General features: G+C 52.2%; 45 protein-coding genes and 1 other RNA gene. 27 read left to right on the top strand and 19 right to left on the bottom strand.

Annotated features, from left to right (window positions below):
* The 5 genes from DXU84_RS18970 to metK form a co-directional block, all read right to left on the bottom strand.
* On the bottom strand, window positions 1-692 hold a 692-nt coding region (locus DXU84_RS18970; protein ID WP_305076210.1), incomplete at its 3' end, for a CfaE/CblD family pilus tip adhesin.
* The gene (locus DXU84_RS18965; RefSeq protein WP_153376511.1) at window positions 689-3,382 is read right to left on the bottom strand and encodes a TcfC E-set like domain-containing protein; all 2,694 of its coding nucleotides are present in this window, start codon (window positions 3,380-3,382) and stop codon (window positions 689-691) included. The genes DXU84_RS18965 and DXU84_RS18970, both read right to left, overlap by 4 nt.
* 88 nt (window positions 3,383-3,470) lie before the next feature.
* Complete coding sequence (locus DXU84_RS18960) at window positions 3,471-3,974, bottom strand: fimbrial protein (protein WP_013576817.1); 504 nt, start codon at window positions 3,972-3,974, stop codon at window positions 3,471-3,473.
* Between the two features lie 80 nt (window positions 3,975-4,054).
* The gene (locus tag DXU84_RS18955; protein WP_314520656.1) at window positions 4,055-4,540 is read right to left on the bottom strand and encodes a hypothetical protein; all 486 of its coding nucleotides are present in this window, start codon (window positions 4,538-4,540) and stop codon (window positions 4,055-4,057) included.
* A 773-nt stretch (window positions 4,541-5,313) separates the two neighbouring features.
* Complete coding sequence (gene metK / locus DXU84_RS18950) at window positions 5,314-6,465, bottom strand: methionine adenosyltransferase (RefSeq protein WP_112150883.1); 1,152 nt, start codon at window positions 6,463-6,465, stop codon at window positions 5,314-5,316.
* An 880-nt stretch (window positions 6,466-7,345) separates the two neighbouring features.
* Between metK and speA the strand changes: the two genes are divergently transcribed.
* Entirely contained in the window at window positions 7,346-9,328 is a 1,983-nt protein-coding gene (gene speA, locus DXU84_RS18945; protein WP_013576814.1) for a biosynthetic arginine decarboxylase, read from the top strand.
* A gap of 71 nt (window positions 9,329-9,399) precedes the next feature.
* Here the strand turns inward: speA and DXU84_RS18940 are convergent, their stop codons facing one another.
* The 8 genes from DXU84_RS18940 to DXU84_RS18905 all read right to left on the bottom strand — a co-directional run bounded on the left by DXU84_RS18940 (window position 9,400) and on the right by DXU84_RS18905 (window position 17,764).
* Window positions 9,400-10,524 carry a fimbrial protein gene (locus DXU84_RS18940; RefSeq protein ID WP_112150882.1) on the bottom strand — a complete coding sequence of 375 codons (1,125 nt, stop codon included), beginning with the start codon at window positions 10,522-10,524 and terminating at the stop codon, window positions 9,400-9,402.
* Complete coding sequence (locus DXU84_RS18935) at window positions 10,517-11,098, bottom strand: fimbrial-like protein (RefSeq protein ID WP_225444934.1); 582 nt, start codon at window positions 11,096-11,098, stop codon at window positions 10,517-10,519. The genes DXU84_RS18940 and DXU84_RS18935 overlap by 8 nt, the downstream gene beginning before the upstream one ends.
* 50 nt (window positions 11,099-11,148) lie before the next feature.
* Window positions 11,149-11,718 (bottom strand): fimbrial protein, encoded by a 570-nt coding sequence (locus DXU84_RS18930; protein WP_240433005.1) that lies wholly within the window; start codon window positions 11,716-11,718, stop codon window positions 11,149-11,151.
* 45 nt (window positions 11,719-11,763) lie between these two features.
* Window positions 11,764-12,342: a fimbrial protein gene (locus DXU84_RS18925; protein ID WP_112150880.1), complete on the bottom strand. Its 579-nt coding sequence runs from the start codon at window positions 12,340-12,342 to the stop codon at window positions 11,764-11,766.
* A 34-nt stretch (window positions 12,343-12,376) separates the two neighbouring features.
* Window positions 12,377-15,013 (bottom strand): outer membrane usher protein, encoded by a 2,637-nt coding sequence (locus DXU84_RS18920; RefSeq protein WP_013576809.1) that lies wholly within the window; start codon window positions 15,011-15,013, stop codon window positions 12,377-12,379.
* A gap of 41 nt (window positions 15,014-15,054) precedes the next feature.
* Window positions 15,055-15,789: a fimbrial chaperone gene (locus DXU84_RS18915; protein ID WP_153376510.1), complete on the bottom strand. Its 735-nt coding sequence runs from the start codon at window positions 15,787-15,789 to the stop codon at window positions 15,055-15,057.
* A gap of 80 nt (window positions 15,790-15,869) precedes the next feature.
* Complete coding sequence (locus DXU84_RS18910) at window positions 15,870-16,457, bottom strand: fimbrial protein StkA (protein WP_013576807.1); 588 nt, start codon at window positions 16,455-16,457, stop codon at window positions 15,870-15,872.
* Between the two features lie 554 nt (window positions 16,458-17,011).
* Window positions 17,012-17,764 (bottom strand): M48 family metallopeptidase, encoded by a 753-nt coding sequence (locus tag DXU84_RS18905; protein WP_013576806.1) that lies wholly within the window; start codon window positions 17,762-17,764, stop codon window positions 17,012-17,014.
* A 248-nt stretch (window positions 17,765-18,012) separates the two neighbouring features.
* Here DXU84_RS18905 and tkt point away from each other — a divergent pair, with 248 nt between their 5' ends.
* The 10 genes from tkt to DXU84_RS18855 all read left to right on the top strand — a co-directional run bounded on the left by tkt (window position 18,013) and on the right by DXU84_RS18855 (window position 32,453).
* A complete protein-coding gene (tkt, locus tag DXU84_RS18900; protein WP_013576805.1) occupies window positions 18,013-20,007 on the top strand; it encodes a transketolase in 1,995 nt (664 codons plus the stop codon).
* A 500-nt stretch (window positions 20,008-20,507) separates the two neighbouring features.
* The gene (gene epd, locus DXU84_RS18895) at window positions 20,508-21,524 is read left to right on the top strand and encodes an erythrose-4-phosphate dehydrogenase (RefSeq protein ID WP_013576804.1); all 1,017 of its coding nucleotides are present in this window, start codon (window positions 20,508-20,510) and stop codon (window positions 21,522-21,524) included.
* Between the two features lie 72 nt (window positions 21,525-21,596).
* On the top strand, window positions 21,597-22,760 hold the full coding sequence (gene pgk / locus DXU84_RS18890; protein WP_013576803.1) for a phosphoglycerate kinase: 1,164 nt from the start codon (window positions 21,597-21,599) through the stop codon (window positions 22,758-22,760).
* A gap of 129 nt (window positions 22,761-22,889) precedes the next feature.
* Entirely contained in the window at window positions 22,890-23,969 is a 1,080-nt protein-coding gene (gene fbaA / locus DXU84_RS18885) for a class II fructose-bisphosphate aldolase (RefSeq protein WP_013576802.1), read from the top strand.
* Between the two features lie 136 nt (window positions 23,970-24,105).
* Entirely contained in the window at window positions 24,106-25,188 is a 1,083-nt protein-coding gene (locus tag DXU84_RS18880) for a LacI family DNA-binding transcriptional regulator (protein WP_013576801.1), read from the top strand.
* 134 nt (window positions 25,189-25,322) lie between these two features.
* Window positions 25,323-28,421: a beta-galactosidase gene (locus DXU84_RS18875; protein ID WP_153376509.1), complete on the top strand. Its 3,099-nt coding sequence runs from the start codon at window positions 25,323-25,325 to the stop codon at window positions 28,419-28,421.
* Window positions 28,422-28,481: 60 nt separating this feature from the next.
* Window positions 28,482-29,750, top strand: coding sequence for an MFS transporter (locus tag DXU84_RS18870; RefSeq protein WP_112150877.1), 1,269 nt, complete (start codon window positions 28,482-28,484; stop codon window positions 29,748-29,750).
* A 136-nt stretch (window positions 29,751-29,886) separates the two neighbouring features.
* Entirely contained in the window at window positions 29,887-30,774 is an 888-nt protein-coding gene (gene mscS / locus DXU84_RS18865; RefSeq protein WP_013576798.1) for a small-conductance mechanosensitive channel MscS, read from the top strand.
* Window positions 30,775-30,955: 181 nt separating this feature from the next.
* Window positions 30,956-31,573 (top strand): arginine exporter ArgO, encoded by a 618-nt coding sequence (argO, locus tag DXU84_RS18860; protein WP_112150875.1) that lies wholly within the window; start codon window positions 30,956-30,958, stop codon window positions 31,571-31,573.
* A gap of 103 nt (window positions 31,574-31,676) precedes the next feature.
* Complete coding sequence (locus DXU84_RS18855; protein ID WP_370461814.1) at window positions 31,677-32,453, top strand: oxidative stress defense protein; 777 nt, start codon at window positions 31,677-31,679, stop codon at window positions 32,451-32,453.
* A 57-nt stretch (window positions 32,454-32,510) separates the two neighbouring features.
* Here DXU84_RS18855 and DXU84_RS18850 read toward each other — a convergent pair whose 3' ends face one another.
* Window positions 32,511-33,353, bottom strand: coding sequence for an SDR family oxidoreductase (locus DXU84_RS18850; protein WP_153376507.1), 843 nt, complete (start codon window positions 33,351-33,353; stop codon window positions 32,511-32,513).
* A gap of 106 nt (window positions 33,354-33,459) precedes the next feature.
* Between DXU84_RS18850 and DXU84_RS18845 the strand changes: the two genes are divergently transcribed.
* Window positions 33,460-34,368 (top strand): LysR family transcriptional regulator, encoded by a 909-nt coding sequence (locus DXU84_RS18845; RefSeq protein ID WP_153376506.1) that lies wholly within the window; start codon window positions 33,460-33,462, stop codon window positions 34,366-34,368.
* Between the two features lie 28 nt (window positions 34,369-34,396).
* Here DXU84_RS18845 and DXU84_RS18840 read toward each other — a convergent pair whose 3' ends face one another.
* Window positions 34,397-35,299: a LysR family transcriptional regulator ArgP gene (locus tag DXU84_RS18840; RefSeq protein ID WP_013576793.1), complete on the bottom strand. Its 903-nt coding sequence runs from the start codon at window positions 35,297-35,299 to the stop codon at window positions 34,397-34,399.
* A 227-nt stretch (window positions 35,300-35,526) separates the two neighbouring features.
* On the opposite strand from DXU84_RS18840, the gene rpiA reads away from it, so the two are divergent.
* Window positions 35,527-36,189, top strand: coding sequence for a ribose-5-phosphate isomerase RpiA (rpiA, locus tag DXU84_RS18835; RefSeq protein WP_013576792.1), 663 nt, complete (start codon window positions 35,527-35,529; stop codon window positions 36,187-36,189).
* A 350-nt stretch (window positions 36,190-36,539) separates the two neighbouring features.
* Window positions 36,540-37,778, top strand: coding sequence for a phosphoglycerate dehydrogenase (gene serA, locus DXU84_RS18830; RefSeq protein ID WP_013576791.1), 1,239 nt, complete (start codon window positions 36,540-36,542; stop codon window positions 37,776-37,778).
* A 311-nt stretch (window positions 37,779-38,089) separates the two neighbouring features.
* On the opposite strand, the gene asr is transcribed toward serA, so the two are convergent.
* From asr to zapA, 4 genes are all read right to left on the bottom strand, one after another.
* Window positions 38,090-38,500, bottom strand: a complete 411-nt coding sequence (gene asr, locus DXU84_RS18825) for an acid resistance repetitive basic protein Asr (RefSeq protein WP_013576790.1) — start codon at window positions 38,498-38,500, stop codon at window positions 38,090-38,092.
* A gap of 271 nt (window positions 38,501-38,771) precedes the next feature.
* Window positions 38,772-39,368, bottom strand: a complete 597-nt coding sequence (locus tag DXU84_RS18820; RefSeq protein ID WP_015690332.1) for a 5-formyltetrahydrofolate cyclo-ligase — start codon at window positions 39,366-39,368, stop codon at window positions 38,772-38,774.
* 39 nt (window positions 39,369-39,407) lie between these two features.
* Window positions 39,408-39,591, bottom strand: a non-coding RNA gene (ssrS, locus tag DXU84_RS18815) — 6S RNA.
* Between the two features lie 47 nt (window positions 39,592-39,638).
* The gene (gene zapA, locus DXU84_RS18810) at window positions 39,639-39,968 is read right to left on the bottom strand and encodes a cell division protein ZapA (RefSeq protein WP_013576788.1); all 330 of its coding nucleotides are present in this window, start codon (window positions 39,966-39,968) and stop codon (window positions 39,639-39,641) included.
* 253 nt (window positions 39,969-40,221) lie between these two features.
* On the opposite strand from zapA, the gene DXU84_RS18805 reads away from it, so the two are divergent.
* The 13 genes from DXU84_RS18805 to DXU84_RS18745 all read left to right on the top strand — a co-directional run bounded on the left by DXU84_RS18805 (window position 40,222) and on the right by DXU84_RS18745 (window position 56,348).
* The gene (locus DXU84_RS18805; protein WP_015690331.1) at window positions 40,222-40,794 is read left to right on the top strand and encodes a YecA family protein; all 573 of its coding nucleotides are present in this window, start codon (window positions 40,222-40,224) and stop codon (window positions 40,792-40,794) included.
* A gap of 58 nt (window positions 40,795-40,852) precedes the next feature.
* Complete coding sequence (pepP, locus tag DXU84_RS18800) at window positions 40,853-42,169, top strand: Xaa-Pro aminopeptidase (RefSeq protein WP_013576786.1); 1,317 nt, start codon at window positions 40,853-40,855, stop codon at window positions 42,167-42,169.
* A 1-nt stretch (window position 42,170) separates the two neighbouring features.
* Window positions 42,171-43,349 (top strand): 2-octaprenyl-6-methoxyphenyl hydroxylase, encoded by a 1,179-nt coding sequence (gene ubiH / locus DXU84_RS18795; RefSeq protein WP_126125100.1) that lies wholly within the window; start codon window positions 42,171-42,173, stop codon window positions 43,347-43,349.
* A 17-nt stretch (window positions 43,350-43,366) separates the two neighbouring features.
* Window positions 43,367-44,593 carry an FAD-dependent 2-octaprenylphenol hydroxylase gene (gene ubiI / locus DXU84_RS18790; RefSeq protein ID WP_131638280.1) on the top strand — a complete coding sequence of 409 codons (1,227 nt, stop codon included), beginning with the start codon at window positions 43,367-43,369 and terminating at the stop codon, window positions 44,591-44,593.
* Window positions 44,594-45,045: 452 nt separating this feature from the next.
* Window positions 45,046-46,143, top strand: a complete 1,098-nt coding sequence (gene gcvT / locus DXU84_RS18785; protein WP_153376505.1) for a glycine cleavage system aminomethyltransferase GcvT — start codon at window positions 45,046-45,048, stop codon at window positions 46,141-46,143.
* Between the two features lie 62 nt (window positions 46,144-46,205).
* Complete coding sequence (gene gcvH / locus DXU84_RS18780) at window positions 46,206-46,592, top strand: glycine cleavage system protein GcvH (protein ID WP_037036686.1); 387 nt, start codon at window positions 46,206-46,208, stop codon at window positions 46,590-46,592.
* Window positions 46,593-46,701: 109 nt separating this feature from the next.
* A complete protein-coding gene (gene gcvP, locus DXU84_RS18775) occupies window positions 46,702-49,575 on the top strand; it encodes an aminomethyl-transferring glycine dehydrogenase (protein ID WP_013576781.1) in 2,874 nt (957 codons plus the stop codon).
* A gap of 221 nt (window positions 49,576-49,796) precedes the next feature.
* The gene (locus tag DXU84_RS18770) at window positions 49,797-50,540 is read left to right on the top strand and encodes an SDR family oxidoreductase (RefSeq protein ID WP_131638274.1); all 744 of its coding nucleotides are present in this window, start codon (window positions 49,797-49,799) and stop codon (window positions 50,538-50,540) included.
* Window positions 50,541-50,871: 331 nt separating this feature from the next.
* Window positions 50,872-51,729, top strand: coding sequence for a DeoR/GlpR family DNA-binding transcription regulator (locus DXU84_RS18765; protein WP_013576779.1), 858 nt, complete (start codon window positions 50,872-50,874; stop codon window positions 51,727-51,729).
* An 18-nt stretch (window positions 51,730-51,747) separates the two neighbouring features.
* Window positions 51,748-52,734: a substrate-binding domain-containing protein gene (locus DXU84_RS18760; RefSeq protein WP_013576778.1), complete on the top strand. Its 987-nt coding sequence runs from the start codon at window positions 51,748-51,750 to the stop codon at window positions 52,732-52,734.
* A gap of 2 nt (window positions 52,735-52,736) precedes the next feature.
* Window positions 52,737-54,269, top strand: a complete 1,533-nt coding sequence (locus tag DXU84_RS18755) for a sugar ABC transporter ATP-binding protein (protein WP_013576777.1) — start codon at window positions 52,737-52,739, stop codon at window positions 54,267-54,269.
* On the top strand, window positions 54,262-55,251 hold the full coding sequence (locus DXU84_RS18750; protein ID WP_112150866.1) for an ABC transporter permease: 990 nt from the start codon (window positions 54,262-54,264) through the stop codon (window positions 55,249-55,251). Before DXU84_RS18755 ends, DXU84_RS18750 begins: the two co-directional genes overlap by 8 nt.
* An 11-nt stretch (window positions 55,252-55,262) precedes the next feature.
* Window positions 55,263-56,348: an ABC transporter permease gene (locus DXU84_RS18745; RefSeq protein WP_112150865.1), complete on the top strand. Its 1,086-nt coding sequence runs from the start codon at window positions 55,263-55,265 to the stop codon at window positions 56,346-56,348.
* The last annotated feature ends 21 nt before the right edge of the window (window positions 56,349-56,369 follow it).

The raw sequence follows: 56,369 nt of genomic DNA, 5'->3' as shown, positions 1-56,369 counted from the left end.
GTGCCGGGCAGCGGGCGCAGGTTAAGGTCAACGCGCGGTGCGGCTTCGCCAAATTCGGGTAAATAGATTTGCTGGTTATTGTTGTCGGTGAGATTGACTGTGATGTTGGAATCCCAGTGATAAACCTCGGTTTCGCTGCTGTTATGGAGAAGAATTTTTAGCTGAGCAGTCCAGATGCCGCCAACCGGTAACTTATTGAGTTCGGCGGCAGGGATTTTCAGGGTTAAGTTAACACCATCTGTTGAATCACCGCTGCAGGAGTTTTGTGCGCTTTGATTCATGGGCTTAGGATCGCCATACATCGCGCAATTTCCGTTATACCAGTAGGCTTCGCGTGTTCCCTGCAATTCGAGAGTCTGCGTTGCGCCACTGCGCTTTTCCGTAAATTTAAGATAAACCGGCAGATAGGCGGCATATCCGCCTTTACCCGTTGGGCATTTACCATTTTCATCGCTGGTGCTTGACGTGCAGGCCCAGTAGTTAAGGCCCCAGCGACCGGAATTAGTCGAGTCGTATCCGCCGCTTTCTTGTGTCCAGATATTTACCGTTGATGCGGTACCCTTCGCGATGTTCAGTTCTGTATTGATGCTGTGATCCAACGGAGCAACCGTGTCAGCCTGCGCATCGGACAACGTGGCTAACAGGGTGCTCAGTGAAATAAATAAAGCAGTCAGAAGTTGTTTATGTTTCATTTTCTTTCTCGAATCGCAGCAGGTAAATCCGCAGGCTGAACCGGTTTGCACAACGTTTTACCCACATAACGCACGACATCGCGGCTCGACTGCACGGTGACTGCGCACTGGTAATTCTGAGTGCCACTGCGCAGATACAGGTTCTTCGCTAACGAGGTCATTTCTGCGGTAAAGCCACCGTCTTCTGAGCTGCTGAAGGCATTGGCATTGAGCAGGATGCCCTGGGTTAACGGTTCACCCGTGGCGGTAACCAGTTGTCCGGCATAGGTATAATGCGATTCCATCGTCACTTCGCGTACTTTCATTTTCCCCGGCAGGAGGAACAATTTCTGGCTGCCTGCGCCCTGTGTAATGCTGGCCTGGCTACCTGAACTGACATCACGGCTTTCATCAACGGACACCTTGCCTTCTTCAAAACCGGTCACCGGGAATAACGCTTTGCTGTTCTGTTTCATGTGGGCCGCGCCGCCGCCCTGAACTGAAACGTCGATCAGTGCGTCATCTGCGGCATCCGCCTCTTCTTCATTACTGCCTTTCACCTTCACAGCTACCGCAGCACCCGGTGAGCCTGTACCGCCTGGCCCCCAGAAGAAGCCGGATTTAGATACCGCAACGGAAGAACTGTAGCTGCCGGTCACTGCGCCCTGATGGGTTTTTTGCTCATTGTCATAGCTGTCGGAAACGGTCAGTTCGCCTTCGCCATACTGGCCATTGAGACGGCCATGAACCGAGGCGTTAGCGTTATCGGTATCTGTGCCGCCCACGTCAATACCCAGTTCGCGGTCGTTATTGCTGCCCCAGTCCCAGTTCTGACTGGCGTTATACGTCATCTGCGCATCGCCGTTCTGGCTGCCCTGATAATCGGTGCTGAATGAAGTGTTGCTGCTGCGAAGCTGCGCATCTTTTGGCGTATTACGTGACAGGGAGAAGCCGACGTAGACACCTTTGTCACTATCGCTGTCACTGCTGCTCTGACGACGGTAGCCACCAAAACGCGTGGTGATCGTCATCTGTTTCCAGTTGAAGCTTTTATTCAGGCTCAGTTGCAAGGTTTTGGATGTACTCTGCGATTCGGTATTGTTGATCATGTTGTCTTCAAAAGGTTTTGAAGGATCGTACGTCGCAGAGTCCGGTGAGAGACTGGTATTTTTATTGTAAGTGTAGCCCAGAGAGGCAGACCAGCCCTTAACCGGCACGGAAAGTGTGGCGTTAATTGATTCGTAGCAGCCAATATCCGCATAATCATTTTCCCCGACATCGGCACTGGTGCAGCTTTTACCGTATGCGGCATTGCGATAGACGCTCATGGAAAAACCGTCGTTGTAGCTGATTTGCTCAACGTTACCTTTGGAACCGTCTGTGCCGCTAAACACGCTGGTCTGCATATCCAGCACGCCGTCGATCACTTTTCCGTTAAAACCGTGTGTCCATTGCAGGCCCGCTTCGCCATAATTTTCATTATCGGTATTGGCAATACCTGCCGTCGCTGTCAGCTCGGCAAACACCGGCAGACGCGCACCGGCTTGCATCACTGGTTTGCGTGATGTGCTGTCATTTTCTTCGTCATCTGTTGAGCTGACGACTTTGTTATCTGCCGTTTCACCGGCCTGTACAAACCATTGCATATGCCCGTCACTGATCCCGCCCGTTTTGGTAAACGGCTGGGTTTCGGTGCGCACGAGCTGGTTATTCTCATAAATTCGCAGGGTGACGGCATAACTGCCGCTCGGGAAGTTGCCGGTATCCAGCGTATTTGAACCGTTATTGAGATAAAACGTGCCGAGCAACTGATTGCCGCGATAAGCATCGACGCGGGATTTGCTGGAAAGCAGTACCACCAGCGGTGAACCTTTGCTGGCTTCATCAAGATTCAGGTAGCTCAGGGAACTCCCGGCACGGACGCCATCGATCGCATTCAGCGGTAACAGCGAGAAACTGATATTACCGCCCAGATTGCTGGAAAGGTCGCGTGAGTCCATGCGTCCGGCCTGCACGTAGTGGCGCTTGCCTAAGCTCTGGCGGAAATAGAGATCATCGACAGATACTGTCTGGCTGTCACTGTCGTCACTTTTGTAAGAATCAAGCGACCAGTCGAAACCCACATAGCCGCTGGTCAGCACGCCCAGTGCGCCGGCGCCTTGTAGTGACAGACTCTGGTATTGATCCTGCGCTGCCACGTTCAGGGTTTGCTGATGAATTAAGGCATTTTCAGTCTGCGCGGTCGGGGTGTAATAAAGGGCTTTTTTATCAGCATCAGGCACCAGTGCTTTGCTGACAAAGACGTCGGCGGCGCTGTTGTTTTCATCGTAAATCAGCGCCAGCGAGTCGGTTTCCAGATAACCACAGCCCCTGGCGTCGGCATTGCTGCTGCAGGCCAGGTTGCCATGGCGGGGAAGCGGCGCAGACAAGGTCGCCAGCATTTTCTGGTAATCCGGCGTGCCAGTTTTCAGCGGCAGATTCAGTGCGGTAAGTACCGCCTGCGGGTCTTTAAACTGTATGGTTTCCAGTGTGACGTTGGCTTCAAATAAGCCGGCAGACTGGCCGAGCAGATTGACGTTCAGCCAGACGTTCTGACCTGAGACCAGCTCTTCGAAACCCGGAGGAACGTCAGAGCCAGCTAAAGCAAGATTGCTGAATAAAGCAAAATGAATTGCCAGAAAGCAAAGTGACACTTTCAAGTTAGGTTTCATTATTTTTCCTTTATTCAAAAATCTGAGAGGTGAAAAGAATCGGCCTGATTAACAGGCCGATGAGGAGTGATTCAGGTGGAATGAACGCTTATGGCGTTTCAGTTGCCTGAGTCAGTACCACGCTGACAACGCCGCTGTAGTTACCGGAAGCAACAGGTGCCTGAGTGGTCTGGCTGACTTTCAGAGGCTGAATGATGGAACCGTTAGTGGTATCGCCGTTCGGGAACAGGGTAGTTGCAGCCATGGTCTGCTGAGCCTGAGTCAGGGTCAGTTCGCCGTATTTAACAGTCAGTGGGATATTTGGGTTGGTACCCACGGTATCCATTAATTGCGGGGTACCTGCCAGGTTGATGTTCACATCTTTTTCAGCATCGTTAGAATAGATCTTGGTCATCTGTGTAACAGGTTCCAGACCTACGCCAGGCATATAAGTCATTTCCATCGTAGAAGGTAATACTTCGCCAGTGTCAGTGGTCATATCCAGAGTGGCGTCAACGTTTGCAGTCACAGTAATATCTTTCTGTACAGCAGAAGCGTTAATAGCGAAGCCCATGATTGCAGTGACCAGCAGTGGTTTGATAATTGATTTCATTTTTAATTCCTAATTAAGAAGATGCATATTGCTATGCGGGGTTTATAACAAGAGTTATTCTTTACGTAAAATAATGAGATCTATTTTGCGCTGAATTCTTTTACGCCAACGGTTTTATCTGTCCAGTTGAAGTATTTCACTTTCACCACACGGTAATTATTTCCTTTAAATAATTCCGGAGATAACGTTGCGCGCTGATTAGGGTAAATGCTATTTTTTACCGGTTTACTCCATTTACATCCGTCATCAGTGAGTTGCTGAGGACATAAACCGATACTGTTAATTTTAAGATGAATATTGCCGGTGTTGCTCACCACGCGAGTCGCCGGATCCAGCGTGAAGTCTAGTCGCGGTGCGGCAGGCGGGACGGTAACCAGTACGCCCCAGATCATGCTGATGCCGAGTTTGGTCTGATTCTTCTGGTCACTTTTCCCACCGTTATTATTCAGCCCCGGAACACCTTCAAAGTAAACGCGATAGGCTTCTTCTGTTTGCGGTTGCTGAATATTAATCAGACGTATAATTCGGGTGGTGCCGGGTGCCAGTCCGAATTTCTCCGGTGTCACAACAATACCGTTACCAGATGACTGAGTTATTGTTGTTTCATTTTCCTGCGGCGTTGCCGGGTTATTTATTTTCTTTACCGTCGTTTTTACATATTCCGTGGTGGCGGAGTTTGTTGTTACGCTAATTTGTGCACCACCGCTTTTCTGCATAGGAACCGAAATAGGGTAGACGCTTATTCCTGCAAATGATGATGCTGATAAAAGTAATGGGGAAGCCGCTAAAATCATTACCCATGATTTCAATTTTGTTAATGGCATTGTCATTTTCTCAATGTTTAATAAGTCGCTATCCTGAAGAAGATTTCGTTAATTCCTTTTACTTGATATTTGTTTGGTTGCTTTCGATGGGGTGAATAATAGATTCAATGAATGTTCAGGTCAATGGCATGCAAATTAGCTATTTGTGTTATTTATTTGGCTATAAATGATATTCAACATAAATATAACATTTGGCATGATTTTCACTTTCATGATTATGAAGGGATTTTATTCGTTATTTTGTTTTTATAATCGTGAATGTTAACTAAATGAAGACGGCTAATTTCAAACTGGCGCACATCTACATGATGTATTAAGTTAAATGAATATAAACGTGATTTTGAAATTATCCATTAAAATCATTTAGATATAACATCTTCGGTTAACGGTTGTTGTAAGCTGTTTGGGTATTTAAATGGCGAAAAAGAAAGGAATAAGAAACGAAAGGGGAATAAGGGGCAATAAAAAACCCCGCCTGGGGCGGGGTTTGAGAGATTTTATGACGCGTGGGTTTCTTATAAACCTGCGGCTTCACGCAACTGAGCGGCTTTGTCGGTTTTTTCCCAAGGGAAATGTTCACGACCAAAGTGACCGTATGCGGCGGTTTCTTTATAGATAGGGTGCAACAGATCCATCATCTGGATCAAACCGTACGGACGCAGGTCGAAGAACTCGCGCACCAGCAGGGTCAGTTGTTCGTTGGAGACTTTACCGGTACCGAAGGTTTCCACCATGATGGAAGTCGGTTCTGCCACGCCGATAGCGTAAGACACCTGGATTTCGCAACGATCTGCCAGACCGGCAGCCACGATGTTTTTCGCCACATAACGTGCCGCGTAGGCCGCTGAGCGGTCAACTTTCGACGGATCTTTACCAGAGAACGCACCGCCACCGTGACGGGCCATGCCGCCGTAGGTATCCACGATGATTTTACGACCGGTCAGACCGCAGTCACCCATCGGGCCACCGATAACGAAACGGCCAGTCGGGTTAATGTGGTATTTGGTACCGGCGTTCAGCCATTCTGCTGGCAGGACAGGTTTGATGATTTCTTCCATCACCGCTTCCTGCAAATCTTTCAGCGAGATGTCTTCAGAGTGCTGAGTAGACAATACCACGGCATCGATACCGACGATTTTGCCTTCGTCATACTGGAAAGTGACCTGGCTTTTCGCATCCGGACGCAGCCATGACAGGGTGCCTGATTTGCGCACTTCAGCCTGACGCTGCACCAGACGGTGAGCATAAGTAATAGGCGCTGGCATCAGTACGCTGGTTTCGTTGGTCGCATAACCAAACATCAGACCCTGGTCGCCCGCACCTTGTTCCAGCGGATCAGTACGGTCAACGCCCTGATTGATATCCGGAGATTGCTTACCAATAGCGCTCAGCACTGCGCAGGAATTGGCGTCGAAACCCATGTCGGAATGGATATAACCAATTTCACGAACAGTCTGGCGTGTGATTTCTTCAACGTCGACCCATGCGCTGGTGGTGATTTCACCGCCAACCAGGACCATGCCGGTTTTGACATAAGTTTCACATGCAACACGTGCTTTTGGGTCTTGCTCTAAAATTGCGTCCAGTACCGCGTCGGAAATCTGGTCAGCGATTTTATCTGGATGTCCTTCCGAAACGGATTCGGACGTGAAGAGATGTTTAGCCATTATGTTCTTTACCTTACATACGACGGGTTAGATATCACTGCATAGCACTGGGGAGACTGGCAGATGAGGAGCAGAGCTCGCCATTGTCGCAATGCGTCCTGCATGTCCCCATTAGGCAAAGCCTTGAAGCAGTTTGCGCGTTAAACCACCCAAGCGTGTGGACGGATTAACATCTGGATGGCTATTTTAGGATAGCAGGCGTTCTGAATGCCAGTCATTTTTGTGACGGAGTGGGTGTTATTGTGCGGGTTTGCAGTGATATTCACGGTCTGAAACTATTTGTACTGCATTTTCATTTTGCATTTACAGCGTGTTATCGGTATAAACGGCGCGCGCTATGCACATTTCTGCAGGCCCTGCAGAAGCAGCGTATTCCAGTAATTACTGTTTTCTCAGCTCGAATGCCCGCGGGTGATGCGTGGCACGTGTGGAGGTGGTTAGTTTAATGACCCACTTTTTACCGTTTGTAACATTTCAACAGCATCCCCTGCAGCCTTTATTGCGTTCTGCAGCACTTCTTTCAGACCTTCATTCAGAAAAGCGTCTGTCATCTCTGCGATGTTTCAGACAGCCTGATTACAGACAGGTCAGTCACCGACATCGGTACGCTACTCAGTAAGCTCAGGTCTGCGTGAACATCGCATTCCCGACATATAACTGATGTAGCCTGCAATCTCCCGGGGCATCCACCCCTGATTTCTCCCGACTCGTTACACGGAGTCTAAAAACGTGTTTTACAATGATATGAGTAGAAAACAGTCCCGTGGCTGTGGCTCGCAGGGTTTTATCCTGTCTGAAAGCCAGCCTTGCGGGTTGTTCTCACCTGTTGTTACTGCGATAGTGGCTGGCCATGTTGTCAGTATAGAAAGAGGATTTACCTATGTCTGATGACATCCAGTCCCACCGTCCGTCACACGCGGGCGATACTGTTTCTTTGCGCTCCATGCAGGAGGTTGCCGTGAACGATCGTGATGCCAGCAAGATGCTGCGCACTTACAACGTTGCCTATTGGGGTAACAACTATTTTGACGTCAACGAACTGGGCCACATCAGTGTCTGCCCGGATCCTGACGAGCCTTCTGCCCGTGTTGATCTGGCACAACTGGTGAAAGACATGCGTGAGCAGGACGGTCAGCGTCTGCCGGCACTGTTCTGTTTCCCACAAATTTTGCAGCACCGTCTGCGTTCGATTAACGCTGCGTTCAAACGTGCGCGTGAATCGTTCGGTTATGAGGGTGACTACTTCCTGGTTTATCCGATTAAGGTTAACCAGCATCGCCGCGTGATCGAATCGCTGGTGGAATCCGGTGAACCGCTGGGTCTGGAAGCCGGCTCGAAAGCTGAACTGATGGCCGTTCTGGCGCACGCCGGGATGACCCGTTCCGTGATCGTGTGTAACGGCTATAAAGACCGCGAATATATTCGTCTGGCGCTGATCGGTGAGAAGCTCGGTCACAAGGTATATCTGGTTATCGAGAAGATGACTGAGATTAAACTGGTGCTGGAAGAAGCCGAACGTCTGAACGTGATCCCACGTCTGGGTGTGCGTGCACGTCTTTCCTCGCAGGGCTCCGGTAAATGGCAGTCCAGCGGCGGCGAGAAATCCAAATTCGGTCTGGCGGCCTCTCAGGTTCTGCAACTGGTCGAAATGCTGCGTGAAGCAGGGCGTCTGGAAAGCCTGCAACTGCTGCATTTCCATCTGGGTTCACAGCTGGCGAATATCCGTGATATCTCGACCGGCGTGCGTGAGTCTGCGCGTTTCTACGTTGAACTGCACAAGCTGGGCGTCAACATTCAGTGCTTCGACGTGGGTGGGGGGTTGGGCGTGGATTACGAAGGCACCCGTTCGCAGTCTGACTGCTCGGTGAACTATGGCCTGAATGAATACGCTAACAACGTCATCTGGGGTATCGGCGATGCCTGTAACGAACATGGCCTGCCACACCCGACGGTGATCACCGAGTCTGGCCGCGCCGTGACCGCGCACCATACCGTGCTGGTCTCCAATGTGATTGGTGTTGAACGTAACGAGTTCAAAGAGCCGGTTGCGCCTGAAGATGATGCACCGCGCGCGCTGGGTAGCATGTGGGATACCTGGAACGAAATGCACGATCCGGAAAACCGTCGCTCATTGCGTGAATGGCTGCACGACAGCCAGATGGATTTGCATGATGTCCATTCGCAATACGCACACGGTATTCTGGATCTGACGCAGCGCGCCTGGGCGGAAGATATCTACCTGAATATCTGCAACAAAATTCAGGATCAGCTGGATCCGAGCAACCGTGCACACCGTCCGATCATTGACGAATTGCAGGAACGTATGGCGGACAAACTGTACGTCAACTTCTCGCTGTTCCAGTCTATGCCGGATGCGTGGGGTATTGATCAGTTGTTCCCGGTGCTGCCGCTGGAAGGTCTGGATAAGCCACCGGTAGGTCGTGCTGTGCTGCTGGACATCACCTGTGATTCCGACGGCACTATTGATCACTACATCGACGGTGACGGCGTAGCCACAACCATGCCGATGCCGCCGTACGACCCTGAGAATCCGCCGGTGCTGGGCTTCTTTATGGTCGGTGCGTATCAGGAAATTCTCGGCAACATGCATAACCTGTTCGGCGATACTGCAGCAGTAGATGTCTTTGTCTTCCCTGACGGCAGCATTGAAGTGCAGCAGTCCGACGAAGGCGATACCGTGGCGGACATGCTGGAATACGTGCAACTGGACCCGAATGTGTTGCTGGCCCGTTTCCGCGATCAGGTAAAAGAAACTGATCTGGATGCGGAATTGCAGGCGCAGTTTGTTGAAGAGTTTGAATCCGGATTATACGGTTATACGTATCTGGAAGAAGATGAGTAATTCGTTGAAATAATACGTCGTATTACCGTCACAATAATATGGCGAAGGGGTCCTCCTTCGCCATTTTTTTACTATTCATAATTGACAACAAAAGTACCGGTGGCAGAGAAGCGTCCTACCGAAATACTCCTGGAATCGCCGACCAGTTGCGCGTTGAATTGTAATTGTTTAGATGAGGGCATATTCAAATCAGTCACTGAGTAAACGGAATTGGTGTCGTTAGGTTTCAACTGGCTGCCAGAACCTGTGGTAATTTTCACACCCACACCCGTTGCCGCATTTGATGTCACTGAATTACCCAACAACATATTGTTCCCCGGCGCGACAATATTCGTCGTCATCCGGGTTTTAAACATGTTCACATTCGTACAGCCGGAAGCATTCAGGCTGAATTTCGTCACGCTGGTAGCCCCTGAATTGACTTTTGCTGCACTGTAATCCCCCAGCGGGATAGTACCGCCGCCCGCACTGCTGACCAGCGCAGTACAGGTTGGCGTTTGCACGGGGAAGGAGAAAGTACTCATATTCAGACTAATACGATGGTTGTTAATGTCCTCCTTACCCACCCTGAATCCACCAATATAACCCGCCGAAGCCGGTCGAATGGAGGTTACACCTGCGGGTATACCGGTGAACTGGGGGGTCTGAAAAAGCACAATATAGTAATCATACCACTGACCCCCATCCATTGAGTTTTCCAAATTGGTGGTATTCTGTGCCGTGGTTTCATTGTCAGAGAAAAAATAAGGCATAAAAGCTTGAACTCTGTAACTGGCCCCGGTGCCTCTGATTTGAACTGAATAGAGGATCCCCGGGATATTGGTGGCATATAACCCCGCACTGGGGGAAACACCCGCGTAATCGTCAACCTGAGGAATGGCGCCGGCGATCCCATATAAAATCTCACCAGAATCACCCGGGCTACAATCGGTACGCGCATTCTTAGTTGTGGTTGCTTTTTGATTTAAGTCCGTAATCATTTGCGTCCTGGCCACGTGCGGTAACAGGGAAACCACAGAGCCGGAAAAGCTTAATGTTGCGGTGTAGGGGGCATCCCTGAAATAACATTCTACTGCCGCCTCAGCCGGTTTAACGGTTAAATCCCCCGTTAGTACTAATAAAGCGGTAAAAATGAATGTACGGATGAAACGAGACGACCGTATATACACTGTATTAAAAGGTAAATGATTATTCATAGCTAACACTCACTAATACTTTTGATGTAACCCGGCCTGCTGAGACAGCACCTGTATTCTGATAACGTGTATAGAAGTGATAGTCCGTTATTTCAGCAACGGGTGTTGCGGCGTTTATCGGGAAATTCACATCGGAAGAACCGTCTGCCTCCAGCACATTGGTGTTGTATTTCTGGGAAAATATCACCAGGCCCACGTTATCGGCGCCATCTGCTGCACCGTCTGTTTCGCTGATAAATACCTGTTTAGAGCCAGGTGCGAAATTTCCTGATTGCGGGGCAAAACTGAAATGAACATTCTCTATCACATCCGTGCATTCGCTCAGGCTAACAGTGAACGGATAACCGCCCAGCTGATCGGTGGGTAATATTGGCGCAGGCGGGGAACCGCGATCATCAAAATAATTGACGCTAACGGTAGGTAAATGAATGGCGCCGCCATTTTGTACGGTTAACTGGCAGGTCGTCTCGAGAATATTAGCTTGTATATTCAGGTTGAGATCACTTTCCGCACTGGTGACGAAAGGAAACCCCACGGCTAATACCGTTAACAAGCGTAATAATGTGTTATTCATATTCACCGGGTGATTTATCATATTCCTTCCATTAGTCTTTGCTCGGCGATTTATTGATAGATAATCACAAACGTGATCGGTGCAATAAAGTTCCCTGAGGTAACATTTGATAGTGTACTGCCTGCTGCAATCACCATTCGGGCATTCATATTCAGGGTTGTGCCCGCAGTGGTGAGTGTGACCGTTTGCGGTGTGGCTCTGTCGACACAACTGAACTGAGTGCCGCTGTCAGGTGCATTCCGCCAGAGTTCAACCGCAGTCGCCGCTGCAGTGCCGCCATTGTTGGCAAATGAATCACCACTGGCTCCGGTACCGGAGCAGGCTCCTGCTGTTGGGTTGGCGGTGATCTCGGCGGATTTAACGCCGGAGCAATCGCTGAAAACCAGTTTAAAAGGCTGAATTTTACTTTTCTGTTTCAGTTCTGATTTATAGACATCATTAAAGTTAATGGCGGATGTCGGTGTCCCTGATGAGTTTTGAATCTGGGCAGCACAAGTCCCTGCTTCAATAGTAGAAGTAAAAGTAGCGGTTAAATTTTCAGTCGGCGTGAGCTCAACGGCATGTGCTGAACACGTCATGATGAATGCTGCTGAAAGCAGTAAAATTTGTTTGGGTTTCACGTTATTTTTCTCCATGCAGATCTTTCATAACCTGTTTTTTCTATTTTATTCATAGTTAAAGTTAAAGGTGGCAACGGCGCTGAAATTCCCCGTTGTTCCTTTATTTGCTTGCGTTTCTTGCAGGCGTGAAATCAGGGTGACCTCTTTTGCATTGATTTCTGCGCTGCTCCAGTTGAGCCGCTGACTGTCATTGGTGGAATTAATCACAAAAGGCTGGTTTGACGCCGAGGCACGTGCAATAGAAACGCCCAAAAAGGAGGATGCCCCTTCACCTGAAACTCCATTACTAATCAGTGTGTTAACATAATTTGACTGCGTACCCCTTATGGTGGTTTTAATCGATGTGACTCCCGCCGGGCATTCCACAATTTTTATTTTGAAGGTTGCCGTAGCAGCATTATCACCGGCAATAATTTTATCTAACCCCACCTTTCCGCCCGAACCAACAGGAATGGTATTGTTAATGCCATTTCCTGAACCGCCTTCCAGTCTCATTTCACACGTCGTTTCAATAATATTAGCGCTAAAAGTAACGTTAACATTTTGTGCGAAAGTCGGTGTCATGTTCATATTGATAAATAAAGCTGAAAATATCGAGAATGATATTCTGTATCCCTTTCTCATTCTTTTTCTCCTGTTTATTCTATTTACCCGGAAATCAATGGGTGATTGTGCAAAGGATATTTTTTAACATGATTGTCATGTTCACTTTTTCTGGGGTTTCCGGGATGGAATAATTAATCTGACAGGATTGGTCAGACTGACTTCCCCAGACAACATGCAGTATCCCTTTATCATCGATACCGCGAATGAAAGCCATTCCGCCCTGGCCCATATTTCCCACGAGGATGTTTTTATCATTAAAAACATCAGCACCTAAAGGAATGAATCCGTTATCGGAACGTTGCAACTCCATAATAACTGAGCGGCCTTCATCGGTTTCGAAATTAACTAATACCACTGAACCACTGCGCGGGTAGGTAATCGTGCTGGTATTAACAATATTAACGTCTGCCTCCAGTGTGCTGATGTCCAGACCCACCGTATTTTCCTGATAGGGTGAAAGATAAGGTGTGATTGCATATCCGTTACTGTCAATCCGACCTTCACCCGTACTCATTTTTGTGCCCTTCGCCCCTTTGGCGCTGACCAGTGCCAGCGTATCGGAGTCATTGATGTTTCCGGGAGCAAATGTAATCCCGTCAGCATGAATAACCATACCTCCGCTGGAGCCGAAGGAAGCCTGCCGTCCTCCGTCATCGGTTAAAGAGGCGGAAAGACTCACGGGGCCGTAAGCGCTGTTATAGCTTCCGTATCCGCCAATTTGATTTAAATTCTCTGAGTCGGCGAGTGAAGATGACGTATTAACGCTGTAGTTGTAGCGATTATCCTCGCTATAACCGCCAGCACTCATGTCCATTTGCGAGGAGCCTTTAAAGTCAGTGCTTATGCCGGCATTTAGGTTGGTAAATCCACCGGGACGTTTACCCTGCGTGAAAATGTTTTCCAGAGGAATACTCAGATTAACATACAGTCGATTATCCTGGTCGCCATTCTCGTTATACTCACGCTGAAGGGAAATACTATAGTTTGCCCAACGATAGCTATTGTTATATCCGAGAGAAAACTGAGACGTTTTCTTATTTTGATTCCAGTAAGTTTCCCAACTGCCCGTCATATAAAGAGAACCATAACTTTGTTCACGATATTCCAGAGGCTGGTTAACATTAATTTGTATCTGGTTTTTCATTCTGTCGTAATTTTTAAAAGTTTCCTCTTCATTCATTGGATCCCGGCTGAGTTCATCCTGAAGTGAAGCGGCATCGCGTAAGCTCAGATAGTCCTGTGTCGAAAATCGGTAAGCCGCAACATTCAGCGACGTATTGGTTTCAGTCAACAGCTTATTGTAAGAGATTCGATAGCTCTGACCGTCGAGTGACCGGTCGTCGTCGATATCGGCACGGGAGTGGGTAATGTCGAAGGCAAATGCACCCGCCGGGGTATTCATCGCAACCCCTGTCAGCAGGGCAAGGTAGTCCGATGACATCGCTTCAGCACCGGCATAGCCGGTGAAGGTATTATTGATCCCATAATAGCCAGTCAGCACCGCCACCTCGGGGGAGTTGCTGGATGAACTCTCATTGAGTTTGCCGAAGCCTACATCCCAGCGGCTATTACCGGGGCGTAACATCTGTGTGACCGAGGAGAAGGGCACTGAGAAAGAACGCCGGGTGCCATCTGATTCTTCTACTGTCACGTCTATACTGTTGCCATAACCCGTTGGGTTAATGTCATCAAGAGCAAAAGGTCCCGGCGGTACGGTGGTTTCATAAATCACCGTACCGCTCTGGCGGACAGTCACTTTCGCATTACTGTTTGCGGTGCCGCGGATCACTGGCGCATAGTTGTTAGATGAACCCGGTTGCATGCGGCTGTCACTGAACACCCTGAATCCTCTCAGATTGATGGAATCAAAGGCATCGCCCTGAGTGTAAGTATCACCCAAAACGAACTGGGCTTTTAATCCGGTGATATCGTGCTGAACATAAGCATCCTGACTGGTATAGGACAGGCCATTTTCCTGATCCCAGTTGGTTGAACCTCTGGCACGAAAACGCCAGCCAGATAAGTTCGCGCCATAATTCAGCCCTGCATAGGCGCTGTCGCGAGAATCTCCGTCAGCGCTTGAACGGTAGGCATTCATGTCGTAAGACAGCATGAACGCTGGAATGCCTTCTTCCCACAGAGCCGGATTGACATAACCAGAAGGACGTTTTGCGAGATAAATCTGCGGAATAGTAATATCCAGGCGTTGTTCCGATGAATTGAATTTGACCTTTGAATGACTGAGTTTTTCGGTCAGATTAATGCACGTTGTTTCCCCGCCTTCCGGCGAAATATCTGCAGTATCTTCTTTATCGATATCGATGAGGATATCTAACTGCTCAAGCAATTTTTGCGTGAGACACGGGCTGGCAATATTCGTCCCGTTATCAACGAAATTGACTTTAGAGTTTAGTTTTAATGAACCGTTAATAAAAATACCGACGCTGTAAACGCCTGGCACAACAGGATTGCCCTTGCTAAAACGGCGGGTGTCTATTTTTTCACTGTTTGCTGTGCTGTAGAGAAACTGACTATCAAACTCTACATTTTCATCATCATCTCCAACTTGCTCATCGAATTTATCATTGGTAACCGCAGTTTCCGCCACGGACCTGGGTGACCACACAGCGCTGACGCCTATAGTCAATGGAAGCAGTAATAATCCCGTTGTGATTTTATTTTTTTTCATAATATTGCTTTTTTTATGAATCAGATGGCGTCAGGGTTTATTTAAAGGGATGCTTCGTATTTTATATTTCCGCCATAATCATTAATTGCGGTATAATTTATCTTCCCTGTGTTTACCGTCGTCGTCAGCCCGTCGACTTTCATCAACTGAGTGGAATCGGGGGCGATCATTTTTGTTTCCAGTTCGTACTTGCGGCCATTCGTATTCAGAAAAGCTTCATTCACCGTGACAAAGTAAGGGGTGGCATTTTTCGCTTCTGCAAAAACCTGTTGACCATTTTTCACTATTTTCCATGTCAATGCCGTCGCTGCTTCAGAAGCTGAACCCTTCAGCCCCTCAGGACGATAAAACAACTTTATGCGGGTACGAAAAGCCAACTGAAGCAAATTTTCATCGGTACTATTTTTGGCTTTAGGCGGAATTTCAAGAACGTTAAACCAAAATACAGTTTCTTTATCTTTGGGTAATTCGCCCCCAAGGCTGGCAATTTTCACTGTCTGGCCTTGTTTGGCGTTCATTCGTGAAATAGGGGGGGTCACAAGGAAAGGAATTTTCATCTCCTGCGGATTCACATCCTCGCGGCCATCGTCCAGCCAGGATTGAACCAGCAAGGCTTTTTCACCGCGGTTATCCAGTTTCACCGTAATCTCTTTCGCCTGAGCCGGATAAATAATCCGGGTACCAGAAATGACAACATCTGCGCAGGCATCACAAGCAATAAATCCCAGAACGGCAAGGCAGAATGAAACAATTTTTGGTGTCGGTATAAAATTCATATTTCCCTCTATTAAATTTTATAATAAAAGCGCACCTGTTTGTTCATTGGGTACGCTTAATCATTAATTAACGTTGAATATTATTCGTAGTTCATAGTAAAGGTGACGTTAGTATTCACTTTACCCGACTGAACACTATTTGTTGCAGACCAGTCAGCACTAGGTACATAGGCTGCCTTATAGGCAAACACACCACGACCTTCGACCAGAGCCACGCTTTGTGCCACATCAGTCGGGTCGCCGATCAGAACCTGGCTAACGTTGGTTGCTGTGTTGTTGTAAAGCGCAACACTGACGTTTTGCGCACTACCAGAGACGGTAGCATCAGGTTTCAGCGTACCGCTGGACAATTCAGCAAATTGCTGTGAAGAGAAGCTGACGGAGGCTTTTTTCACTGATTCGGCGCAATCATTCAGCATTAACTCGAACTCTTTGGCACCGACACCGCCAGCAGCGCGAGTGGTGACATCCACTGCCGCTTTCGTCACCACAGGCATTGAGATAGTGACATTATTCGCTGCAATACCGTTGTTAGTGGTGATTTCACAGGTCGTGTCAGAGACCGCACCATCAAAGGTAATTAATCCCAAATCCGCTGCCTGGGCAGATAAGCTGCCGAATGCCAGACAAAAGACGGATAAAGGGAAGAGCGTCTTAATTTTTTTCATGAAATGTCCTTTTCATTATGAAAATAACAAAATAGTAAAGTAAAAGTAGTAGTGAATTAAATAAGCTTTTTTCAAAGACTTACTAAGGAGGAATTATAATTACGTTGTTGTTTATATCAAGTTGTACACACTGCAATATGAATGTAACTAAATATTTCATTGTGGGATCTGTAATGAATCCCATAATTATTTTTTAAGTATTGAATTTTATTCTTAGGGAAGTTATTAATTATCAGATAAAGAGATCTTAAGGATCGATTTTTCTAATTGAAATGGAAAACTGCATAGAAATATATATCAAAATATATGATGGATTTAGTTTTAAAATCCGTGAAAATGATAAACAAATTGTGCTATTGAAGGTGGATAAGGTAATCAGGTTTTGTTTGCTTACATAACATACAGGTGTAATGACATGCTGAAGAGGAGGGGAGGCAGAAAGGAAAAATATTAAGGCACCCGAAGGTGCCTGGATGATTAGCACGGAAATTAAAAGTCAGAGGCCCGACGCTTTTAGTGACGAACCGCAGGATGACTTGTTATGCATCTCTTTATTATTTCCCGGCAGCAATTCGCTCGCGAATATGTTTAGCACGTGCTTCTGAAGACGGGTGATCATCAAACCAGCCGATGCTGCTGCCCTGATCCAGTTTTGCCAGTTTCTCAAAACTGGTTGCCAGACCTGTCGGGTCGATACCGCGTTTTTTCAGCAAATCAAACGAGTAATCATCCGCTTCGGATTCCTGTTTCTGCGAGAACTGCGCATTGACGTATTTCTCGCCCAGATCCGCCAGCTGCGATTGTGACAATGTTGCGCTGACGCCGCCGAGTGACGAAATCGCGGAACGTGCCGCCGTGGCGCTGTAGGCGACCTGCATGGCTTTACGGGTGTGGCCGAGTGCGACGTGGCCCATTTCATGGCCGAGCACGCCTTCCACTTCATTGTCGTTCATTATGTCCATCAGGCCGCTGTAAACGCGGATACAGCCGTTGGCCATTGCCCAGGCATTGACGTCTTTGGTCAGGTAAACCTTATAGTTGGCGGGCGTGCCGTTAATGTTATCGCCCAGTGCAGCGGAGATTTTTTTCAGGCGCTGTGCGTATTCGCTGCTGTCGGGTGCTATCTGCGCCTTTTTATCCATTTCTTCACAAGACTGCACGCTCAGCGTTTTGACGTCGGCATCGCTCAGGGTATACGCCTGATAAGCCTGCGCGCCGGACTGCATTAAAGTGTCGGTATTGACGGTCGCACAACCGCTGACCAGTGACGCGGTAAAAAGGCTTAACAGAAGAGGGTGAAATTTCATCAATTTGTGTTCCCAGAAAAAGTTAACAAAACAGAAACTGTAGCCTGAAAAAGGCTCTGGTTGTAAGGATAGCGTTAAGGTAGGTTTTTCGCAGTGCACGATCTATAGTGTAAGTCCGAAAAAACGCCCTGATTTAAAAGCGGATTTTGTGAACTTAATCACGAGAGTGATTAGAGATTGCCGTTTTAATGCCGAGTCTGAGAAAATGACTTTCTTGACTGCTTTTTTAATCCGACCTGGAGTAGAACATGTCCTCTCGTAAAGAGCTTGCGAACGCTATTCGCGCACTTAGTATGGATGCCGTGCAGAAAGCGAATTCCGGCCACCCTGGCGCCCCTATGGGCATGGCAGACATTGCCGAAGTGCTGTGGCGCGATTACCTGAATCACAACCCGACTAACCCGCACTGGGCTGACCGTGACCGCTTTGTGCTGTCCAATGGTCATGGTTCTATGCTGATTTATAGCCTGCTGCACCTCACTGGCTATGATCTGCCGATGAGCGAACTGGCTAACTTCCGTCAGTTGCACTCGAAAACCCCGGGCCACCCGGAATACGGTTATACGCCTGGCGTTGAAACCACCACTGGCCCGCTGGGTCAGGGCATCGCGAACGCCGTCGGTTTTGCTATCGCAGAACGTACGCTGGCAGCACAGTTCAACAAACCAGGCCATGACATTGTCGATCACCAGACTTATGCATTCCTGGGCGACGGCTGCATGATGGAAGGCATTTCTCACGAAGTGTGTTCTCTGGCCGGTACCATGAAACTTGGCAAACTGACCGCGTTTTATGATGATAACGGCATTTCCATCGACGGCCACGTAGAAGGCTGGTTCACCGATGACACTGCGGCACGTTTCGAAGCTTACGGCTGGCATGTTGTACGTGGTGTTGATGGTCACAATCCTGACTCTATCAAAGCGGCTATTGAAGAAGCGCACAAAGTTACCGACAAACCTTCCCTGCTGATGTGTAAAACTGTGATCGGTTTCGGTTCGCCGAACAAGGCCGGTACTCACGATGTACACGGTGCCGCACTGGGCGCAGCCGAAGTGGCAGCTACCCGCGAAGCACTGGGCTGGAAATACGCGGCGTTTGAAATCCCGCAAGATATCTATGCGCAGTGGGACGCGAAAGAAGCCGGCAAAGCCAAAGAAGCTGCGTGGAACGACAAGTTTGACGCTTACGCTAAAGCGCACCCTGAACTGGCAAAAGAGTTCAAACGTCGTGTGAACGGCGAGCTGCCAGCAAACTGGGAAACCGAAGCACAGAAATTCATCGAACAATTGCAGGCTAATCCTGCGAACATCGCCAGCCGTAAAGCCTCCCAGAATGCGCTGGAAGCGTTCGGTAAAGTGTTGCCTGAATTCCTGGGCGGCTCTGCTGACCTGGCACCAAGCAACCTGACCATGTGGTCTGGTTCGAAGTCTATCGGCGACGATCAGGCAGGTAACTACATCCATTATGGCGTACGTGAATTCGGTATGACCGCGATCACCAACGGTATCGCGCTGCACGGCGGTTTCCTGCCGTACTCTGCGACTTTCCTGATGTTCGTGGAATATGCGCGTAATGCCGTGCGTATGGCCGCACTGATGAAGATCCGCAACGTGTTCGTGTACACCCATGACTCCATCGGTCTGGGCGAAGATGGCCCGACACACCAGCCGGTTGAGCAAATCGCCAGCCTGCGCGTTACGCCAAACATGAGCACCTGGCGTCCTGCGGATCAGGTTGAATCTGCCGTGGCATGGAAATACGCCATCGAGCGTAATGACGGTCCGGTTACCCTGATCTTCTCCCGTCAAAACCTGACCCAGCAACCACGTACCGCTGAACAGCTGGCCAACGTGGCGCGCGGGGGTTACGTGCTGAAAGATTGCGACGGTACGCCGGAAGTGATCCTGATCGCGACCGGCTCTGAAGTCGGTATCACGGTAGAAGCGGCAGACAAACTGGCTGCAGCGGGCACTAAAGTGCGCGTGGTTTCTATGCCGTCCACGGATGCCTTCGACAAACAGGACGCGGCTTACCGTGAATCTGTCCTGCCGAAAGCCGTTTCTGCGCGCGTTGCGGTTGAAGCCGGTATTGCTGATTACTGGTTCAAATACGTTGGCCTGAATGGTGCTATCGTCGGAATGCACAGCTTCGGCGAATCTGCGCCAGCAGAACTGTTGTTCAAAGAATTCGGTTTCACTGTTGATAACGTTGTTGCTCAGGCACAGGCGTTACTGAAGTAATCCCGCATTCTTAGAGCCGCTTAAAAGCACCTTCGGGTGCTTTTTTTTCGCCTGCATTTTCATGCGCCGGTTCTCAGTTTCGTACGAAATGACGCAGGTCAAACCCTTCTGATGCGGACTCGGTTACACTGCCTGCATTCTGAAAATGTTTCATTCGGTCATTTTTTGCGAAAAATCACTGTCGAAAAGGTGACGAAAAAGTAAAATCACTGTGAATACACAGAATTGACTGGTGTTTTTTTCAGCGATCGGCGCGATTAATGCGGGGTTGTTCTACGAATTATTCCTTTTATTCATCGTTTGGTTTATTCTCAGCTGAACCGTTTCAGTCAGGCTATTTGAGCTTAACATCGTCACCAGGTTGTTATCGTGCCTGAAACTGAAACTTTTCTGCCGCATGCATTGTGCGGACAGATGATGATGGTGATTCACCGTAAACGCACGCTGCATTACTATAGGTGTTACTGATATTGAGTAACAACCGTGTAACAGGGAGATGTATGCCAATACGTATTGCAATTAATGGCTTTGGTCGCATTGGCCGTAGCGTATTGCGCGCGTTATACGAATCCGGGCGTCGGGCGGAAATCTCCGTCATTGCCATCAATGAAATCGCCAGTCCTGAAGGCATGGCACATCTGCTTAAATACGACTCCAGCCACGGGCGCTTTGCCTGGGATGTCCGCCAGGAAGGTGAAAACCTTTACGTCGGCGATGACTCCATCCGTTTACTTCATCAGTCTGATGCCAGCCAGTTGCCGTGGGGCGAACTGAGCATTGACGTCGTGCTTGATTGCACTGGCGTTTATGGCAGCCGTGCAGACGGTGAAGCCCAGCTTGCGGCTGGCGCCAAAAAAATTCTGTTCGCGCATCCGGGCGCTCATGATCTTGACGCCACGGTGGTTTACGGTGTGAACCACCAGTTGCTCGAACGTCAGCACCGCATTGTGTCCAATGCGTCCTGCACCACCAACTGTATTATCCCTGTGATCAAACTGCTCGACGATGCTTTTGGCATTGAGTCCGGCACGGTAACGACCATCCATTCCTCAATGAATGACCAACCGGTTATCGATGCGTACCATGCGGATTTACGCCGTACGCGCGCCGCCAGCCAGTCCATTATCCCGGTCGATACCAAGCTGGCCGCAGGGATCACACGCATCATGCCCAAATTCTGCGATCGCTTTGAAGCGATCTCGGTGCGTGTGCCGACAATCAATGTCACAGCCATTGATCTGAGTGTATTTGTCGAGGGTTCTGTGACGGTAGGCGAGGTTAACCAGTTGCTGCAAAAGGCTGCAACAGGTGCTTTTCGTGGTATTGTTGACTATACCGAACTACCATTAGTCTCGACAGATTTTAACCATGATCCCCATAGCGCCATCGTAGATGGAACGCAGACGCGGGTAAGTGGACAGCACCTGATTAAGACACTGGTCTGGTGCGATAACGAGTGGGGTTTTGCCAACCGAATGTTGGATACAACATTGGCAATGTCCGCTAGCGGTTTCTAGTACGGCTGTTCCGGTCTCCCGACCGAAACGGCCTTCAAGCAACTTTAAAGAGAATCAACGAGAGGATTCACCATGTCTGTTATTAAGATGAGCGATCTGGATTTAGCGGGTAAACGCGTACTAATCCGTGCCGATCTGAACGTGCCAGTTAAAGATGGCAAAGTAACGTCAGATGCACGTATCCGCGCTTCTTTACCAACCATCGAAATTGCCCTGAAACAAGGCGCACGCGTGATGGTTACCTCGCATCTGGGTCGTCCGACTGAAGGCGAATATAACGAAGAGTTTTCTCTGCTGCCGGTTGTTAATTACCTGAAAGAGCATCTGAAATCCCCAGTACGTCTGGCGAAAGATTACCTTGATGGTGTTGAAGTTGCCGAAGGTGAGCTGGTGGTTCTGGAAAACGTTCGCTTTAACAAAGGCGAAAAGAAAGACGACGAAGCCCTGTCCAAAAAATATGCTGCCCTGTGTGACATCTATGTGATGGACGCATTTGGTACCGCGCACCGCGCGCAAGCTTCTACTCACGGCGTGGGCAAATTTGCTCCGATCGCCTGTGCCGGTCCGCTGCTGTCTGCAGAACTGGAAGCACTGGGTAAAGCGCTGGGTAACCCGGCACGTCCGATGGTGGCTATCGTTGGCGGTTCTAAAGTTTCTACCAAACTGACCGTTCTGGATTCCCTGTCTAAAATCGCTGACCAGCTGATCGTTGGCGGTGGTATCGCGAACACCTTCGTGGCTGCTCAAGGCAACAACGTCGGTAAATCCCTGTACGAAGCAGACCTGGTCGGCACCGCAAGCAAATTGCTGGAAACCTGCGACATTCCTGTTCCTACCGATGTTCGCGTGGCGACTGAGTTCTCTGAAACAGCCGTTGCAACGGTGAAGTCTGTTAAAGACATCAAAGATGACGAACAAATTCTCGACATGGGCGATGAGTCTGCATACCGCCTGGCTGAGATCATTAAAAACGCTAAAACCATTCTGTGGAATGGTCCTGTAGGCGTGTTCGAGTTCCCTAACTTCCGTAAAGGGACCGAAATTGTGGCGCAGGCTATTGCTGACAGCGATGCATTCTCTATCGCAGGCGGCGGCGACACACTGGCAGCTATCGATTTGTTCGGTATCGCTGACAAAATTTCCTATATCTCCACTGGCGGTGGCGCATTCCTGGAATTCGTTGAAGGGAAAGCACTGCCAGCGGTTGTGATGCTGGAAGAGCGTGCTAAGAAGTAATGAACCCTGAACGGGGAGCATAATGCTGTCCGTTCTTCTTTGCCGCGCGGGGGGCTGCACAGTGGAGCCCGCGCGACATAGCAAACCGATTCAATCCATCTACGGCCGACGAATACAGGACAAAGAACTATGTCTAAAATTTTTGATTTCGTAAAACCAGGCGTTATCACTGGTGATGATGTACAGAAAGTTTTCGCTATTGCTAAAGAAAACAAATTTGCTCTGCCAGCGGTTAACTGCGTAGGCACCGACTCTATCAACGCCGTTCTCGAAGCTGCTGCGAAAGTCCGTTCACCGGTTATCGTTCAGTTCTCTAACGGTGGCGCTGCGTTTATCGCCGGTAAAGGCCTGAAAACTGACGTGCCACAAGGCGCGGCAATCCTGGGTGCAATCTCTGGCGCACACCATGTGCATCAGATGGCAGAACATTACGGCGTGCCAGTTATCCTGCACACCGACCACTGCGCGAAAAAACTGCTGCCATGGATCGACGGACTGCTGGACGCGGGTGAAGCTCACTACGCGAAAACCGGTAAACCACTGTTCTCTTCTCACATGATCGACCTGTCTGAAGAGTCTCTGGAAGAAAACATCGAAATTTGCAGCAAGTATTTAGCTCGCATGGCAAAAATCGACATGACTCTGGAAATCGAACTGGGTTGTACCGGCGGTGAAGAAGATGGCGTAGACAACAGCCATATGGACGCATCTGCACTGTACACTCAACCGCAAGACGTTGATTATGCATACGAAAAACTGAACGCCATCAGCCCGCGTTTCACTATCGCTGCGTCATTCGGTAACGTACACGGTGTTTACAAACCAGGTAACGTTAAACTGACTCCAACTATCCTGCGTGATTCTCAGGAATACGTGTGCAAGAAACATAACCTGCCACACAACAGCCTGAACTTCGTATTCCACGGCGGTTCCGGTTCTACTGCAGCAGAAATCAAAGAATCTGTAGGTTACGGTGTTATCAAAATGAACATCGATACCGACACTCAGTGGGCTAACTGGGACGGTATCCTGCAGTTCTACAAGAAAAACGAAGCTTACCTGCAAGGTCAGTTGGGTAACCCGGAAGGCGCGGACAAACCTAACAAGAAATTCTATGACCCGCGCGTATGGCTGCGTTCTGCACAGTCTTCCATGGTGACTCGCCTGGAACTGGCATTCAAAGAACTGAACGCAATCGACGTACTGTAATTCTTACGCTTCCGGTGCTTGACCACCGGAATGTGAGGATAATCGTCAAAGGGGCTTCGGCCCCTTTTTTATTGCCTGCTTTCCGGCCACAATAGCCCGTTATCCGTGTTTCGCCAGAATCCCCGAAGAGAGAGCCATGAAGCCAAAATCTGTCACCCTCGATGATGTCGCGCGCCACGCCGGTGTGTCTTATCAGACCGTTTCGCGCGTCCTGAATCAGGCTGCACACGTCTCGGTCAGAACGCGCAACAAAGTCGAACAGGCAATGGCTGCGCTGAATTACGTCCCGAACCGTGTCGCCCAGCAACTGGCGGGCAAACAAAGTTACACCCTTGGGCTGGCGACCACCGAGCTGGCGCTACACGCCCCTTCACAAATCGCGTCGGCAATGAAAACCCGCGCAAATCAGCTAGGTTTCAACGTCGTGATATCGATGATTGATAACCTGAGCCTTGCCGCGTGTCGTACGGCGGTGAATGAACTGATGTCACAGCGTGTCGATGGCGTGCTGATTAACGTGCCGTTGTCGAATGAGGACGCAGACGCGATCGCACAGCTTTGCGGCAATTTACCGGCGCTGTTTCTGGATGTCGATCCGCAGGCCGATGTGTTTAAAATTCTGTTCGATCCTCACTGCGGGGCAGAGCAGGGCGTCGAACATCTGCTGGCGCTCGGACATCAGCAGATCGCCGTACTGACCGGCCCGCTCGAATCCATATCTGCACGCTTACGTTATGAAGGCTGGCTGAATACGCTGGCATTGCACGATATTACGCCGTGCGCGGTTCAGCATGGCGACTGGAGCGCGGCTTCGGGTTACCAGCAGGCATTATTGTTGCTCAATCAGCCCGCACGCCCTACGGCGATCCTGGTCGCCAATGATCAGATGGCGCTGGGCGTACTGCGCGCGGTCCATGAGTTTGGCCTGCGGGTGCCGGAGCAAATCTCGGTGATGGGCTATGACGATACTGAAGACAGCGCATTTTTCTTCCCGCCGCTGACCACCATCAAACAGGATTTCCGCCTGCTCGGTCACGAGAGCATTAACCGGCTGGTAGAGCATCTGCATACGCATGGCGATCACCCGCAGTCCTCATTGTTACTGCCCACTTCTTTAGTTGAACGCCATACAACCGCCAGACCGGGTACAGACACTGTGTCGCAGGAAACTTTATCGCAGGAACTGATCCGCATCGCACGTCAGCTCAGCGCGCTGTAAATCTTTTTTAAGAACTGACTGACGCGGAATTTGTGATCCGCGTCCCTTTCCCGCATCCCCGCACTTTACTTACTCTCTCCGGTTACGCATGTTTATATTATTGTGAGCGCATAACAATTTAACGGGGAGATATTATGAATCCATCAGCGGAAGATAAATTATCATCGCTGGCCACTGTTCTGGCCCGCCGTGACTGGGAAAAACCGGCCTCGACGCAGTGCAACCGATTACCCGCACACCCGCCGTTCAACAGCTGGCGAAATGCAGAGGAAGCGAGAAGCAACAAGGCTTCAGGAAAAATTCGTAACCTGAATGGCGAGTGGACGTTCAGCTATTTTAACCGTCCTGGAGCCGTGCCGGAGCAATGGCTGCAACAGGATCTGGCTGAGGCCGATGCTGTGCAGGTGCCCTCTAACTGGCAACTGGCGGGATACGACGCGCCGATTTATACCAACGTTCAGTATCCGATCCCGGTCAATCCGCCGTTTGTGCCGGAAGAAAACCCTGCTGGTTGTTACTCGCTCACAGTTTCTGTGGATAATGACTGGCTGAGCAGCGGGCAGACGCGCATCGTGTTTAACGGCGTCAATTCTGCGTTCTATTTATGGTGCAACGGTCAGTGGGTCGGCTATTCCCAGGACAGCCGTTTACCGGCGGAATTCGATCTCAGTCATGTGCTGCATGCGGGTGAAAACCGGCTGGCGGTGATGGTGCTGCGCTGGAGCGACGGCAGCTATCTGGAAGATCAGGATATGTGGCGCATGAGCGGGATTTTCCGCGATGTCACCTTGCTGCATAAACCGGCAGAGCAAATTACTGACATGCAGGTGCGCACGCATCTGTTCTACGGCTTCACGCAGGCCGAACTGGAAGTGCAAGTCAGCGCCGCGGTACCGCCGGACACCGCGGCTGATTATCAGGTGCGCGTCCAGTTGTGGCAGGGCGATAAACCGGTCGCAGAACATCAGCAACCGCTCGGCAGTGAAATCATTGATGAACGCGGGACGGCATTTGACCGCACCACGCTGCGTCTGCCGGTCAGCCGGCCCGCATTATGGAGCGCTGAACAGCCCGCTTTATACCGTGCTGTCATTTCCCTGATTTCTCCGCAGGGCCAGCTTATTGAAGCCGAGGCCTGTGACGTCGGTTTCCGTCAGGTGGAAATCAGCAACGGGCTGCTGAAAGTGAACGGCCAGCCGGTATTGATCCGCGGCACCAACCGCCACGAACATCATCCTGAAAACGGTCAGGTGATGGATGAGGCCACCATGCGCCGGGACATTGTGCTGATGAAGCAACACAACTTCAACGCCGTGCGCTGCTCGCATTATCCGAACCATCCGCTGTGGTACCGGCTCTGTGACGAATACGGTCTGTACGTCGTGGATGAAGCCAATATCGAAACCCACGGCATGCAGCCGATGAACCGTCTGTCGGATGATCCGGTGTGGTTCAACGCCTTCAGCGAACGCGTGACGCGCATGGTTCAGCGCGACCGCAATCATCCGTGCATCATCATCTGGTCACTGGGCAATGAGTCCGGTCATGGCGCCACTCATGACGCGCTGTACCGCTGGATCAAATCTGTCGATCCGACCCGTCCGGTGCAGTACGAAGGCGGCGGCGCCAACAGCGCGGCGACCGACATTATCTGCCCGATGTATTCCCGCGTTGAGCAGGATCAGCCGTTCCCGGCGGTACCGAAATGGTCGATTAAAAAGTGGATCAGCATGCCGGACGAAACGCGTCCGCTGATCCTCTGCGAATACGCCCATGCGATGGGCAACAGCTTTGGCGGCTTTGATAAATACTGGAAAGCGTTCCGTCAGTTCCCGCGTCTGCAGGGCGGTTTTGTCTGGGACTGGGTTGATCAGAGTCTGCTGCGCACCAGCGAAAACGGTGAGCGTTATATGGCCTACGGCGGCGATTTTGGTGATACGCCAAATGACCGGCAGTTCTGCATGAACGGTCTGGTATTCGCTGACCGCACTCCGCATCCGTCCTTATTTGAAGCCCAGCGCGCCCAGCAATTTTTCCAGTTCTCGCTCACAGGCACTTCGCCTTTGATGATTGAAATACAAAGCGAATACCTGTTCCGGCACAGTGATAATGAGCAGTTAGTCTGGCGCATCGAACGTGACGGCGAAGTCATTTCGCAGGGCGAGGCGGTACTGAATATCGCGCCCAACGGCAAACAAACCCTGAATCTGGGCGATATACCGCAGGCAGAAGGCGATTTGTGGCTGAATGTTGCGGTATACCAGCCACAGGCAACTGCGTGGTCAGAAGCCGGACACCGCAGTGCCTGGGATCAATGGCAGTTGCCGCAACCGCTGATATTGCCGGTGCCGGAAAAAATCTCTGCCGCCACGCCGGTTCTCGATCAGCAAGGTGATGTGATTTCCGTACTGCACGGCGCGCAGTGCTGGCAGTTCAGTCAGCAAAGCGGATTGCTGGAACAGTGGTTCGATGGCAAAACGCCGCGCCTGCTTTCCGCCTTGCGCGACCAGTTTGTCCGTGCGCCGGTAGATAACGATATCGGTGTCAGCGAAGTCACCCGTATTGACCCGAATGCCTGGGTTGAGCGCTGGAAAGCGGCGGGTATGTACCGGCTGGAATCGCGTTTATTAAACATCTCCGCCGATCAGTTACAGGACGGGGTAGTGATCACGACCACTCACGCGTTTATGGCGGAGGAAGAAACGCGACTGCTGAGCCGCAAGATTTTCCGCATTGATAATCAGGGCGAACTGCATATCAGCGCGGAGGTTCGCGTGGCATCAAACGTGCCGTCACCGGGGCGCATTGGCCTGACCTGTCAGTTGGCTGAAACCGCAAAAAACGTTAGCTGGCTGGGCCTGGGGCCGCATGAAAACTACCCGGATCGCCGTCTGGCTGCGCAGCACGGGCGCTGGAATTTGCCGCTGACAGAGATGTACACGCCTTACGTTTTCCCGACCGAAAACGGTCTGCGCGGAGAGACCCGTGAGCTGGATTACGCCGGATGGACGCTGCGTGGCAATTTCCACTTTGGCCTGAGCCGCTACAGCCTGCAACAGTTGATGGACACCAGCCATCGTCACCTGTTGCGTGAAGAAGAGGGCACCTGGCTGAACATCGACGGCTTCCATATGGGCGTCGGCGGTGATGATTCGTGGAGCCCGAGCGTCAGCCCTGATTTCCTGCTGACAGCCGGTCAGTACCATTATTCGTTCACCTGGAAACGTGCCTGACAGCCTGCGCCGCCATGTTAATCCCCGGCGGCGCGATATTCAGACGTAAGGAAAATGCTTATGTATTACCTGAAAAATACTAACTTTTGGATGTTCGGGCTGTTCTTCTTCTTTTACTTTTTCATCATGGGTGCCTACTTCCCGTTCTTCCCGATCTGGCTGCATGATATTAATCAGATCAGCAAAAGCGACACCGGCATTATCTTCGCCAGCATTTCGCTGTTCTCACTGTTGTTCCAGCCGGTGTTTGGTTTACTCGCCGATAAACTGGGGCTGAAAAAGCATTTGCTGTGGATCATCACCGGCATGTTGATCCTGTTTGCGCCATTCTTTATCTACGTGTTTGGGCCGTTACTGAAAATTAATATCTATCTCGGTTCGGTGGTGGGCGGGATTTACCTTGGCCTGATTTACAACGCCGGTGCGCCTGCGATTGAAGCCTATATCGAGAAAGTCAGCCGTCGCAGCAGCTTTGAATTTGGCCGTGCACGTATGTTCGGTTGTGTCGGCTGGGCGCTTTGCGCATCGGTGGTCGGCATCATGTTTACCATCAACAATGAATTTGTGTTCTGGCTCGGCTCCGGCTGTGCGGTGATCCTCGCTATCCTGTTGCTAATCGCCAAACCGGAAGTCACGTCCAGCGCGCGCGTGGCCAACGAACTGGGGGCGAACAGCAAACCGTTCAATCTCAAACTCGCCCTCGAACTGCTGAAAGACAAGAAGCTGTGGTTCCTGGCGCTGTACGTCATCGGTGTTTCCTGTACGTACGACGTGTTCGATCAGCAGTTTGCCAACTTCTTTACCTCCTTCTTCACGTCATCTTCTGAAGGGACGCGCGTCTTTGGCTATGTGACCACGATGGGCGAACTGCTCAACGCCTGCATCATGTTTTTCGCACCGCTGATAGTAAACCGCATTGGTGGCAAGAATGCTTTGCTGCTGGCCGGTACCATCATGTCAGTGCGCATCATCGGCTCGTCTTTCGCGTCATCGCCGCTGGAAGTGGTGGTGCTGAAAACCTTGCACATGTTTGAGGTGCCGTTCCTGATTGTCGGTTGCTTCAAGTACATTACGTCTGTGTTTGAGGTGCGTTTCTCGGCGACGATTTATCTGGTGACTTTTTGCTTCTTCAAACAGGTGGCGATCATCTTTATGTCCGTTTTCGCGGGCAACATGTATGACCGAATCGGTTTCCACGGCACCTATCTGATCCTCGGAGTCATCGCGCTGACCTTCACGGTGATTGCTGCCTTTACGCTGAGCGGCCGCGGCCCCCTTCAGGCATTCAAAACCCCTGAACCGTTAAAAAACAGCCACGCAAATTCTTAATTTATCTGAACTCTTTGCTGCGAAATTGGCACTTCATCGCATTGTTAGTTAACCTTACAGAACACTTGCTGCCTCATTAAACGGGGCAGCTTTGGTTTCTTGCAGCCCGTGAGGGTGTAATTTTGGGGTACTTTAAATGGATGATTTAAACGTTGTGGGCAGCATCAATAATGCTGGCAACTGGTTGGTGAGAAACCAGGCGTTACTGCTTCATTACGCGGTGAATATTGTGGCAGCGATCTTCATTCTGATTGTGGGGATGATTATCGCCCGTGTCGTTTCCGGTGCCGTCAGCCGGGTCTTAAAAGTTCGTGGTATTGACATCACCGTTTCCGACTTCCTTTCCGCCATGGTGCGTTACGCGATTATCGCCTTCACGCTGATTGCGGTTCTGGGGCGGATTGGCGTGCAAACCACGTCCGTGATTGCCGTCATCGGTGCCGCCGGTCTGGCCGTCGGTCTGGCATTACAGGGGTCGCTGTCCAACTTTGCGGCCGGCGTTTTGCTGGTGATCTTCCGTCCGTTCCGTGCCGGTGAATATGTCGATCTCGGCGGCGTGGCCGGTACCGTCACTCAGGTACAAATTTTTTCCACTACCCTGCGTACGCCGGACAACAAAATCATTGTGGTGCCGAATGGTAAAATCATCGCCGGTAACATCATCAATAATTCACGCGAACCGACCAGCCGTATCGAGCTGACGGTGGGCGTGGGTTATGACTCAGACATCGATCTGGTGAAAACGATCCTGACCGACATCATTACGGCCGATCAGCGTGTTTTGAAAGATAAAGACGTCGTGGTTCGCCTCAACGAAATGGCAGCTTCAACCCTGAATTTCATTGTGTACGCCTGGACCAGCAACGGTGATGCACAGAACGTGAAATGGGATCTGCTGGAATCGTTCAAACGCGCGCTGGATAAAAACAATATCAATATTGCGTATCCGCAGATGGATGTTCACCTGTATCAGGTGGCGAATGCGGCGGGCAACCAGCAGGAAGAACGACGCACTTTCGAATAAAGTATGCTTCCCGGATTCAGATTTTCACAGGCGCCTGCGGGCGCCTTTTTCATGCCTGAAAAATCATCCTGCCACTGATAAGCCAGTCTAATGAGCGATTAGAAATATCCATTTCCTCTTATACCGGCTAAGCCCTTACACTGCGCGCAATCTCTGTTATTCACTCTCTGAAGGATATCCCATGCTGGCTATTTTCCTGCAAGGACTGGCGATGAGCGCCGCGATGATTTTACCCATTGGCCCGCAGAATGCATTTGTGATGAATCAGGGCATCCGTCGTCAGTATCATCTGATGATCGCCGGTTTGTGCGCCCTGAGTGACATCGCGCTGATTTGCGGCGGCATTTTTGGCGGAAGCGCGTTGCTGAGCAAATCTCCGACGTTGCTGTTGCTGGTGAGCTGGGGGGGCGTGGCATTTTTACTGTGGTATGGCTGGGGCGCATTTCGCACGGCATTCAGCAAAAACCCTGAACTGGCGCAGGCTGAAGTGGCGAAGCAAAGTCGCTGGAAAATTGTCGTCAGCATGCTGGCGGTGACCTGGCTGAATCCGCATGTTTATCTCGATACTTTCGTGGTGCTCGGCAGTCTGGGCGGCAGCCTGAGCCATGATGAGCGTTCGTGGTTTGCGCTCGGCGCGGTCAGTGCGTCGGTGATGTGGTTCTTCGGGCTGGCGATCCTCGCCGCCATGCTCGCGCCCTGGCTGAATACCGGCAAAGTGCAGCGCGTCATCAACTTTATCGTCGGTGCAATTATGTGGGGAATTGCAATACAACTGGCGCGTCAGACCGGGGTATTTTAAGTTTTGTCACTAATCTTAGTTTCTGTTGTAACGGATTATGCTACGGTTTCGCAGATTGTTTGACCTATCTATTGCCAGATCTTTGATGATTAATGGAGGCACTGTGAAACTGAAAGCATTGGCTGTAGCAGCGATGTTGGGATTAGGGACATTACCGCTGGCGTTACAGGCGGCAGAATTACCTGCCGGGCCGCACGTCGTGACGTCAGGCACCGCAAGCGTGGATGCCACGCCGGATATCGCGACACTGGCGATTGAAGTCAGCGTGTCGGCGAACGATTCAGCCAGCGCCAAGAAGCAGGCTGATGAACGCGTGGCAGAGTACTTTGCTTTCCTGCAGAAAAACGGCATTGAGAAAAAAGATATCAATGCGGCGAACCTGCGTACTCAGCCGGAATATAACTACCTGAAAGATGGCACGTCACAGCTCAAGGGCTACCGCGCCGTGCGTCAGGTTCAGGTAACTTTGCGTCAGCTCGACAAGCTGAATGAACTGCTGGATGGCGCGCTGAAATCCGGCCTGAATGAAGTGCGTGCGGTTGAACTGGGCGTCGCCAATCCGGATAAATTCCGTGATGAAGCGCGTCAGAAAGCGATTGAAAACGCCACGCAGCAGGCAAAATCGCTGGCCGAAGGTTTCCATACCAAACTGGGGCCGGTTTACAGCATTCGTTATCACGTTGCTAACTACCAGCCGATGCCGGTGGCGCGTATGTATAAAACAGCCGAAGCCGCAGGGCAGAGCGATGTCGCGCAAACCTACGAGCAGCAAAGTATTCATTTCGACGATCAGGTCGATGTGGTATTCGAATTGCAGCCTCAGGCACCTGCACCTGCACCTGCACCTGCACCTGCACCAGCCCCGGCTCCGGCTCAGTAAGAATGAATCTGTAAAAATGAAAAAACCCGCTCCGGCGGGTTTTTTGTTTCTGACCTTTTATGTTGCCTGTCGGACTTCTTTATCGGCTGAAAACGTCACCTGTTTCTGTGCTTCCAGCACCCGCAATCTTTCTGTCAGCGCCTGGCTGATCGAGGCATAAGCGGTACTGCCCAGCGCCAGACGTAGTGGCGGACTGACGGCATCGGCAGCGGTGATCATCGCCCGGACAGTATTTACCGCGTCACCTTTAATGGCGAAATCACCGGATGCAATCGCCCGGCGTACCTCACCGGCGGGTGTCTTTTCATAGCACGGCAAGGGCGTGGCATGATCCAGCCCGGCGCCAAATTCTGTGCTGGTCGGGCCGGGTTCCACGATCAGGAAATCAATGCCAAACGGTGCCACTTCCTGCGCAACGGATTCGACAAACCCTTCAATCCCCCATTTGGTCGCATGATAAAGACTGAAGTTGGGATAAGCGATCTGTCCGCCTTCCGATGAAACCTGCACAATCCGGCCGCCACCTTGTCCGCGCAGGTGGGGTAAAACGGCGCGGATAAGCTGGATCGAACCCACCAGGTTAGTGGCGATCTGCCTGTCGATTTGTTCGTCACTGCTTTCTTCGCCTGCGCCGAACAGGCCATAACCGGCATTGCTGACCACGACATCAATACGTCCCATCTTAGCGAATGCTCCGGCAACGGCTGCTCTGATTGCCGGAGTGTCTGTGACGTCGAGCGTGATGCTATGCAACTGATCGCCATAGATCGCCTGTAAGGCGTCAAGCGCACCCGGCTTGCGTACGGTGGCGATCACCCGGTCACCGCGCTCAAGTAGCTGTTCAGTGAGCAGGCGTCCAAGGCCGGTCGATGTGCCGGTAATAAACCATGTCTTTGCCATTATCAAATGCCTCTGTTGCAGAAGTTGCCAGACATTCAGGGTAGGGCAATACTATTGTTGCGTTAATACCCAATAACCCGCATGAACAGGTGAATATTCCCCACCAATGAGCAAACCATTATTGAGTAAACCGACCCTGGCAGAACTCAGGGCCTTTATGGCTGTTGCTGAACACCGCAGTTTCCGCCGTGCCGCCGATCTTTTAGGCATTACCCGATCCTCGCTCAGCCATATTATGCGCGGGCTTGAAGATCGTCTTGGCGCACGCCTTTTGCACCGCACGACGCGCAGTGTGTCACTGACCGAAACGGGTGAACGCCTGCTGAAACGGATTAATCCGCTGATGAACGGGCTTGATGCGGCGCTGGAAGACGTAGCAGGCGAGCCGGGGAGGCTGACGGGTGAATTACGTATCAACGGCAGCGAGGGCGCTATCCGCTTGTTGTTGCGTAATATTGTGCCGCAATTCATGGCGCGTTATCCCGGTGTGGCGCTGGATCTGGTGGCGGAAGGAAAGCTGGTGGATATTGTCGGGGAAGGGTTTGACGCAGGGATCCGGCTGGGAGAAGCGGTTCCACGGGACATGATCGCCGTGCGGCTCAGCCCCGACATGCGCTTTCTGGCCGTGGCTTCGCCGGATTATCTTGCGGCGCATCCCGCCCCTGAAACGCCGGATGATCTCGCCCGCCATCAGTGTCTGCGTCAGCGCCTGCCCAGCGGAAAACGCTATCGCTGGGAGTTCCACAAACGCGGACAGGAAGTGGCGGTGGATGTGCCGGGAAATCTGACGCTGGATAATACGCAACTGATGATTGAGGCCGCACAGGACGGGCTGGGGATCGCGTATGTTCCTGAAGATTATGCGCAGGTTGCGCTGAAAGAAGGGCGGCTGATTGCAGTGCTGGAAGACTGGTGCCCGCCAATCCCCGGTTTGTTTCTCTACTTCGCGGGCAACCGGCATGTGCCCGCGAGCCTGCGGGCATTGATCGAGATGGTCCGGGAGAAAAGCGGTTAAACGCCGCTTTTCACGCCGGATAATTCTGTCAGTCCTGACGCAACACCTGATGTCCGTGGGCGATCAGTGCATCGGTGACTTTACGCATCATGCGGCTTTCGGGCGCAAAACGGTGCCAGTAAAGCATACGGCGCTGGAACAGGCCGGGCGTCAGGTCGATCAGCTCGCCGCTTTCCAACTCTTTCTCGATTTGCAGATGCGGGATCATGCAGCAGGTGGTGCCCTGACGGGCCAGTTGCACAAAGGCTTCCGACGAGTTAACGATGTGGCACGGCACGCTGCCCGGCGATAAATCGAAGTTCTGTTGCAGGAAGGCCTGATGCATATCGTCCAGATGGTCAAACGCTACCGCAGGCGCTTTCAGCAAGGCGGAGCGGGTAACGCCGTTCGGGAAATAGCGATCAGCAAAAGGTTTCGAACCCACAAACAAATAGTCCAGCGCACCAAGCTGATCCACCAGACAGCTCGGCAGTGGCTGGGGTTGAATACTTACCGCGCCCACCACTTCACCACGACGCAGACGTTCCTGCGTGCGCGTTTCGTCTTCCACCTGTAAATTCAGGCGGATAGGGGAATCAACCAGCACTGATTTCAGCGCCGGTAACAGCCAGGTTGCCAGACTGTCGGCGTTGACCGCCAGTGAAAGCAGCAGAGGTGTATCATTGCTTTCATTGTTGCTGTCACTGCCAAGCCACTCTTCTTCCAGTAATTCCACCTGATGTAACAAGGCCAGTAATTTCTGTCCCTGTTCAGTCGGCCGGGGTGGAACGGTACGAACCAGCAGCGGCTGGCCAAACAAATTTTCCAGTTGCTTAATGCGCTGAGAGACGGCCGATTGTGTGATGCAAAGCTTCTGCGCTGCGCGCTCAAAACCGCGCTCACGGATCACCGCGTCCAGTGCCTGCAGCGTTCTATAGTCCGGGCGTTTCATCGGAGTTCTGTCCCTTAGATTTAATTTTATCCGAACACTATGCCACAGATTGTCAGGATTTGTGGTGAGGAAAATCTTTGTGTTTGCAGCACAATTGCACTTAATAAGTGTGATCTGGCTGCGGTGTTGTTTATCCAAATTGCCGGGACATGCTTTATAATCACCGGCACTCTTCGTTCCACCGAACTATTCACGCCACTTACGTGTTATCAGACAGAGAAGCCATTATGACGCAGGAAGAATTGAAAAAAGCAGTCGGCTGGGCCGCACTGGATTACGTCACGCCGGGCACCATTGTCGGTGTCGGTACCGGATCCACCGCCGCACATTTCATTGATGCACTGGGTTCCATCAAAGGCCAGATTGAAGGTGCGGTTTCAAGCTCCGATGCTTCTACCGCAAAACTGAAGAGTCTGGGTATTCATGTTTTCGACAGCAATGAAGTGGATTCGCTGGATGTGTATGTCGATGGCGCGGATGAAATCAACGGCTCGATGCAGATGATCAAAGGGGGTGGCGCTGCGCTGACCCGCGAAAAAATCATTGCCGCGATTGCCAAAAAATTCATCTGTATCGTGGATGCTTCCAAGCAGGTTGATGTGCTGGGTAAATTCCCGCTGCCGGTGGAAGTGATCCCAATGGCGCGCTCTTATGTTGCGCGTGAACTGGTTAAACTCGGCGGCCTGCCGGAATACCGCCAGAATGTGCTGACAGACAATGGCAATGTGATCCTTGATGTGCATAACCTGAACATTCTTGATGCCGTCGCGATGGAAAATAAGATCAACAGTATTGCCGGTGTTGTGACTGTCGGCCTGTTCGCCAACCGGGGTGCTGACGTGGCGCTGGTCGGGACTTCTGAAGGTGTCAAAACCGTCAAACTGAAGTAATCAGAATATAAGCAGAAGATCTGGCTGCTTTAGGGCAAGGCAGCCAGCCTAAGCCTCGTCATTGCGCTGTCATAACGCAATGTTATGAAGATGATAATTTTCTGACTGAATCATCTTTTCTTCAAAGGCTTTAATTTGGTGACTTATGTCACATTTCTGTATTTCTCCTCCTGAACGTCTGGCACAGTAAAATTGAACCAGCATGAAATGCTAAAAACCGGCAGGCGTGCTGAGCCTTCTGCTGGGGGGCAGGCAATCGTTTGTATTGATGATGGCGGATTTTTTGTTATGTTGACTGTGAGCAGTCATCTTGCAGTTCGAATTCAGCCAGAAAAATATAGGGTCGGGAAATGGCAAAAGTATCACTTGAGAAAGACAAGATTAAATTTTTGTTAGTGGAAGGCGTCCACCAAAGTGCGGTTGATACACTCCGTGCCGCGGGTTACACCAATATTGAATTTCACAAAGGTGCTTTAGACACGCAATCGCTGAAAGAATCGATCCGTGATGCGCACTTTGTTGGACTCCGATCGCGTACTCAGCTGACTGAAGAAGTGTTCCAGGCAGCCGAAAAACTGGTGGCTGTTGGGTGTTTCTGTATCGGCACCAATCAGGTAGATCTGAAAGCTGCGACCCGTCGCGGTATTCCGGTCTTTAACGCACCCTTCTCCAACACCCGTTCGGTTGCGGAAATGGTGCTGGGCGAGATGTTGCTGATGATGCGCGGCATTCCTGAAGCGAATGCGAAAGCGCACCGTGGTGTCTGGAACAAGCTGGCGGTCGGTTCATTCGAAGCGCGCGGCAAGCGTCTGGGTATCATCGGTTACGGTCACATTGGCACGCAGCTGGGGATTCTGGCGGAAAGCCTGGGGATGCGCGTCTTCTATTATGACATCGAAAGCAAACTGCCTTTGGGCAACGCGCAGCCGATTGCCACACTGGAAGAATTGCTCAATACCAGCGACGTCGTCACGCTGCATGTGCCGGAAACAGCCGGAACCAAAGACATGATCTCCGAGTTGCAACTGGCGCAGATGAAGCCTGGCGCACTGCTGATCAATGCCTCACGCGGCACGGTCATCGACATTCCTGCGCTGTGCAATGCGCTGCGCAACAAACATCTTTCCGGTGCGGCTATCGACGTCTTCCCGGAAGAACCGGCGACTAACAGTGACCCGTTCAATTCTCCGCTGTGTGAATTCGACAACGTATTGCTGACGCCGCATATCGGCGGTTCGACGATGGAAGCGCAGGAAGGTATCGGCCTCGAAGTGGCAGGCAAACTGGCGAAATACTCTGACAACGGTTCTACACTGTCAGCGGTCAACTTCCCGGAAGCGTCTCTGCCAGCGCACACCGAGAAAGCCAGCCGTCTGCTGCATATCCACGAAAACCGTCCGGGTGTGCTGACCAGCATCAACCAGATTTTTGCGGAACAGGGTATCAACATTGCTGCGCAGTACCTGCAAACCAGTCCAGAAATCGGTTATGTGGTGATTGATGCAGAAACGGATATCAATACGCTGACTACCGCGCTGCAACTGATGAAGGCGATTCCGGGAACCATTCGTGCCCGTTTGCTTTACTGATAAGCCTTTCTGAAACAGACAAAATACCAACCGCCGAAAGGCGGTTTTTTGTTTTATGGCATCAGGGCGTTAAAAAATGTCTGCAGAGGGAATAAAGGGGGGATCAAAACGTCAGAAGTAAAAGGACAGGGTAATCAGACCGCAGAGGATCATTGATGAAAAAGTGATTTCGAACAGGTAGCGGCGCAGCATCATCTGTCAGTACCTCAGGGCAGAAAACGGAGAAAAAAACACCCGGCGAACCGGGTGTTAAATTTTTCAGTCTTGATAAGAGTGAACAGATTCGTTCACAAAGACTTCTTAGTGACTTCTTATGCTGCCGGAGTTGCTTTAGCCGGAGCAGCTTTCTTAGCATGTTTCACGTGCTTTTTAGCCGCCTGCGCCTTCTGAGCAACAGGAGCCGCTTTCTTAGCGTGTTTCACGTGCTTCTTAGCCGCCTGCGCTTTCTGAGCAACAGGAGCCGCTTTTTTAGCGTGTTTCACGTGTTTCTTAGCCGCCTGCGCCTTCTGAGCGACTGGTGCTTTTTTAGCGGCTTTTTTGTGTTTCTTGGCAGCTTGCGCTTTCTGAACAGGTTTCTTGTGTGCTTTATGCTTAGTGGCATGAGCCGGAGCTGCGGTGGTTGTGGTAGCAGCAGGTGCCGGCGTTGCGGTAGTTTCAGCAGCGAAAGCGACAGAAGACAGGCCCATTGCAGCGGCTACAACCAGAGCTAATACTTTTTTCATCTTTAATTCCTCAGGGATCTTGGTTTGTGTGTCTACCCCACTGCGGGGCCGATGTGAGAATAATAGGCGTGACAAACCTTGCTGTCCGTGAGTGATTGGTTTCGGCGTGTAACGGTATGTATAAAGAGAAAGTATTATTAATTTCAATGGGTTGGGTTTTTAAAAAGCGAGGGAGACGTGCGGATTTCAAGCTTAGTTACAACATACTTATGAGGTATGCTTTCTATTTCTGGCTGGCACTCTGCTTACCGTGGATTTATATCGTCTGGCATCACCATCTCCACACTTTTCCAGGCGTGATGACCTCAGGTAAAGGCACATCCCAGTGTTCCACCGGTAAAGCATCGACATGCTGACAATCGTGCGCTAATCCGATCGGATACGGCCCGCCTTCTTTCCAGCGCTCAAGTGTGCGGTCATAAAAGCCACCACCCATACCTAAACGTTGCCCCGCACTGTCGAACGCCACCAGCGGCGTCAGGATGATATCCAGCTGCGCCAGCGGGATCACCTGCGTGACATCCAGTTGTGGCTCAAGAATGTTGAGCCGGTTGCGCACCAGCGTCGTATCGGGCGTATAACGCAGAAAAAGCAGATTACCCGGCGAGAAAGGGTGCAGCACTGGCAGACAAAGCTGTTTGCCTTCGTTCCACAAACGGGCGATCAACGGTGCGGTATCCAGCTCACCATCAAAGGACAGAAACAGGGAGACTGAAGTGGCGGAATGAATTTTCGGATGGGTTGCAACGCGTTCTGCAGCCTGCAGCGCAAAATGAGTTTGCTGTTCAGCGGTCAGCGTATTTCTGCGTTGGCGTATTTCACTGCGGATGGTTTGTCGGGCAGAAGCAAAAAGTGGCGTGTAGGGCATAGATACAAACACCAGAAAGGGATGTACCAAAAAGAAAGGGGAATCTCCGAGATGCCGTCGCAGGCTGTAACCCTTGAACCCATGGTTCAAGGTGAACGTGCTGTCGCAATCTTTAGGCTTCTCGGACGGACCGAGCATGCGCACCGATTACGGATCATCACATTCTGTTGGTACTAATTATCGGCTCAGGGGACGGGCCCGCTGGCGAACATCTCAGAGAAATTTTTTACCGTTTCTGACGACCTGTGACCAGTCAGTCAGCAACGTGTTTTATTCGAAAGGCGCCCCTTCACGTTCAGAGATCCGGCCTTGTTCGAGCAATGCCTGCTCGATGGTTTGTTGCAACATCCGTATACGTTGTTCCATATTGGATGCGTAGTCGCGCGTTTTCAACCTTTCCTGAGCAAGTTCGTGACATACGTTCAATGCCGCGATGAATACCAGTTGCTCCGTATTGGTGACTCTAGTGCGAACTTTCAGATCTTGCAACCGCTGATTAAGATCTTCAGCTGCCAGATTCAGTGCTTCCTGTTGTTCTGGCGGACAATTCACCCGTAAAGAGCGACCAAAAATTTGAATATCTACCGGTTGTGCAGACATGCCACCTTCCTGCTGATTTATTCGTCCGCCCCAACGTGACCACTACGACCTGGCGCAGGATGTTGGAAGCGGGCGCCACTATAACTATCTCAATACCAGGTTACAACCCCATGACCGGCTGACTGCTGCCCGATTGTTCAGAGCGTGCCATTCATGTTTAAGACCACCCCATCACGGGCTGCTAATCTGGTACTACGACAGACCTTGGTGGTAGCATAACACGAACTTAACCTGCCAACGATGGCGAATGCGCATGTCTATAGAGAATACTTACCCTACTTACGATTCGTTGGATCAAAACCTGAAACAACAATCGGTTGCTTTGACCGCAGCAGAAATGCACGGTTTGATCAGTGGTTTGCTGTGCGGTGGCAATCGCGACGGCAGCTGGCTGACGATGGTGCATGATCTGACTAACGAAGGTATGGCCTTCCCGCACACGCTGGCAGATTTGCTGCAACAATTGCGCAAAGTGACGTCAGACACTCTCGAAGATGACAGCTTCGAATTCAAAATGTTGATGCCCGACGATGAAAAACACATCTTTGAGCGTGCCGATGCGCTGGCCGGATGGGTTAACCATTTCCTGCTTGGCCTGGGCATGATGCAGCCAAAACTCGCCAAAGTGAAAGGCGAAGTCGGTGAAGCGATCGACGATTTGCGCAGCATCGCGCAACTGGGCTACGACGAAGATGAAGATCAGGAACAACTGGCGCAATCTTTAGAGGAAGTGGTGGAGTACGTCCGTGTTGCCGCCATTCTGTGCTTTGGTGAATTTGGCCACAGCCGCCCGACGGCTGCGGAAAATCACCGTACTTTGCATTGATGGTACATTGCATTACATAAACTGATTGCACTCATTAAAACGATTTCAGGAGAAGGTGATGACTCAGCAAGAGTACGAGAATCGTCGTCAGGCGCTGTTAGCGAAGATGGCCCCGGGAAGTGCTGCGGTAATTTTTTCTGCGCCCGAAGCACCACGCAGTGCCGACAGTGAATACCCGTATCGTCAGAGCAGTGATTTCTGGTATTTCACCGGTTTCAATGAGCCGGAAGCGGTATTGATCCTGGTGAAAAGTGATGAAAATCATAACCACAGCGTCCTGTTTAACCGCGTCCGTGATCTCACCGCTGAAATCTGGTTTGGTCGTCGTTTAGGTCAGGAAGCCGCGCCCGCCAGGCTTGGCGTGACCAAAGCGCTGCCTTTTGATGATATCAACGATCAGCTTCATCTGCTGCTTAACGGTCTCGACGTGCTGTATCACGCACAGGGCGATTACGCCTATGCGGATGAAATCGTTAACCGTGCCATGGAAAAGCTGCGCAAAGGCTTCCGTCAGAATCTCTCGGCCCCGGCCACTGTCACCGACTGGCGTCCGTGGGTGCATGACATGCGCCTGTTCAAATCGGCTGAAGAGATTGCCGTCATGCGCCGTGCCGGACACATCACCGCGCTGGCCCATACCCGTGCGATGGAAAAATGCCGTCCGGGCATGTTCGAATATCAGCTTGAAGGCGAGATTCATCACGAATTCACCCGTCACGGTGCACGTTATCCTTCCTATAACACTATTGTGGGCGGCGGCGAAAATGGCTGCATCCTGCATTACACCGAAAACGAATGTGAACTGCGTGACGGCGATTTAGTGCTGATTGACGCTGGTTGTGAATATCAGGGTTATGCCGGTGATATCACCCGCACGTTCCCGGTGAACGGCAAATTCAGCAAAGCGCAGCGCGAAATCTACGACATCGTGCTGGCGTCAGAATATAAAGCGCTGGAAGTGTTCGGGCCGGGCAGCAGCATTCAGGCCGCGACCGAAGCCGCAGTTCGCGTGATGATTGAAGGTCTGGTCAAACTGGGCGTGATGAAAGGTGATGTTGAAACCCTTTACGCGGAGCAGGCACATCGCCAGTTCTTCATGCACGGTCTTTCCCACTGGCTGGGGCTGGACGTTCATGATGTCGGCCATTATGGCTCAGTGGATCGCAGCCGTACGCTGGAGCCGGGCATGGTGCTGACCGTTGAACCGGGTCTGTATATCGCGCCGGATGCCGACGTACCGGAAGCATACCGCGGCATCGGTATTCGTATTGAAGACGACATTCTGATCACCACCACCGGTATTGAAATTCTGACCGGCGATGTGGTGAAAGAAGCCGATGATATTGAAGCGTTAATGGCGGCGGCAAAGAAATAATATGAGCATCGTAATTGTTGGCGGCGGCATGACCGGCGCCACGCTGGCGCTGGCGATTTCCTCGCTGACGCAGGGACGTTTGGCGGTGCATCTGGTGGAAGCCACTGCGCCGGAACATCACGGACACCCGGGCTTTGATGCCCGCTCGATTGCGCTGGCACAGGGAACCTGCCAGCAATTATCGCGGGTGGGGATCTGGTCTGCCCTGGCGGCAATCGCCACGCCAATCCGTGATATCCATGTCAGCGATCGTGGTCACGCGGCCTTTGTGAATCTCAATGCCGCGCATTATGGCGTTGAGGCGCTGGGGCAGGTGGTTGAGTTGCATGAAGTCGGTAAGCGCCTGTTTGCGATGCTGAAAAATGCACCCGGCGTCACGCTGCATTGTCCGGCGAAAGTTATGGATGTCGCGCGTTCACAAGATTCCGCCAGCGTGACGCTCGACAGCGGTCAAACGCTGACAGCACAGCTTTTGGTGGCCGCTGACGGTTCGCATTCTTCGCTGGCAAAAGCCTGCAATATTGGCTGGCAGCGTGAAGATTATGGCCAGATTGCCGTCATCGCCAACGTGGCGACCAGCGAGCCGCACAACAATCGTGCTTTCGAGCGTTTCACCCAACACGGTCCGCTGGCACTGCTGCCGATGTCCGATGGCCGCAGTTCGCTGGTCTGGTGTCATCCGCGCGAAGCGAAAGGCAAGATTGATCACTGGAGCGAAGCGCAGTTCCTCAGTGAGTTGCAAAAAGCTTTCGGCTGGCGACTGGGCACCTTCCGGCAGGCCGGTAAACGGTTCAGTTATCCGCTGCAATTACAGCAAGCCAATAGTCACATCAGCCACCGTCTGGCGCTGGTTGGCAACGCGGCGCAAACGCTGCATCCGATTGCCGGACAGGGTTTTAACCTCGGCCTGCGCGACGTCATGACGCTGGCGGAAACACTGGCTAATGCTGCGGCACAAGGTGCCGATGTCGGCAGTTACCGTGTGCTGAGTGAATATCAGCAGCGCCGTCAGCCCGATCAGCAGGCAACTGTCGGCGTTACCGATGGTTTGATCCACCTCTTTGCCAACCGCTGGCTGCCGTTAATGGTCGGGCGCAATCTCGGTTTACTGGCGATGGAAGGCATTACGCCATTACGCGATGCTTTCACTCGCAGAACGTTAGGTTGGGTTGACCGTTAATCCCTACAGGAAAAATTATGCAATCTTTTGATGTGGTTATCGCCGGTGGCGGAATGGTTGGTCTGGCGCTGGCGTGCGGATTACAGGGCAGCGGTCTGCGTGTTGCCGTACTGGAAAATCAGCAGCCGGATCTTGATACGCCCTTGCCGGAACAGCCTGGCTTGCGGGTTTCAGCGATCAATGCTGCCAGTGAACGTCTGCTGAAATATATCGGCGTCTGGGACAACATTATTGCGCAGCGTGCCAATGCCTATCAGGGGATGGAAGTCTGGGATCGCGACAGCTTCGGCAAAATCGCGTTCCGCGGCGAAGAATACGGTTTCAGCCATCTGGGTCATATTATTGAAAATCAGGTGATCCACCGCGCCTTGTGGCAACGTGCGGAAAAATCTTCCGACATCACATTGCTCACACCGGCAACACTGAAAAATGTGGCGTGGGGAGAAAATGAAGCCTTCATTACCCTGAGTGATGAACGTCAGCTCAGCGCGCGTTTAGTGGTCGGCGCGGATGGCGCACAGTCGTGGCTGCGTAAGCACGCCGATATCCCGCTGACATTCTGGGATTATCGCCATCATGCACTGGTTGCGACCATCCGCACTGAAGAGCCGCACCAGTCTGTTGCACGCCAGGTATTCCACGGCGAAGGCATTCTGGCATTTCTGCCGCTGGCCGATACCCATTTATCTTCTATTGTCTGGTCAGTTTCGCCGGATGAAGCGCAGCGCCTGAGCGCGCTGGAGCCTGAAGAGTTCAACAAAATCCTCGCCAGTACCTTTGACCTGCGCCTGGGGATTTGTACCGTAGAAAGCGAGCGCCTGACCTTCCCGCTGACCGGTCGTTATGCCCGCAGTTTTGCCGGACAACGTCTGGCGCTGGTGGGCGATGCGGCACACACCGTGCATCCGCTGGCCGGGCAGGGTGTCAACTTAGGTTTTATGGATGCCGCAGAACTTGCCTCCGAAATCAAACGCCTGCAAAAAGAAGGCAAAGATTTCGGCCAGCACATGTACCTGCGTCGTTACGAGCGTCGTCGTAAACACAGCGCTGCGCTGATGCTTGCCGGGATGCAGGGCTTCCGCGAACTGTTTGCCGGTGACAATCCGGCCAAAAAACTGCTGCGTGATATTGGCCTGACGCTGGCGGATTCCCTGCCGGGCGTGAAGCCGAAACTGGTCCGCCAGGCAATGGGGCTGAATGATTTACCGGAATGGTTACGGGACGATTCGCTTCGATTGAAATAATCTAATTTTAGCTCAATTTTTCCATTACATTTTCTAATCCGGGGCCGGATTTCTCATTCTGCAAATGGTGAGAAATCCGGCCTTGTCGTTATATAACATCGATACTTTTGATGTTTATTTGTAGATTTTGCGCCACAAACCCCAGTTTACCAGTCAAAAACTCTGCACAATGCCCTTGTGAGATCACTGACATTCATTCTGCTCTGCATATTTTAACTTATGGTTAGTGAGCTTATTCAGTGGTAAGTTCGAGCAAGGGTATCGTTTGCGCCACCACGCAAAATCCCGTCATCATTCGAGCTATCTCCGCGTTGGCTTCCTTCGCGAACCCCGGTCACATACTTATGTATGCTCCCGGGGATTCACTCAGTTGCCGCCTTGATCTAACACGAATGATTTTGGGTTTTTACGTGGTGTGCCGTTTATGCATTTGTATTCAAATGAGGAATAAGATGGTTAAGCAGACTCAGCTTTATGAACAACATGTTGCGTGCGGTGCGCGTATGGTCGATTTCCACGGCTGGATGATGCCTCTGCATTACGGCTCCCAACTGGATGAACACCACATCGTGCGTCAGGATGCCGGTATGTTTGACGTCTCGCACATGACCATTGTCGATCTCCACGGTGCCCGTACCCGTGAATTCCTCCGTTACCTGCTGGCGAACGATGTCGCCAAACTCACCGTTCCCGGCAAAGCGCTCTATACCGGTATGCTCAATGCGTCCGGCGGCGTGATCGACGACCTGATTGTTTACTTCCTCAACGAAAATTATTTCCGTCTGGTGGTTAACTCCGCAACCCGCGAGAAAGATCTGGCATGGATTTCGCAGCATGCAGAACCGTACGCCGTTGAACTGACGGTGCGTGATGATCTGGCGCTGGTCGCTGTACAGGGGCCGCAGGCGAAAGAAAAAGCGGAAACCTTGTTTACCGCCGGGCAAAAACAAGCGGTCGCGGGAATGAAGCCGTTCTTTGGCGTGCAGGCCGGCGACCTGTTTATCGCGACAACCGGTTATACCGGCGAAGCGGGTTATGAAATCGCGCTGCCGCAAGAGCAGGTGGCGGATTTCTGGCAGAAATTGCTGGCAGCAGGCGTGAAGCCCGCCGGTCTGGGCGCGCGCGACACGCTGCGTCTGGAGGCAGGCATGAATCTCTACGGTCAGGAAATGGACGAAGGCGTTTCACCGCTGGCGGCCAACATGGGCTGGACCATCGCCTGGGCGCCGGAAGACCGTCACTTTATTGGCCGTGACGCACTGGAAAGACAGCGCGAGCAGGGCACCGAACAGCTGGTCGGCCTGGTGATGACCGAGAAAGGTGTATTGCGTAACGAACTGCCGGTGCGATTCACCGACAGCGCGGGCAACACGCTGGAAGGCGTGATCACCAGCGGGTCATTCTCTCCGACGCTGGGCTACAGTATTGCACTGGCACGCGTTCCGGCAGGCATTGGCGAAAATGCCATTGTGCAGATCCGCAACCGTGAAATGCCGGTAAAAGTCACCAAACCCGGTTTTGTCCGTAACGGCAAACCGCTGGTGCAGTAACGAATTCGTGATAAAAATTATCCGGTTAACGCTGAATTAAGCACTTTTTTGGAGAAAGTAACATGAGCAATGTTCCAGCAGATTTGAAATACGCATCCTCCCACGAGTGGATACGTTCAGAAGGCAACGGCGTTTATACCGTAGGCATCACCGAACACGCACAGGAGTTACTGGGCGATATGGTTTTCGTTGATCTGCCAGAAGTCGGCCGTGAAGTTGCCGCCGGTGAAGACTGCGCCGTGGCTGAATCCGTCAAAGCGGCGTCAGATATTTACTCTCCAATTAGCGGCGAAATCGTTGCAGTTAACGGCGAACTGGAAGGTTCTCCGGAGCTGGTCAACAGCGAGCCATACGGCACCGGTTTCCTGTTCCAGATTAAAGCGTCAGACGAAAGCGAACTGGCTAAGCTGCTTGATGCAGAAGCCTACTCAGCGTCCATCGACGAGTAATTACACATTGCATTACCCGCCCCGCAAACCGCTTGCGGGGCAGTTCCAGACCCGTAGCTTTTGTCAGTATCCCAAGACACCTCCAGCAGATTTCAGGAATGCGTAGCAAATGACTCAGACTCTCAGCCAACTCGAACACAGCGAAGCCTTTATCGGCCGCCACATCGGTCCGTCTTCTCAGCAGCAGCAACAGATGCTGGAAACGGTCGGTGCGGATTCTTTAAATGCGCTGATCCAGCAGATCGTTCCGGTCGATATCCAGTTACCAGGCCCGCCGGCTGTCGGTGATGCCGTCACGGAACATCAGGCGCTGGCTGAGCTGAAAGCCATTGCCAGCCAGAATCAACGCTATAAATCCTACATCGGTATGGGTTACAGCGCGGTGCTGACACCGCCGGTTATCCAGCGCAATATGCTGGAAAATCCGGGCTGGTACACCGCGTACACGCCGTATCAGCCGGAAGTGTCACAGGGCCGTCTTGAAGCATTGCTGAACTTCCAGCAACTGACTTTAGACTTAACGGGGCTGGATCTGGCTTCTGCTTCTTTGCTTGATGAAGCGACTGCCGCTGCCGAAGCGATGGCGCTGGCAAAACGTGCCAGCAAACTCAAAGATGCCAACCGTTTCTTCGTGGCAGACGACGTGCATCCGCAAACGCTGGATGTGGTGCGTACCCGTGCGGAAACCTTCGGTTTTGACATCATCGTTGATAAAGCCGAAAAAGTGCTCGAGCTGGAAGGCGTGTTCGGCGTGCTGCTGCAGCAGGTTGGCACCACCGGTGAAGTTCACGATTACACCGCGCTGCTGGGCGAACTGAAATCCCGCAAAATTATTACCAGCGTTGCCGCTGATATTATGGCGCTGGTGCTGCTGGCCGCACCGGGCAAGCAGGGCGCAGACGTGGTCTTCGGTTCCGCGCAACGCTTTGGTGTGCCGATGGGCTACGGTGGTCCGCACGCGGCATTCTTCGCCTGTGTAGACGAATTCAAACGTTCCATGCCGGGCCGTATCATCGGGGTTTCCCGTGATGCCGCAGGCAAAACTGCACTGCGTATGGCGATGCAGACCCGCGAGCAACATATCCGCCGCGAAAAAGCCAACTCCAACATTTGTACCTCGCAGGTTTTACTGGCGAATATTGCCAGTCTGTATGCGGTATTCCACGGTCCTGAAGGCCTGAAACGCATTGCGTCACGTATTCACCGTCTGACCGACATTCTGGCCGCTGGCCTGAAACAGGGTGGCCTGACGCTGCGTCATAACACCTGGTTTGACACGCTGACTGTTGAAGTCAAAGACAAAGCCGCTGTGCTGGAGCGCGCACTGAGTTTCGGTCTGAACCTGCGTACTGACATTCACGGCGCAGTCGGTATCACCCTCGACGAAGCCACGTCCCGCGAAGACGTTCAGGTTCTGTTCGCTGCCCTGCTGGGTGACGACAACGGTCTGGATATCGACAAACTGGACAAGGCGGCATCGACCGACAGCAACTCCATTCCTGCTGCTATGCTGCGTGTGGATCCGATCCTGACCCATCCGGTATTCAACCAGTACCACAGCGAAACCGAGATGATGCGTTATATGCACCGTCTGGAGAAAAAGGATCTGGCGTTGAATCAGGCCATGATCCCGCTGGGTTCCTGCACCATGAAACTGAACGCTGCGGCAGAAATGATCCCGATAACCTGGCCGGAATTTGCCGATCTGCACCCGTTCTGTCCGACAGAACAGGCTGGCGGTTATCAGCAGATGATTGGTCAGTTGTCACAATGGCTGGTTCAGCTTACCGGTTACGACGCAGTTTGCATGCAGCCAAACTCCGGCGCGCAGGGCGAATACGCGGGTCTGCTGGCCATCCGTCGTTACCACGAAAGCCGTAACGAAAGCGGTCGTCACATCTGCCTGATCCCAAGTTCAGCGCACGGCACCAACCCGGCTTCCGCGCAGATGGCGAGCATGACCGTCGTAGTGGTTGCGTGTGATAAACAGGGCAACATCGACCTGAGCGACCTGCGTGAGAAAGCGGCGAAAGCGGGCGATGAGCTGTCTTGTATCATGGTGACGTACCCGTCAACGCACGGCGTTTACGAAGAAACTATCCGCGAAGTTTGCCAGATTGTGCATCAGTACGGCGGTCAGGTTTACCTCGACGGCGCGAACATGAACGCACAGGTCGGCATTACCACGCCGGGTTACATCGGCGCGGACGTCTCGCACCTTAACCTGCATAAAACTTTCTGTATCCCGCACGGCGGCGGCGGTCCGGGCATGGGCCCGATTGGTGTGAAAGCGCATCTGGCGCCGTTCGTTCCGGGTCACAGCGTGGTGCAGATTGACGGCGTGCTGACGCAAAACGGCGCGGTTTCTGCGGCACCGTTCGGCAGTGCTTCCATCCTGCCAATCAGCTGGATGTATATCCGCATGATGGGCGCGGAAGGTCTGAAACAAGCCAGCCAGGTGGCAATTCTGAATGCGAACTACATCGCGACCCGTCTGAAAGACGCGTATCCGGTGCTGTATACCGGCCGTGATGGTCGTGTGGCGCACGAATGCATTCTGGATATTCGTCCGCTGAAAGAGACGACCGGTATCAGTGAAATGGATATCGCCAAGCGTCTGATCGACTACGGATTCCATGCCCCGACCATGTCCTTCCCGGTGGCCGGTACGCTGATGGTTGAACCAACCGAATCAGAAAGCAAAGTGGAACTGGATCGCTTCATTGATGCGCTGCTGGCAATCCGCAGTGAAATCGACCGCGTGGCGCAAGGCGAATGGCCGCTGGCAGACAACCCGCTGGTGAATGCACCGCACGTGCAGAACGAGCTGGTCAGCGACTGGAACCATCCGTACACCCGCGAAGTGGCGGTATTCCCGGCCGGTTACGACAACAAGTACTGGCCGACGGTGAAACGTCTGGATGACGTGTACGGGGACAGGAATTTGTTCTGTTCGTGTGTACCGATGTCAGATTACGAGTAAGACGCCGATCTGCTCCTCGCTGAGAAGGGTGAGGAGTAAAAAACTCGGGCTGCTCCCTCCCCTGCGAAGGGGAGGGTTGGGGTGGGGTATTAAGGTCAGAATCCAAAAATTAAAGTTAGCTTTGTCAAAGTGTTAGTCCTTAAAACCCCCTCCCGGCCTCCCCCTTCGCAGGGGGAGGAGTAAGCACTTTCCTCATTTCCCCCCAATGGAATCTTACACTCATGAAAATCGCTCTCGTCACCGGCGCCAGTCGCGGCATCGGCCGTGCAACGGCTCTCCTTCTTGCGCAGCAGGGTTACGCCGTCGGTGTGAATTACGTGAATAACGAAACCGCAGCGCAATCTGTCATCAATGAAATCCATCAGTCCGGTGGCAAAGCCATCGCGCTGAAGGCTGATATTGCCGATGAAGCGCAGGTTGTCGCGATGTTCAAACAGCTGAGCAACGAACTCGGCCCGATCACCGCGCTGGTGAATAATGCCGGGATTTTGTTCCAGCAGACCACCATTGAAAATCTCTCTGCTGCACGTATCAACAAAGTGCTGTCTACTAACGTAACCGGGTATTTCCTGTGCTGCCGTGAGGCGGTGAAAATCATGTCACACCGGCATGGCGGAAAAGGCGGGGCGATTGTGAATGTGTCCTCGGCGGCTTCCCGTTTAGGTGCGCCGGGTGAATATGTCGATTACGCGGCATCGAAAGGTGCGGTGGATACCCTGACAACCGGTCTGGCGCTGGAAGTGGCGGCGTACGGTATCCGCGTTAACTGTGTGCGTCCGGGTCTGATCTACACCGACATGCACGCCAGCGGCGGTGAGCCGGGACGCGTCGATCGCGTGAAAGCCAATCTGCCGATGCAGCGCGGCGGTCAGCCGGAAGAAGTCGCACAGGCGATTGCCTGGTTGCTGTCGGATTCCGCCTCTTACGCCACCGGCAGCTTTCTCGATCTGGCTGGCGGCAGATAGTCAGCGTAAATCATTGATAGCGGGGTTCGCTCCCCGTTCACTCCCCCAAAACGGTCAAATCCACACAACCGGTCATTAACGGTCATTAAATTGCACGAGGAATTGTGACCGTTTGCAAATCTGTTGCTGTTCTGTTGCAACGCAAATGACGATTTAATGCCGTTCCCACCACAGATCCAAACTTTAACATTTCATATTTTCTCACCTTTTCGTGACAACTATCACAGGACGATTGTGGCAAAAAATGCGCACAGTCGCCTTTGAGGCACTGCGCATTCCATAAACATCCGGCTGCGTATCCTATTTGACATCGGGAAAGAGGAATCACCACATGCTGCCAGTAGAGCGACATCGATATATCACCGAAATTCTCAGCCAGCGCGGACGCATTCTTGTTCAGGAAGTGGCGCAGTTATGCCGCATCTCGCTGGAAACCGCGCGGCGGGATCTGGCGCTGCTGGAAAAGCGTGGCGTGCTGTTACGCAGCCATGGCGGCGCGGTGTTTAAAGAACATTCGGCGGCAGAAAAAACCTATGTGCCGTCGCAGATTGAACAGGGTGAATCCTTTCGTGACCGCAGCAATCAGTCGCCGGACAGCAAAACGCGTATCGCCAAACGGGCGTTACAGCTGATCAATCCCGGCGATTGCCTGCTGCTCGACAGCAGTTCCAGCAGCTGGTTTCTGGCGCGCCAGTTGCCTGACATTCAGCTGGTGGTGCTGACCAACTCGGTGCACATCATCCAGACGCTGGCGGTGAAAGCTAACGTGCGGGTGATCGGACTGGGCGGTGAATACTCGGCGAAATACGAAGATTTTGTCGGTGTGCTGGCCGAACAAATGCTGAAAGAGTTCGTCATCAACAAACTGTTTTTCTCCTGTCACGGCATCAGCCACGAAGGCGGTATCCGTGAAAGTAACGAGCATCACGCACGGCTGAAACAGCAAATGCTGCTTTCCTCCGAGCACAAAATTTTGCTGGCTGACTCCAGCAAATTCGGCCGCCGCTCTTTTGCGCGGATCTGCCACTACCGGGAAATCGACACACTGATAACAGACCATCTGGAGGATGAAGAATTCCGCCAGGAACTGGCCTGGAGCAACGTTAACGTGATTGAAGTTTCTCCGTCACCCCTACAGAAAAAAACTAAAAACAGCCGCAACGGCCCGTTAGCTGCGGCACATAACTGACCTCCCAGGAGAGTAAACATGATCAAGAAATCCGTTCTTGCCTGCCTGTTCGCCACAGCCATGTTGTCCCTGTCTGCGCACGCCGCCGACAAAATTCGCATGGGCGTGGTGGTGAAAGTCGGCGGTAACGCCTGGTTCAACGCGATGGAAGCCGGGATCAAAAGCGAAGCGGCCAAACGCGGGATCGACGCGTGGCAGGTCGGGCCGACCAGTGCGGATCCGGCGTTGCAGGTGCGTGCGATTGAAGATCTGATCGCCCAGAAAGTAGATGTGATCGGCGTGGTGCCCAACGATGCCCGCGTGCTGGAGCCGGTACTGAAACGCGCTCACGACGCCGGGATAAAAGTCATCGTGCATGAATCGCCGGATCAGAAATATGCCGACTGGGATTTCGAAATGGTCGATGCCACGCAGCACGGCATTAATCACATGATCGCGCTGGCGCAGTGTATGAAAGAGAAAGGCGATTACGCGGTATACGTCGGAAGTCTTACCGTCCCACTCCATCAGAAATGGGCCGATGCCGCCATCAATTACCAGAAAGAACATTATCCGGATATGCATCTGGTCGGCGACAAATTTGGTGTCGGCGAATCCCTTGATGACAGCATCCGTACTACCAATGACCTGATGTCCAAAGACGCCAACCTGAAAGGCATTCTGGCGATCGGTTCACAAGGCCCGATTGGCGCAGGCCGCGCGGTGCTTAACCGTGGCAAAACTGACGACATCTGTGTGTTCGGGCCATTCAGTCCGGGTCAGGGCGCCAGTCTGGTGAAAGCCGGGGCCATCAAAGGCGGCTTTATCTGGAACCCGATGGTCGCGGGTGAAGTCTTTGTGCGCATCGCCGAGAAGCTGGAGAAAGGCGAAAAAATCACTGACGGCATGACCATTGAAGGCATGGGCAAAGTGAAAGTCGATGAAGCAACGCACACCATTCTGGGCAACGAAACCGAAAGCCTGGACAAAGCGAACCTGCCGAAACTGGTCAAAATGGGGCTGTAATCATGGCAATCTCCGAGATCATTCAAACAGAGAACGCGCCGCTGATTGATGTGCAAAACCTGTCGGTGACGTTTGGCGGGCAGCGTGCGCTCAACGACATTTCCCTGCGGCTGATGCAGGGCGAAGTTCACTGCCTGGCGGGTACCAACGGCTGCGGGAAAAGTACGTTGATCAAAGTGATCTCGGGGGTTTATCAGCCGGACAACGGTTGCCAGATCACGCTCAGCTCGCCGTCGCAGGGCAGCCAGAGTTTCAGCAAACTCTCTCCGGATCAGGCACGTCAGTTTGGCGTGCAGGTGATTTATCAGGACTTGTCGCTGTTCCCGAACCTCAGCGTGTTCGAGAACATCGCCTTCGACCACAACCTGCAGGGGCTGATGGGCTGGTATCGCCCGTCGCGCCTGCGGGAAACCGCGCAGCGCATTCTGACTGAACTGAATTACACGCTGGATCTCGACAGCAAAGTCTCGGCGCTGCCGATTGCCCAGCGCCAGCAGGTGGCGATTTGCCGTGCACTGGTCGCCGATGCGCGGTTAGTGATTATGGATGAGCCGACGGCCTCGCTGACCCGCACCGAAGTGAATCAGTTGCTGCGCACCGTGCATTATCTGAAAAGCAAAGGCATCAGCGTGGTGTTCGTCAGCCATCGCCTCGATGAAGTGCTGGAGATTTCAGACAGCGTCACGGTGATCCGTGACGGCAAAAAGGTCGGCACATTCCCGGCCTCTGAAGTCAGCAGCGAACGCCTGACCGAACTGATGACCGGCCTGAAACTCGATTACCGCCTGAAAGCCGCCAACATGAATGACGAACGCATCATGCTGGAAACCGACAAACTCAGCCGCGCAGGCCAGTATCACGACGTCAGTTTCAAACTGCATGCCGGAGAAGTGCTCGGTTTATGCGGTCTGCTCGGTTCCGGCCGCACCGAACTGGCACTCAGTCTGTTCGGCATGACCAAACCCGACAGCGGCAAAATCTACCTCGACAGCAAACCGGTGCGTTTTCGCAGCCATGAAGACGCGATCAAATCCGGCGTCGGTTATGTGTCGGAAGATCGCCTGACGCTCGGCCTGATCCAGCAACAATCGGTGGGCGACAACACCGTGCTGGCGATCATGGATCAGCTGCGCAGCCGTTTTCATCTGATCGACGAATACCGCAAAAACAAGATCATCCAGCAGTGGATCGAAAAACTCGGCGTCAAAGTCGCCAGTCCCGAACAGGCGATTTCCACCCTTTCCGGTGGCAATCAGCAAAAGATCGTCCTCGCGAAATGGGTGCTGACACAGCCGAAAATCCTGATCCTCGATTCGCCAACGGTCGGCGTCGATGTCGGCGCGAAAGCCAGCATTTATCAGTTGATCCACCAACTGGCGGAAGAGGGGATTTCCATCCTGCTGATTTCCGACGAAGTGCCGGAAGTCTATTTCAACTGTGACCGCGTGCTGCATTTCAGTGAAGGCACGGTGGTTGGCGAATATCTGCCGGGCGCGATTACCCAGCAACAACTTGCGGAGGCGGTCAATGCTTAAGCTCAGCCGGTTACGCCCGTCCAGCAACGAAGGTTATTTAGCCTGGGTATTGCTGGTGGTGATCGTCACCTTTTCCTTACTCACCAACCAGTTTCTGACTTTACAGAACCTGCTGGATCTGACCGAAAGCTACGCCGTCAGCGGCATCTTTGCCCTCGGTCTGTTCGTGGTGCTGGTCACCGGCGGAATCGATATTTCGTTCGCCGCCGTGGCTTCTGTCGTGCAGTACCTCATCGCCACGCTGGCGATTCACTACGGCCTGAGCAGCCCGACCGGCAGCATTTTACTGGCGGTCGCCATCGGCACGGTGCTCGGGATGATCAACGCGATTCTGATCTACTGCCTGCGCATCGTGTCGATCATCGTCACCATCAGTATGCAGTCGCTGCTGTTCGGCATGCTGATGTGGCTGACCAACGGCACCAGTTTGTACGACCTGCCGGACTGGCTGACGACGCCAATCCGTGTGCTGCCGTTCAGCGTCGGCGAGCAGCATTATCAGATTGGATTGCCGGTGGTGGTGATGTTAGTGGTCGCCGGACTGAGCTGGATCCTGCTTAACAAAACCCATCTCGGACGCCAGTTATTTGCGGTCGGCGGTGACCAGGAATCCGCACGCCGTATCGGTATTCGCGTCGGTTTGCTGCATCTTTTTGCCTACGGATATCTCGGCGCGATGGCGGCGATTGGCGGGCTGGTGCAGGTGTATCGCGTCGGTGAAGTGGTGCCGAATGCACTGGTCGGCGGCGAGCTGGATGTACTGGCGGCGGCAGTGCTCGGCGGTGCCAGTCTCAACGGCGGCAAAGGCAGCGTGGTCGGCACCCTGATGGGCGTGTTCCTGATTGGCGTGCTGAAAAACGGCCTCAACCTGATCGGCGTTTCCAGTTACTTCATGAATATCGTCATCGGCGTGGTGATCGTCGCGGCCATCACCGTCACCCATTACAAGAAACGCAAAGAAACCGAAGTCGGCTTCGCCTGAGGAAAACCGCTATGTTCGCAAAAAGCAGAAATGTGAGTCTTAAAGCGAAGCCCGATGCGCGGCCTCGCCTGAAAATCGCTTCCCTGAAAATAGATAGCACGACATTGGGATTATCGCTGTTATTGCTGGTGGTGATCATCGGTTTCAGCCTGGCGATGCCGGGGCGGTTTTTCAGTGATGCCACCTTTATGAGCGTCGCCTTCCAGTTGCCGGAACTCGGTTTACTGACGCTGGCGATGTTTATCCCGATCCTCAGCGGTGGTCTGAACCTGTGCATTATCGCCACCGCTAACCTGACCAGTTTACTGATGGCATGGGTGTTTCTCACCTGGTTGCCGCCGGATGCCAGCATGGCGATGCAGGCGGTGTGGCTGACGCTGGCGCTGGTTGGCGCAATGATTCTGGCGCTGGTGATTGGCATGCTGACCGGCGCGCTGGTGGCGTATGTCGGCGCCCATCCGATTCTGGTGACGCTGGCGACCATGACCATGGTGAACGGCGTCGGCATCTACCTTTCACGCGGTGCGGCGATCAGCGGTATGCCGGACATCGTGCGCTTTATCGGCGCGGAAACCCTGCTCGGCGTGCCGGTTCCGCTGATTATCTTCCTGCTGACTGCAGCCTTAATCGCGGTGTTTTTAGAACGCACCCGCCTCGGTAAATACATCTACATGAGCGGCAGCAACATCAACGCCACCCATTTCAGCGGCGTGAATACCCACCGCGTGCTGATCGCCATCTACGTGATTTCCAGCATGTTATGCGTGATTGCCGGACTCATCATGATGGCGCGTTTCAACTCGGCGCGCATGGGCTACGGCGACTCGTATCTGCTGCTGACGGTACTGGCCATCATTCTCGGCGGCACCGATCCCAACGGGGGTTTCGGTAAAGTCGCGGGCGTGGTGCTCTCGCTGATTGTCCTGCAGGTGATTTCCACCGGCCTGAATCTGATGAACGTCAGCCCGCATTTCAGCCTGGCGATGTGGGGCGCGGTACTGATTGTGGTGCTGGCGCTGAAATTCTTCCGCAGCCGTTATCTGCAAAAAAGGGCGGGGCGAATGAGCGCTGCCAAAGCGCGGGCGGCTCAACCTTAAACAGTTTTTTAAAATTGCCTC

Origin of the sequence: Rahnella sp. RcJ3 (assembly GCF_009498575.1) — a bacterium.
Taxonomy (GTDB): Bacteria; Pseudomonadota; Gammaproteobacteria; order Enterobacterales; family Enterobacteriaceae; genus Rahnella; species Rahnella aceris.
The sequence above is the reverse complement of the archived record's forward strand: the minus strand, read 5'-3'. Positions and strand labels throughout refer to the sequence as shown.

Bases quoted from the DNA above. Each gene is read 5' to 3' on its own strand.
- DXU84_RS18965 (WP_153376511.1), bottom strand. From the start codon at position 3,382: ATGAAACCTAACTTGAAAGTGTCACTTTGCTTTCTGGCAATTCATTTT.
- DXU84_RS18960 (WP_013576817.1), bottom strand. From the start codon at position 3,974: ATGAAATCAATTATCAAACCACTGCTGGTCACTGCAATCATGGGCTTC.
- metK (WP_112150883.1), bottom strand. From the start codon at position 6,465: ATGGCTAAACATCTCTTCACGTCCGAATCCGTTTCGGAAGGACATCCA.
- speA (WP_013576814.1), top strand. From the start codon at position 7,346: ATGTCTGATGACATCCAGTCCCACCGTCCGTCACACGCGGGCGATACT.
- DXU84_RS18940 (WP_112150882.1), bottom strand. From the start codon at position 10,524: ATGAATAATCATTTACCTTTTAATACAGTGTATATACGGTCGTCTCGT.
- DXU84_RS18935 (WP_225444934.1), bottom strand. From the start codon at position 11,098: ATGAATAACACATTATTACGCTTGTTAACGGTATTAGCCGTGGGGTTT.
- DXU84_RS18925 (WP_112150880.1), bottom strand. From the start codon at position 12,342: ATGAGAAAGGGATACAGAATATCATTCTCGATATTTTCAGCTTTATTT.
- DXU84_RS18920 (WP_013576809.1), bottom strand. From the start codon at position 15,013: ATGAAAAAAAATAAAATCACAACGGGATTATTACTGCTTCCATTGACT.
- DXU84_RS18915 (WP_153376510.1), bottom strand. From the start codon at position 15,789: ATGAATTTTATACCGACACCAAAAATTGTTTCATTCTGCCTTGCCGTT.
- DXU84_RS18910 (WP_013576807.1), bottom strand. From the start codon at position 16,457: ATGAAAAAAATTAAGACGCTCTTCCCTTTATCCGTCTTTTGTCTGGCA.
- DXU84_RS18905 (WP_013576806.1), bottom strand. From the start codon at position 17,764: ATGAAATTTCACCCTCTTCTGTTAAGCCTTTTTACCGCGTCACTGGTC.
- tkt (WP_013576805.1), top strand. From the start codon at position 18,013: ATGTCCTCTCGTAAAGAGCTTGCGAACGCTATTCGCGCACTTAGTATG.
- epd (WP_013576804.1), top strand. From the start codon at position 20,508: ATGCCAATACGTATTGCAATTAATGGCTTTGGTCGCATTGGCCGTAGC.
- pgk (WP_013576803.1), top strand. From the start codon at position 21,597: ATGTCTGTTATTAAGATGAGCGATCTGGATTTAGCGGGTAAACGCGTA.
- fbaA (WP_013576802.1), top strand. From the start codon at position 22,890: ATGTCTAAAATTTTTGATTTCGTAAAACCAGGCGTTATCACTGGTGAT.
- DXU84_RS18880 (WP_013576801.1), top strand. From the start codon at position 24,106: ATGAAGCCAAAATCTGTCACCCTCGATGATGTCGCGCGCCACGCCGGT.
- DXU84_RS18875 (WP_153376509.1), top strand. From the start codon at position 25,323: ATGAATCCATCAGCGGAAGATAAATTATCATCGCTGGCCACTGTTCTG.
- DXU84_RS18870 (WP_112150877.1), top strand. From the start codon at position 28,482: ATGTATTACCTGAAAAATACTAACTTTTGGATGTTCGGGCTGTTCTTC.
- mscS (WP_013576798.1), top strand. From the start codon at position 29,887: ATGGATGATTTAAACGTTGTGGGCAGCATCAATAATGCTGGCAACTGG.
- argO (WP_112150875.1), top strand. From the start codon at position 30,956: ATGCTGGCTATTTTCCTGCAAGGACTGGCGATGAGCGCCGCGATGATT.
- DXU84_RS18850 (WP_153376507.1), bottom strand. From the start codon at position 33,353: ATGGCAAAGACATGGTTTATTACCGGCACATCGACCGGCCTTGGACGC.
- DXU84_RS18845 (WP_153376506.1), top strand. From the start codon at position 33,460: ATGAGCAAACCATTATTGAGTAAACCGACCCTGGCAGAACTCAGGGCC.
- DXU84_RS18840 (WP_013576793.1), bottom strand. From the start codon at position 35,299: ATGAAACGCCCGGACTATAGAACGCTGCAGGCACTGGACGCGGTGATC.
- rpiA (WP_013576792.1), top strand. From the start codon at position 35,527: ATGACGCAGGAAGAATTGAAAAAAGCAGTCGGCTGGGCCGCACTGGAT.
- serA (WP_013576791.1), top strand. From the start codon at position 36,540: ATGGCAAAAGTATCACTTGAGAAAGACAAGATTAAATTTTTGTTAGTG.
- asr (WP_013576790.1), bottom strand. From the start codon at position 38,500: ATGAAAAAAGTATTAGCTCTGGTTGTAGCCGCTGCAATGGGCCTGTCT.
- DXU84_RS18820 (WP_015690332.1), bottom strand. From the start codon at position 39,368: ATGCCCTACACGCCACTTTTTGCTTCTGCCCGACAAACCATCCGCAGT.
- zapA (WP_013576788.1), bottom strand. From the start codon at position 39,968: ATGTCTGCACAACCGGTAGATATTCAAATTTTTGGTCGCTCTTTACGG.
- DXU84_RS18805 (WP_015690331.1), top strand. From the start codon at position 40,222: ATGTCTATAGAGAATACTTACCCTACTTACGATTCGTTGGATCAAAAC.
- pepP (WP_013576786.1), top strand. From the start codon at position 40,853: ATGACTCAGCAAGAGTACGAGAATCGTCGTCAGGCGCTGTTAGCGAAG.
- ubiH (WP_126125100.1), top strand. From the start codon at position 42,171: ATGAGCATCGTAATTGTTGGCGGCGGCATGACCGGCGCCACGCTGGCG.
- ubiI (WP_131638280.1), top strand. From the start codon at position 43,367: ATGCAATCTTTTGATGTGGTTATCGCCGGTGGCGGAATGGTTGGTCTG.
- gcvT (WP_153376505.1), top strand. From the start codon at position 45,046: ATGGTTAAGCAGACTCAGCTTTATGAACAACATGTTGCGTGCGGTGCG.
- gcvH (WP_037036686.1), top strand. From the start codon at position 46,206: ATGAGCAATGTTCCAGCAGATTTGAAATACGCATCCTCCCACGAGTGG.
- gcvP (WP_013576781.1), top strand. From the start codon at position 46,702: ATGACTCAGACTCTCAGCCAACTCGAACACAGCGAAGCCTTTATCGGC.
- DXU84_RS18770 (WP_131638274.1), top strand. From the start codon at position 49,797: ATGAAAATCGCTCTCGTCACCGGCGCCAGTCGCGGCATCGGCCGTGCA.
- DXU84_RS18765 (WP_013576779.1), top strand. From the start codon at position 50,872: ATGCTGCCAGTAGAGCGACATCGATATATCACCGAAATTCTCAGCCAG.
- DXU84_RS18760 (WP_013576778.1), top strand. From the start codon at position 51,748: ATGATCAAGAAATCCGTTCTTGCCTGCCTGTTCGCCACAGCCATGTTG.
- DXU84_RS18755 (WP_013576777.1), top strand. From the start codon at position 52,737: ATGGCAATCTCCGAGATCATTCAAACAGAGAACGCGCCGCTGATTGAT.
- DXU84_RS18750 (WP_112150866.1), top strand. From the start codon at position 54,262: ATGCTTAAGCTCAGCCGGTTACGCCCGTCCAGCAACGAAGGTTATTTA.
- DXU84_RS18745 (WP_112150865.1), top strand. From the start codon at position 55,263: ATGTTCGCAAAAAGCAGAAATGTGAGTCTTAAAGCGAAGCCCGATGCG.